The 57,671-nt window shown below is 42.1% G+C and carries 55 protein-coding genes and 3 pseudogenes (2 of these 58 cut by a window edge); 27 read left to right on the top strand and 31 right to left on the bottom strand.

What is annotated here, in order from left to right:
* Both acs and IQ274_RS04200 read left to right on the top strand, forming a co-directional pair.
* On the top strand, positions 1–1,305 hold the 3' portion of the coding sequence (gene acs / locus IQ274_RS04205) for an acetate--CoA ligase (RefSeq protein WP_163935296.1). Its footprint begins 669 nt before the window's first position; the window shows 1,305 of its 1,974 coding nt (coding positions 670–1,974); its start codon lies beyond the left edge, outside the window; the stop codon is at positions 1,303–1,305.
* A gap of 117 nt (positions 1,306–1,422) precedes the next feature.
* Positions 1,423–2,103, top strand: a complete 681-nt coding sequence (locus IQ274_RS04200) for a tetratricopeptide repeat protein (protein WP_163935308.1) — start codon at positions 1,423–1,425, stop codon at positions 2,101–2,103.
* Positions 2,104–2,194: 91 nt separating this feature from the next.
* Here IQ274_RS04200 and IQ274_RS04195 read toward each other — a convergent pair whose 3' ends face one another.
* On the bottom strand, positions 2,195–3,619 hold the full coding sequence (locus IQ274_RS04195) for a hypothetical protein (RefSeq protein ID WP_194141514.1): 1,425 nt from the start codon (positions 3,617–3,619) through the stop codon (positions 2,195–2,197).
* Positions 3,620–3,742: 123 nt separating this feature from the next.
* On the opposite strand from IQ274_RS04195, the gene IQ274_RS04190 reads away from it, so the two are divergent.
* Together IQ274_RS04190 and IQ274_RS04185 are read left to right on the top strand one after the other, a co-directional pair.
* Positions 3,743–4,501, top strand: a complete 759-nt coding sequence (locus tag IQ274_RS04190) for a Uma2 family endonuclease (protein ID WP_163935293.1) — start codon at positions 3,743–3,745, stop codon at positions 4,499–4,501.
* Between the two features lie 119 nt (positions 4,502–4,620).
* Positions 4,621–4,881, top strand: coding sequence for a MoaD/ThiS family protein (locus tag IQ274_RS04185; RefSeq protein WP_012412483.1), 261 nt, complete (start codon positions 4,621–4,623; stop codon positions 4,879–4,881).
* Positions 4,882–4,993: 112 nt separating this feature from the next.
* On the opposite strand, the gene IQ274_RS04180 is transcribed toward IQ274_RS04185, so the two are convergent.
* Positions 4,994–5,851: a 1-acyl-sn-glycerol-3-phosphate acyltransferase gene (locus IQ274_RS04180; protein ID WP_194141513.1), complete on the bottom strand. Its 858-nt coding sequence runs from the start codon at positions 5,849–5,851 to the stop codon at positions 4,994–4,996.
* Positions 5,852–6,208: 357 nt separating this feature from the next.
* Positions 6,209–6,907: a glutathione binding-like protein gene (locus IQ274_RS04175; protein WP_194141512.1), complete on the bottom strand. Its 699-nt coding sequence runs from the start codon at positions 6,905–6,907 to the stop codon at positions 6,209–6,211.
* A gap of 334 nt (positions 6,908–7,241) precedes the next feature.
* Here IQ274_RS04175 and IQ274_RS04170 point away from each other — a divergent pair, with 334 nt between their 5' ends.
* Positions 7,242–8,207, top strand: coding sequence for a class I SAM-dependent methyltransferase (locus IQ274_RS04170; RefSeq protein WP_194141511.1), 966 nt, complete (start codon positions 7,242–7,244; stop codon positions 8,205–8,207).
* 31 nt (positions 8,208–8,238) lie between these two features.
* Here IQ274_RS04170 and IQ274_RS04165 read toward each other — a convergent pair whose 3' ends face one another.
* From IQ274_RS04165 to trxA, 8 genes are all read right to left on the bottom strand, one after another.
* Entirely contained in the window at positions 8,239–8,760 is a 522-nt protein-coding gene (locus IQ274_RS04165) for a biotin/lipoyl-binding protein (protein ID WP_194141510.1), read from the bottom strand.
* A 744-nt stretch (positions 8,761–9,504) separates the two neighbouring features.
* Positions 9,505–10,272 (bottom strand): class I SAM-dependent methyltransferase, encoded by a 768-nt coding sequence (locus IQ274_RS04160; protein ID WP_163935278.1) that lies wholly within the window; start codon positions 10,270–10,272, stop codon positions 9,505–9,507.
* A 34-nt stretch (positions 10,273–10,306) separates the two neighbouring features.
* Positions 10,307–10,996, bottom strand: coding sequence for an SDR family NAD(P)-dependent oxidoreductase (locus IQ274_RS04155; protein ID WP_194141509.1), 690 nt, complete (start codon positions 10,994–10,996; stop codon positions 10,307–10,309).
* Positions 10,997–11,398: 402 nt separating this feature from the next.
* Positions 11,399–12,697 (bottom strand): MFS transporter, encoded by a 1,299-nt coding sequence (locus IQ274_RS04150; RefSeq protein ID WP_194141508.1) that lies wholly within the window; start codon positions 12,695–12,697, stop codon positions 11,399–11,401.
* 283 nt (positions 12,698–12,980) lie between these two features.
* On the bottom strand, positions 12,981–13,646 hold the full coding sequence (locus tag IQ274_RS04145) for a nitroreductase family protein (RefSeq protein ID WP_194141507.1): 666 nt from the start codon (positions 13,644–13,646) through the stop codon (positions 12,981–12,983).
* A 270-nt stretch (positions 13,647–13,916) separates the two neighbouring features.
* Positions 13,917–15,029, bottom strand: a complete 1,113-nt coding sequence (locus tag IQ274_RS04140) for an alkene reductase (RefSeq protein WP_163939293.1) — start codon at positions 15,027–15,029, stop codon at positions 13,917–13,919.
* A gap of 391 nt (positions 15,030–15,420) precedes the next feature.
* Positions 15,421–16,215, bottom strand: coding sequence for an SDR family NAD(P)-dependent oxidoreductase (locus tag IQ274_RS04135; protein WP_194141506.1), 795 nt, complete (start codon positions 16,213–16,215; stop codon positions 15,421–15,423).
* 163 nt (positions 16,216–16,378) lie between these two features.
* On the bottom strand, positions 16,379–16,702 hold the full coding sequence (gene trxA / locus IQ274_RS04130) for a thioredoxin (protein ID WP_012412473.1): 324 nt from the start codon (positions 16,700–16,702) through the stop codon (positions 16,379–16,381).
* Positions 16,703–16,782: 80 nt separating this feature from the next.
* On the opposite strand from trxA, the gene IQ274_RS04125 reads away from it, so the two are divergent.
* Entirely contained in the window at positions 16,783–17,133 is a 351-nt protein-coding gene (locus IQ274_RS04125; RefSeq protein ID WP_194141505.1) for an ArsR/SmtB family transcription factor, read from the top strand.
* Positions 17,134–17,220: 87 nt separating this feature from the next.
* On the opposite strand, the gene IQ274_RS04120 is transcribed toward IQ274_RS04125, so the two are convergent.
* Together IQ274_RS04120 and IQ274_RS04115 are read right to left on the bottom strand one after the other, a co-directional pair.
* Positions 17,221–17,457 (bottom strand): hypothetical protein, encoded by a 237-nt coding sequence (locus IQ274_RS04120; protein ID WP_194141504.1) that lies wholly within the window; start codon positions 17,455–17,457, stop codon positions 17,221–17,223.
* A 47-nt stretch (positions 17,458–17,504) separates the two neighbouring features.
* Positions 17,505–18,725 (bottom strand): glycosyltransferase, encoded by a 1,221-nt coding sequence (locus tag IQ274_RS04115; RefSeq protein ID WP_194141503.1) that lies wholly within the window; start codon positions 18,723–18,725, stop codon positions 17,505–17,507.
* 120 nt (positions 18,726–18,845) lie between these two features.
* Between IQ274_RS04115 and shc the strand changes: the two genes are divergently transcribed.
* On the top strand, positions 18,846–20,756 hold the full coding sequence (shc, locus tag IQ274_RS04110; RefSeq protein WP_194141502.1) for a squalene--hopene cyclase: 1,911 nt from the start codon (positions 18,846–18,848) through the stop codon (positions 20,754–20,756).
* Positions 20,757–20,854: 98 nt separating this feature from the next.
* Here the strand turns inward: shc and IQ274_RS04105 are convergent, their stop codons facing one another.
* The 5 genes from IQ274_RS04105 to IQ274_RS37220 form a co-directional block, all read right to left on the bottom strand.
* Positions 20,855–21,046 carry a hypothetical protein gene (locus IQ274_RS04105; RefSeq protein ID WP_228058023.1) on the bottom strand — a complete coding sequence of 64 codons (192 nt, stop codon included), beginning with the start codon at positions 21,044–21,046 and terminating at the stop codon, positions 20,855–20,857.
* Positions 21,047–21,312: 266 nt separating this feature from the next.
* Entirely contained in the window at positions 21,313–21,762 is a 450-nt protein-coding gene (locus tag IQ274_RS04100; RefSeq protein WP_194141501.1) for an orange carotenoid protein N-terminal domain-containing protein, read from the bottom strand.
* 909 nt (positions 21,763–22,671) lie between these two features.
* On the bottom strand, positions 22,672–23,163 hold the full coding sequence (locus tag IQ274_RS04095; RefSeq protein WP_163927512.1) for an orange carotenoid protein N-terminal domain-containing protein: 492 nt from the start codon (positions 23,161–23,163) through the stop codon (positions 22,672–22,674).
* Positions 23,164–23,679: 516 nt separating this feature from the next.
* Positions 23,680–24,078, bottom strand: coding sequence for a DUF6335 family protein (locus IQ274_RS04090; RefSeq protein ID WP_163927511.1), 399 nt, complete (start codon positions 24,076–24,078; stop codon positions 23,680–23,682).
* A 115-nt stretch (positions 24,079–24,193) separates the two neighbouring features.
* Entirely contained in the window at positions 24,194–24,316 is a 123-nt protein-coding gene (locus IQ274_RS37220) for a hypothetical protein (RefSeq protein WP_265578510.1), read from the bottom strand.
* A gap of 123 nt (positions 24,317–24,439) precedes the next feature.
* On the opposite strand from IQ274_RS37220, the gene IQ274_RS04085 reads away from it, so the two are divergent.
* From IQ274_RS04085 to IQ274_RS04055, 7 genes and pseudogenes are all read left to right on the top strand, one after another.
* Positions 24,440–24,841: a DUF2267 domain-containing protein gene (locus IQ274_RS04085; protein WP_163927510.1), complete on the top strand. Its 402-nt coding sequence runs from the start codon at positions 24,440–24,442 to the stop codon at positions 24,839–24,841.
* 105 nt (positions 24,842–24,946) lie between these two features.
* Positions 24,947–26,044 carry a DJ-1/PfpI/YhbO family deglycase/protease gene (locus IQ274_RS04080; RefSeq protein ID WP_163927509.1) on the top strand — a complete coding sequence of 366 codons (1,098 nt, stop codon included), beginning with the start codon at positions 24,947–24,949 and terminating at the stop codon, positions 26,042–26,044.
* A gap of 108 nt (positions 26,045–26,152) precedes the next feature.
* Complete coding sequence (locus IQ274_RS04075) at positions 26,153–26,851, top strand: SRPBCC family protein (RefSeq protein WP_194141500.1); 699 nt, start codon at positions 26,153–26,155, stop codon at positions 26,849–26,851.
* Between the two features lie 375 nt (positions 26,852–27,226).
* On the top strand, positions 27,227–27,619 hold the full coding sequence (locus IQ274_RS04070; protein WP_194141499.1) for a hypothetical protein: 393 nt from the start codon (positions 27,227–27,229) through the stop codon (positions 27,617–27,619).
* Positions 27,620–27,782: 163 nt separating this feature from the next.
* Positions 27,783–28,952, top strand: coding sequence for a zinc-dependent alcohol dehydrogenase (locus IQ274_RS04065; protein ID WP_163927507.1), 1,170 nt, complete (start codon positions 27,783–27,785; stop codon positions 28,950–28,952).
* Positions 28,953–28,959: 7 nt separating this feature from the next.
* The gene (locus IQ274_RS04060) at positions 28,960–29,301 is read left to right on the top strand and encodes a cupin domain-containing protein (protein WP_163927506.1); all 342 of its coding nucleotides are present in this window, start codon (positions 28,960–28,962) and stop codon (positions 29,299–29,301) included.
* Positions 29,302–29,617: 316 nt separating this feature from the next.
* Positions 29,618–29,821 (top strand): annotated as a pseudogene (locus IQ274_RS04055) (NADPH-quinone oxidoreductase); the annotation flags it as partial.
* Here the strand turns inward: IQ274_RS04055 and IQ274_RS04050 are convergent.
* Together IQ274_RS04050 and IQ274_RS04045 are read right to left on the bottom strand one after the other, a co-directional pair.
* A complete protein-coding gene (locus IQ274_RS04050) occupies positions 29,807–30,136 on the bottom strand; it encodes a DNA-directed RNA polymerase II (RefSeq protein ID WP_194141498.1) in 330 nt (109 codons plus the stop codon). The pseudogene IQ274_RS04055 and the gene IQ274_RS04050 overlap by 15 nt on opposite strands.
* Before the next feature lie 90 nt (positions 30,137–30,226).
* On the bottom strand, positions 30,227–31,462 hold the full coding sequence (locus tag IQ274_RS04045) for an aminotransferase class I/II-fold pyridoxal phosphate-dependent enzyme (RefSeq protein ID WP_194141497.1): 1,236 nt from the start codon (positions 31,460–31,462) through the stop codon (positions 30,227–30,229).
* A gap of 90 nt (positions 31,463–31,552) precedes the next feature.
* Here IQ274_RS04045 and IQ274_RS04040 point away from each other — a divergent pair, with 90 nt between their 5' ends.
* From IQ274_RS04040 to IQ274_RS04015, 6 genes are all read left to right on the top strand, one after another.
* Positions 31,553–32,374, top strand: coding sequence for an acyl-CoA desaturase (locus tag IQ274_RS04040; RefSeq protein WP_194141496.1), 822 nt, complete (start codon positions 31,553–31,555; stop codon positions 32,372–32,374).
* Positions 32,375–32,716: 342 nt separating this feature from the next.
* Entirely contained in the window at positions 32,717–33,769 is a 1,053-nt protein-coding gene (locus IQ274_RS04035) for a fatty acid desaturase (RefSeq protein WP_163927504.1), read from the top strand.
* A gap of 197 nt (positions 33,770–33,966) precedes the next feature.
* Positions 33,967–35,046, top strand: coding sequence for a fatty acid desaturase (locus tag IQ274_RS04030; RefSeq protein ID WP_194141495.1), 1,080 nt, complete (start codon positions 33,967–33,969; stop codon positions 35,044–35,046).
* Positions 35,047–35,625: 579 nt separating this feature from the next.
* Positions 35,626–36,321 (top strand): NYN domain-containing protein, encoded by a 696-nt coding sequence (locus IQ274_RS04025; RefSeq protein WP_163927502.1) that lies wholly within the window; start codon positions 35,626–35,628, stop codon positions 36,319–36,321.
* Between the two features lie 80 nt (positions 36,322–36,401).
* Positions 36,402–37,112, top strand: coding sequence for a response regulator (locus tag IQ274_RS04020; RefSeq protein WP_163927501.1), 711 nt, complete (start codon positions 36,402–36,404; stop codon positions 37,110–37,112).
* A gap of 5 nt (positions 37,113–37,117) precedes the next feature.
* Complete coding sequence (locus IQ274_RS04015) at positions 37,118–38,206, top strand: sensor histidine kinase (RefSeq protein WP_194141494.1); 1,089 nt, start codon at positions 37,118–37,120, stop codon at positions 38,204–38,206.
* A gap of 298 nt (positions 38,207–38,504) precedes the next feature.
* Here IQ274_RS04015 and IQ274_RS04010 read toward each other — a convergent pair.
* Together IQ274_RS04010 and IQ274_RS37215 are read right to left on the bottom strand one after the other, a co-directional pair.
* Positions 38,505–38,840: pseudogene (locus tag IQ274_RS04010) on the bottom strand (O-methyltransferase); the annotation flags it as partial.
* A 43-nt stretch (positions 38,841–38,883) separates the two neighbouring features.
* Positions 38,884–39,009 (bottom strand): hypothetical protein, encoded by a 126-nt coding sequence (locus IQ274_RS37215; protein WP_265578509.1) that lies wholly within the window; start codon positions 39,007–39,009, stop codon positions 38,884–38,886.
* A gap of 928 nt (positions 39,010–39,937) precedes the next feature.
* Between IQ274_RS37215 and IQ274_RS04000 the strand changes: the two genes are divergently transcribed.
* Positions 39,938–40,132 (top strand): hypothetical protein, encoded by a 195-nt coding sequence (locus IQ274_RS04000; RefSeq protein WP_114084331.1) that lies wholly within the window; start codon positions 39,938–39,940, stop codon positions 40,130–40,132.
* Between the two features lie 19 nt (positions 40,133–40,151).
* On the opposite strand, the gene IQ274_RS03995 is transcribed toward IQ274_RS04000, so the two are convergent.
* The 3 genes from IQ274_RS03995 to IQ274_RS03985 form a co-directional block, all read right to left on the bottom strand.
* Positions 40,152–40,850, bottom strand: a complete 699-nt coding sequence (locus IQ274_RS03995; RefSeq protein ID WP_163927498.1) for a LapA family protein — start codon at positions 40,848–40,850, stop codon at positions 40,152–40,154.
* Positions 40,851–41,023: 173 nt separating this feature from the next.
* Positions 41,024–41,644 (bottom strand): flavin prenyltransferase UbiX, encoded by a 621-nt coding sequence (locus IQ274_RS03990; protein ID WP_163927497.1) that lies wholly within the window; start codon positions 41,642–41,644, stop codon positions 41,024–41,026.
* Positions 41,645–41,661: 17 nt separating this feature from the next.
* Positions 41,662–44,016, bottom strand: a complete 2,355-nt coding sequence (locus IQ274_RS03985) for a ribonuclease R family protein (RefSeq protein WP_194141492.1) — start codon at positions 44,014–44,016, stop codon at positions 41,662–41,664.
* Positions 44,017–44,932: 916 nt separating this feature from the next.
* Here IQ274_RS03985 and IQ274_RS03980 point away from each other — a divergent pair.
* Positions 44,933–45,817, top strand: a complete 885-nt coding sequence (locus IQ274_RS03980) for a hypothetical protein (RefSeq protein WP_194141491.1) — start codon at positions 44,933–44,935, stop codon at positions 45,815–45,817.
* A 382-nt stretch (positions 45,818–46,199) separates the two neighbouring features.
* A pseudogene (locus tag IQ274_RS03975) lies at positions 46,200–46,418 on the top strand (hypothetical protein); the annotation flags it as partial.
* A gap of 120 nt (positions 46,419–46,538) precedes the next feature.
* On the opposite strand, the gene clpP reads toward IQ274_RS03975, so the two are convergent.
* On the bottom strand, positions 46,539–47,150 hold the full coding sequence (gene clpP, locus IQ274_RS03970) for an ATP-dependent Clp endopeptidase proteolytic subunit ClpP (RefSeq protein ID WP_114084336.1): 612 nt from the start codon (positions 47,148–47,150) through the stop codon (positions 46,539–46,541).
* Between the two features lie 696 nt (positions 47,151–47,846).
* Between clpP and IQ274_RS03965 the strand changes: the two genes are divergently transcribed.
* From IQ274_RS03965 to IQ274_RS03955, 3 genes are all read left to right on the top strand, one after another.
* Entirely contained in the window at positions 47,847–48,002 is a 156-nt protein-coding gene (locus IQ274_RS03965; RefSeq protein WP_167306178.1) for a hypothetical protein, read from the top strand.
* Between the two features lie 167 nt (positions 48,003–48,169).
* Positions 48,170–50,227: a thioredoxin domain-containing protein gene (locus IQ274_RS03960; protein ID WP_194141490.1), complete on the top strand. Its 2,058-nt coding sequence runs from the start codon at positions 48,170–48,172 to the stop codon at positions 50,225–50,227.
* Positions 50,228–50,315: 88 nt separating this feature from the next.
* Positions 50,316–50,945 (top strand): molybdenum cofactor guanylyltransferase, encoded by a 630-nt coding sequence (locus tag IQ274_RS03955; protein ID WP_194141489.1) that lies wholly within the window; start codon positions 50,316–50,318, stop codon positions 50,943–50,945.
* An 84-nt stretch (positions 50,946–51,029) separates the two neighbouring features.
* Here IQ274_RS03955 and IQ274_RS03950 read toward each other — a convergent pair whose 3' ends face one another.
* Positions 51,030–52,529: a family 10 glycosylhydrolase gene (locus IQ274_RS03950; RefSeq protein WP_194141488.1), complete on the bottom strand. Its 1,500-nt coding sequence runs from the start codon at positions 52,527–52,529 to the stop codon at positions 51,030–51,032.
* A 448-nt stretch (positions 52,530–52,977) separates the two neighbouring features.
* Between IQ274_RS03950 and IQ274_RS03945 the strand changes: the two genes are divergently transcribed.
* Positions 52,978–53,913, top strand: coding sequence for an ABC transporter substrate-binding protein (locus tag IQ274_RS03945; protein WP_194141487.1), 936 nt, complete (start codon positions 52,978–52,980; stop codon positions 53,911–53,913).
* A gap of 102 nt (positions 53,914–54,015) precedes the next feature.
* Here IQ274_RS03945 and IQ274_RS03940 read toward each other — a convergent pair whose 3' ends face one another.
* From IQ274_RS03940 to IQ274_RS03925, 4 genes are all read right to left on the bottom strand, one after another.
* The gene (locus IQ274_RS03940) at positions 54,016–54,984 is read right to left on the bottom strand and encodes an FTR1 family iron permease (protein WP_194141486.1); all 969 of its coding nucleotides are present in this window, start codon (positions 54,982–54,984) and stop codon (positions 54,016–54,018) included.
* 113 nt (positions 54,985–55,097) lie between these two features.
* On the bottom strand, positions 55,098–55,532 hold the full coding sequence (locus IQ274_RS03935) for a ferritin-like domain-containing protein (protein WP_012412436.1): 435 nt from the start codon (positions 55,530–55,532) through the stop codon (positions 55,098–55,100).
* 187 nt (positions 55,533–55,719) lie between these two features.
* Positions 55,720–56,757, bottom strand: a complete 1,038-nt coding sequence (locus IQ274_RS03930) for a helix-hairpin-helix domain-containing protein (RefSeq protein ID WP_194141485.1) — start codon at positions 56,755–56,757, stop codon at positions 55,720–55,722.
* A gap of 165 nt (positions 56,758–56,922) precedes the next feature.
* Positions 56,923–57,671, bottom strand: the 3' portion of a protein-coding gene (locus IQ274_RS03925; RefSeq protein WP_194141484.1) for a multicopper oxidase domain-containing protein. Its footprint extends 277 nt past the window's final position; 749 of the gene's 1,026 nt are visible here — the last part of the coding sequence; its start codon lies off the right edge, out of view — the gene reads right to left on this strand; its stop codon occupies positions 56,923–56,925.

Below are 57,671 nucleotides of genomic sequence, written 5' to 3'. Positions count from 1 at the left end.
GTCCTCGTTGTCAAGCGCACCGGACAAGAAACTTATATGCAGTTAGGCGGACGCGATCATTGGTGGCATGATTTACAAAAAGGAGTATCAGCCGATTGCCCCGCCGAACCAATGGATAGTGAAGATATGCTGTTTGTCCTTTACACTTCTGGTAGCACCGGCAAACCGAAGGGCGTAGTGCATACAACTGCTGGTTATAATCTGTATACCCACATCACCACCAAGTGGATATTCGATCTCCAAGATACTGATGTATATTGGTGTACCGCAGATGTAGGTTGGATTACGGGACACAGTTACATTGTCTACGGTCCCCTTTCCAACGGTGCAACGACGGTGATGTATGAAGGTGCGCCCCGTGCTTCTAATCCTGGCTGTTTTTGGGATGTAATTGAAAAATACGGCGTTAATATTTTTTATACCGCACCTACGGCAATTCGGGCATTTATTAAAATGGGTGAACAACATCCCAAGGCACGAAACTTGTCTTCGTTGCGTTTGTTAGGAACCGTCGGCGAACCGATTAACCCAGAAGCTTGGATGTGGTATCAGAAAATAATTGGTGGCGATCGCTGTCCAATTGTTGATACTTGGTGGCAAACGGAAACCGGCGGTATCATGATTACACCATTACCAGGGGCAATTCCCACCAAACCCGGTTCAGCAACTCTTCCCTTCCCTGGAATTATTGCAGATGTCGTAGATTTAGAAGGAAACACCGTACCCAATAACGAAGGCGGTTATCTGGCGGTGCGCCATCCGTGGCCAGGAATGATGCGGACAGTCTACGGCGATCCAGAACGCTTCCGCCGCACTTATTGGGAACATATTCCACCCCAAAATGGTAAATATACTTACTTTGCTGGTGATGGCGCTAGACAAGATGAAGATGGCTACTTCTGGGTCATGGGTCGTGTGGATGACGTACTGAATGTATCAGGACATCGCCTTGGTACAATGGAAGTAGAATCAGCCTTAGTTTCTCATCCAGCCGTTGCAGAAGCGGCGGTAGTGGGTAAGCCAGATGAACTCAAAGGTGAAGAAGTAGTTGCTTTTGTGACTTTAGAAGGTACTTATCAGGGAAGTGAGGAACTGAGTAAAGAACTCAAGCAGCACGTCGTCAAAGAAATTGGTGCGATCGCACGTCCAGGAGAAATTCGCTTTACCGACGCTTTGCCCAAAACGCGATCAGGTAAAATTATGCGGCGCTTATTGCGAAATCTAGCTGCTGGGCAAGAGGTATCTGGTGATACTTCAACATTAGAAGATAGAAGTGTGTTGGATAAATTGCGGGAAGGTACGTAAATCATTCAATTGACCTTGTAGGGATGCACAGATGTGCGTTCCTACTTGTGGTGTATTTCACCTAACGCACCCACATTTTATGATGGACATAAGAACATTATTGAGGCATTGAGGGCGATGAAGCTGAAGAGCAAACCTAAATCAGCATTTGTTCAACCTTTTAGCTGCATGATGCTGAGTATTCTAACTGTAATTAGTTTATCACCATTAGCGTTAGCGGTTTCTGGAAAAGTTTCTTTGCATCCGCCAGAACAGAATGCACAGAGACAACCACAAAAACTAGCTCAGTTTTCAGACACAGGGCCATCAGAGCGATCGCAGATGCTGCAACAAGCCAATGCTTTATTTAATCAGGGAGACTTAACAGGTGCAGAGGAAAATTTCCGCAAGTTAATTAAAAAATTCCCAGACGATGCTTTTGGACACTTTCAACTAGGAAATGTGCTTTTTCGGCAAAAGAAGCCAGAAGAAGCAATTAGCGCCTATCAAGAAGCCATTCGTCTCAAGTCAAAATACGCTTTAGCTTATAATGCGATCGGTATGGTTTACGCTAGCCAAAGTCGCTGGGAAGAAGCGATGACTGAATATAAAAAAGCTCTAGAAATCAATCCTAACTATGGCGAGGCCCTGACTAATTTTGCATTGGTATTGTGGCAAACAAATAAAAAAGACGAAGCACTATCTTCTTTAGAAAAAGCTTTAAATATTTTCAAACAACAGAATAGAGGTGAAAAAGTTAACCAAGTAGAACGAATATTGAAAGAGATCAAAACTGCTGACGATCCTAGTGTTTCCTGAAAATCAGCAGCTAGAGCAATGCTGTAAGATATTGTAACAGGTAGGGTGTGTTGCTAAAATTTAACATGCCCTACATTGTTACTTACTTATTTTAAAAAATAATTTTTCGCATAATATCAACTTTTTTCTTAAAATCTGATTGCTCTCTCAACCTATGTAATGGGCCTTTATATTTTTGAATTTCATCTATTAGTTCCTTAACTGCTGGAGCCGAAACTTTTAATTTCATCATATTTAAAAGTTCATGATACTTGTTTTGACATAAGTTATGCTGAAGTTTGCTAGCAACCATTGTGTTATTGAAAGACAGAATTACCATAACTGCTTGAGTTGTATCAAATCTTTCAATGAGAGACTTGTAGCTGGTTTCAGCATTGCGGGAAATTCCATTTCCATTAGTAAGAAAAACTTCTACTAGCCCCAAAACATACTTTTCACGTATTTGAAGAGGAACCTGTCCCCTGTCATTAATAAGCGTTTCTAATGCTTTTGCAAAAGGTGGCTCATTATTGAAGTTATCCCACCCGCGATGAGCATTAAGTAAGTTATCAACAGCAGTATCTATTTCTGCGGATAAAAGAGCTTCAGGAATATATGATTTGCCTGAAACTATTTCCAGAAATTCAAGGGCAAGCTTTGCTTCTAGTTGATCATTATTTGCAACAAACCTGCCATACTTAGTCCCAAATTGCTGACGTGCCTGTTCATCGACTCTATCCCATAGATAAGGTATTAGCCTATGAAGATTTTGTCTTGTCTGTGGTGTTGTATCTAAGCGTGTGTATATGCCAAATAATCCTGATGCTAAATTGTTAGTTTGTTCTTGGTTAAGCTCTATAAAAAATGCTGCTATTTGTCTAGCATTCGATTCAGAAATATTATTTTTTTTAATATTTTTGAGAAATTTCTGTATTTCTATTGTTCCATTAGACAAAGGTAAAGAAATAACTTCTATAATGCAGGTTTCCAACCAAGAAACTAGTTTCAAGCCTGTAATCTCGTTCTGATTTGGATGAGCGGCACTCACCCAATTACGCATATATCTGATTGTATCTAAATGCTTGTATCCAATCTCTGAAATTAATCCTATTTTTCTGCCACCCTCGATTAATTCACTATCATTTACTTTAACTAAATCATCTTCTGAATTCAGGCTTTTACGTTTTTCTGGGCTATTTACGGCATTATCATAAAAATATGAAATATCATATTGAGATACCCGCTTTCTTAACTCTAAAATTGTTTCGTCCCACAAGTAATTTAATGCTGCATCAAATAAACCTGATGCTACAGCAGCAATATATTTAGAGATGTATACAGAACGGGGCTTCTGCTCATCATTAATCTTTGATAGTACATCGGCGAGATTTTTAAAAACAATCACACGCTCATTTACTGAAACTAATACAGAGTCAGTTGGTAAACCTTGTTCTGTTAAAAAACCTAACACCCCTGCTTCAAAGTTATTTAACTGGGAACTATAGCTTTGCTGTGTAATGATGTCAGATGAGTCCATTTTTCTACCTGGATTACTTTTATCCAATGTATTATAATTGTAATACAATAGAAGTGCCAACTTTCAGTAGTATACAAAATCATAATTTACAATGAGAATCATAGAGACCTTCGGTTAAAGCCTATGACTTCCCTATCGGCATTAACTTTACCTGACCACACCCAGTTACCAGACTCAGATGGTACATTTGTGAAAAATCTTCAGGAGCATCCGCAAAGCATTTTAATTACAGATTCAATTAAACCTGTTTTAGAAAAACTTCATCCTGACGGTCAATATTGTATCGGACAAGATTCTGGTATTTACTGGCGATTGACAGATCCTCCTGAGAAAGGGGCTGAAGCACCAGACTGGTTTTATGTACCCAATGTACCGCCGACCCTTGACGGTAAAATGCGGCGTTCTTATGTGCTGTGGAAGGAGTATGTTGCACCCCTAATTGTGATTGAATTTGTCTCTGGAGATGGTTCAGAAGAACGAAATAACACACCGCCATCTCAAGGGGAAGGTGGAAATGTTGGTAAATTTTGGGTTTATGAACAGGCAATTCGAGTGCCTTATTATGGAATTTATGAAGTAGCAAAAGCTCAAGTTGAAGTTTACCACCTAATCGATAATACTTATGAACTAATGCAACCCAATGAACGAGGACATTACCCAATTGTTCCTATGGGGGTAGAGTTAGGAATCTGGCAAGGATTTTATCAGAATGCAGAGTTACCTTGGTTGCGCTGGTGGGATGCACAAGGAAATTTACTGCTAACGGGTGAGGAACGGGCTGAAGTTGAGCGACAAAAGCGGGAGAGAATTGTAGAGAAATTGCGTACTCTCTCTGCTGAACAACTCAACGCTTTAGGAATTGACCCAGAAATGTTGGATTAGGAAACATAATTATCTACCAATAATACAACTTTGCTAGTTATTAATGTATAATTAAGCCCAAGAGTTCAGGGTGCTTGTCAAGCATTAAATTACTTGCTGGTACTGCCAAAGCATATTGTATGTCTAAATCTGCAATCACCGTTACCGTCAAATTGTTCGCTGCTTATCAAGAAGCCTTTAAGGTTTCGGAACTGGTGCTGGAATTTCCTAATAGTATGCCAGTCAAAGCAGTATGCGATCGCCTCATAGCCGAACACCCTGAACTTTCCCAATGGCGAGACATCACCCGCTTCGGGATTAATTTAATATTTGTTGAACCAGATACCCTATTACAAGATGGGGATGAAGTCGTATTGATTCCACCAGTTAGCGGCGGCTAGGAAAATAGTTAGGAGTTAAGTATTACAGCAGATTGAAAGTAAGTGAGGTGCAAAATGCAGGACTCAAAATCATATATATAAAGTAAGTTTTTATCTCCTGCCCCCTGCCCCCTCACCTACTATTCGACTCAGCAGTTACCTTAACTAAATTATCTAACTCTTGCTGCATCTGACTCACAACTAATTCATAACATTCATTGACATAGTGGCGATCGCTAGCTGCTTCTCGACCGTAGCGTTCAAATACAATCGGCGGACAAACCCGTGTGTACATGGGCACAGGTAATGGAATGTTGGGCAATGGGCCAATTGCTAATCCCCAAGGTAATCCGAGATAGATTGGAAAAACTTCTGGATCAATTCCAAGCAGCCAAGGCATTCCCCATTCGTGGAGTTGCTGCACAACTTTGTAGAAGTCAGCCAGTACAATCAGCGTATCGTGAGCGCCCCAGGAAATCACAGGTACAATCGGCACATTTTCTCGCAATGCTAACTTGATAAATCCTTGTCGCCCTGCAAAGTAGATTTTGTTACGCAAATAATGCGGTCGAAACACATCTTCGGCTCCACCTGGATAAACCAGCACACTAGCCCCAGAGTGCAACGCAGTGTAGGCCATTTTCGGATGAGCTATGATTGCTCCAGCCTTGGCAGCTATTTGCGCTAGTGGTTGGCTAACCTGCCAAGCTTTGGGATGCATTAAACCATAAACGGGTTTCTCCGTACCAAATCGTTTGAACCAGTCATACATCACCATTCCCATATCGGGAGCCGCAAGTCCTCCATTATGCGAACCGACAAATAAGACTTTTTCTTGGGATGGAATATTTTCCCAGCCACTAGTTTGCACCTGAAAATAGTACTTATAGAAAAAGCCTAATAAAGGCATCAGAGATTCTATGAACTTTGGATCTCGCTCATCCAAAGACCAACCGGGTTTTTTCTTTAAGAGATGTTGCTTTATTGACATCGATACATTTTAACAAGATCGGAACTTCGGGAGACGCGGCAAGTCTTGAATTAAAACTAAATTAACCTGACTTTCAAGTGCTGTATTGCTTTTGCTTGACTAGCCAAACCCAGAACAGAGCGATCGCTATACCAAGCAGAATAAAACAATAGATGTAGCCGAAGTTATCCACAATCCTACCAAATACTGCTGCGCGATTCTCTGTCTAACAAAAAAGCTATAAACAGCGAAACGGCTGTACCTTGTGCTTCCGGTGCTAATCAGCCCACGCAATCCTGCTAATTGTTTTATCAAACAGAATTTAGAATAGGCTACACCCATTCTAAATTCTGGATTCTTCTTCAACGCCTAGAACGCTCAAGGTTGAATAGTCTTCGCCGACTGGTTAAATAACAAATCTCGTGACTTATCTGGGTCAAGTGGTTGAGTTTTCAATGCTTCTGCTTTCTCGTAGGCACGAATTGTTGCCGGACGAGCTTTAATTGTCTCAAACCAGCGCTTGAGGTAAGGAAAATCCTCTAGATTCTGACTTTGGCGTTCATGGGGCACAATCCAGGGATAAGCGGCAATATCGGCGATGGAATAAGCGCCAGCCACAAATTCTCTATCTGCTAGTTGCTTATTCAGCACTCCATATAAACGTCCCGTCTCATTCACATAGCGGTTAATGGCATATTCAATCTTTTCAGGAGCATAGGCGCTAAAGTGATGATTTTGTCCTGCCATTGGCCCTAGTCCGCCCATTTGCCAGAACAACCATTCTAAAACTTGAGTGCGTTGGCGTAAATCTTGCGGGATTAATTTCCCGGTTTTTTCTGCCAAATATAGCAAGATTGCCCCAGACTCAAATACCGAAATCGGCGCACCTCCATCTACTGGTTCATGGTCAACGATCGCAGGGATACGATTGTTAGGAGAAATCTTCAAAAATTCGGGCTTAAATTGATCTCCAGCTCCAATATTCACAGGATTTATGGTATATTGCAAGCCGACTTCTTCCAGGAAAATCGTAATTTTATGACCGTTTGGGGTTGTCCAATAATAAAGATCGATCATGGTTATTTGTCCTAAAATTGTGCGATTCTTTTTAAGTGAATGGTGCAGACATCTCTTTTTTTCTGATTTATCATAAAATCTGAAAAAAAGAGGACAAAAACGGTGAAAAGTAAAAGGGATTGGGGATTGAGTAAGAAGTGAAAAATTATGTTCGGGGCTTCAACCCTTCCCAAACTTTGGAATGTATTAACAGTCCCAGTCCCGATTATCAGAGCGGTGTTCCTCTCTACGAGACGCTTCGTATAGCAAGATCCCCCGCAGGGGTACGCTATCGGCGTGACCAGTTGAATTGTAACCCCACAACCTAGAATTTCAAATACTTAGAGAGTAACTTATGAGTGAAAAGACAGTCAAAGTGATTGAAGGAAACTTATTGCCAAAAGGAGATTATGTTTCGTCAGGATTTTCCACTATCCAGCCAGATTTATATTTTCCCAATATAATTTTAGGAAATAAATATGATTCTTTTTGGCTTTATTTACGGCGGGATATTACTCATAACTGGTATGTGGATAAACGACGGCAAAAGGTAGGATTTGTGAGCAGAGATGAAGCTCATATTTTATACAATACAGCCTTGAAATTTCGGGGGAAAAAAGCTTTAGAAATCGGTTGCTGGATGGGATGGTCAGCTTGTCACTTGGCTCTAGCAGGGGTGGAATTAGATGTAATTGATCCGATGCTATCCGAACAATTATTTAATGAAAGCGTTACAGAGTCACTAAAGTCGGCAGGCGTTAAGGAATCTGTGAATCTAATACCAGGATGCAGCCCTGAAAGAGTTGAAGAGATAGCAAATAAATTTCAACGTAAATGGTCATTGATATTTATAGATGGTAATCACGAAGCTCCGGCTCCGCTCAATGATGCAATTATTTGCGAACAATTTGCAGAAGCAGATGCTTTAATTTTATTTCATGATTTGGCTTCTCCTGATGTAGGACAAGGCTTGGATTACTTCAGAGACAAAGGATGGAACACAATGGTCTATCAAACTATGCAAATTATGGGAGTTGCATGGCGGGGAAATGTTGAGCCTGTAATACATCAGCCAGATCCTAATATTAACTGGCCCTTACCTCCACATTTACAAGGTTATTTTGTCAGTGGTTCAGTTAAAACTGCGACTGAAGATAAATTTGCAGAACTTCTCAGAGCAGTTCGACCATATACTTTATTGAGTGAAGCAAAGTTATTCTCGCTTTATAGTCAGGCAAAACAACTATATTGTTATCTTTTCTGGCTGCCAAAAATGTTACTACAAGCGATCGCTAGAATCAAACCTATCAAGGGCCACTAGCTTTGTATTATCAGCCACGACTAGCGACTAGCTATGTGTCGCTAGTCATGGCTTTTTCTGATGACTCCTCTACCTGAGCATTTTTCAATTCCGCTTCCAAACGAGCGATCGCCGCTTGTTGAGCTTGTAAATCTCCCTGTTTCGCCCCCGCTCGTACCTGCATTAATCGCGCTTGCGCCACTCTCACTTCTTCTAGCGCCATATTCACAGTTGCCAAACGACGAGTATAATTATCCAACACTGCAAGCACTTGCCCCGCCTTCACCCAATCTCCTTGCTGCACACGTAGCTGTTGAATGCGGGCTGATTCCGTTGAAGAAGGCGGAAACACTTGAATCACTTCTCCTTCAGGTTCCACACGCCCCAAAGCCGTCACCGTTTGCAGCACCACTGGAGTTACAACCACTGGCTGAGGTTTAACTGCTTCACTCGTCCCCATCATCCGATATGCGATCGCCTCACTAAGCGCGATTTCTCCATCAAATACTGTACTTAAAAATACGGTTAATATAGTATTTTTACTGTTGTCATTACGAGTAAATAAATGTGTCATAGTTCTTCCTGCTTGGAGTATAAAACTATTGTTAGATATAGGATATAAGTCAACTTCACTTTGATAAAGTAAGAAATCAAAGCATAAATTATCTGGTAAAGTTTTTATCCTTACAATATATACTGTTCCCTTTTTTACTGCCAATCGCTATATACTGACTTCTGCAAGAAACTGAGTCAGATCACAATACTGCTCGGTTAAGGAGATTTGTAGGTTGGGTTGAACGGAGTGAAACCCAACAAAGCCCTGAAAATGTTGGGTTTCGTTCCTCAACCCAACCTACACCAGAGTTATTTTTTAGGCTTAACCGAGCAGTATTGAGTCAGATTATGTCCGCTTGATTGCTTATTAAACGCGAAGAACCCCACCCCGATTTTGTCTAAAACCGGGGTGGGGTGATGTGGCTCGTTCGTAATGCTAAGTGAGTAGACTCAATATCAAGCCTTTATAAGGGTTTCACGCTAAGTTGACACCAATGGTTGGGGGTATCTCCTCTTAAAAAACAAGCTAAGGGACTTCCAAATAAAAAAATACCCAAAAATTTGACAAAAAAACTCTCCTTCTCATTCCTCTGTGTTCTCTGTGCCTCTGTGGTAGCCTGCGGCAAGCCGTTCGCATAGCGTCTCGTAGAGAAGCGTCTACGTTTATTTGGGTAATTTATTTCTTGGAAGTCCCTAACCGAATGGTTTTAAGATGCCATTGTGAAGCAATTGCTAATAAATCTATAACTATATATATACTTTTTTATATCGGTGATTTGGCGATCGCTGCCCAAACTCTATGATGAACTTCAAGAATTTGTGTAGGATATCTTGCTTCGAGTAATGTAGCCAATTCCTGGTCAAATACTTCTACTTTTTCTGGTGTCAAGCTAGCTCCCACACCGGCACTCGCCCGAATTCTTCCCCGCCAAGCTTCGTGTGTATAAGGTACAAATACATCGTAAGAAAATGTGCGGATATCTCGGAATCCAACTTCGCCAATGTCTTGTAACCACAAGGGATGCAAGCCATTACCGCCGGCCAGATTCCACGCGGGATTATGAGCCTGGATGAGTTGTTCTGTGGCTTCGACGACATTACCTTTTAAGGGTATCCAATCAAAATGAGCGATCGCAATTGAGCCATTTTTTCTCAATATCCGAGTAACTTCCTGGACAGCACGGGGACGATCAAACCAATGCCAACATTGTCCAGCAGTGATTACATCAGCACTTGCATCTGGTAACTCGGTATTCTCAGCAGTTGCGACTCGATAATCTACTTTAATTTGGGTTGATTCGCTTAACTGTCTCGCTTGTTCTAAAAGTGATGCTGATGGATCTATGCCAATTACATAAGCACCTCTATCAGCAAAACCCCGCGCTAGTGTTCCTGTTCCTGTACCAAGGTCAACAATATTCTGTCCTGGTAAACCTATACCGTATTCAGACAGTTTATTAAATAATGAACTGGGAAAGCCAGCACGGTGTCTTGCGTAATCAACAGCAGTTGCACCAAAATCAATTTTCATACCTGCAAAACCATTTTTGTAACAATTGTCTAGGCTAGAAGTTCTCTACCCAAGGACGTAGTTCTACTTCATAAGTCCAAGCACTGCGGGGCTGGCGTAGAATACTGAGATAAGTTTGAGCGATCGCATCTGGGTCAAGAGTACTATCAGGATTATCTACTGGATCTTGGCGAACTGCTGAACGAATTGCCCCATCAATCACGAAATGCGCCACATGGATATTCTTTGGTGCTAATTCTCTAGCAATACTTTGAGCTAAACCGCGTAGTGCAAATTTACCCATTGCAAAGGGAGCAGACTGAGCATAACCCTTAATACTCGCTGAGGCTCCAGTAAAAAATATAGCACCACCACCAAGCTGCAAAAACCTTTTGGTAGCAGCTTGAGCCACAAGAAAGCCACCATAAGCAGTTACATCTAAGGTTTTTGCCACCTCACCAGGGTCTAAATCAACAAGAGGCCCCCGCACCCGAAAACTGGGATTGTAAACAACAACATTCGGGGAACCAATTTTATTATCAATATCAATAAATAATTGTTCTACTTCATTTGGCTTTGAGACATCAGCAGCGAAACTAACTGCGTCAATTTCCCTAGTCAATTGAGTAAGTTTTTCAATTTGACGAGCCGCTAAAGCTACGGTGAATCCTTCTTTGGCAAATAAGCGGGCTAAAGATGCACTCAGTCCACTACCTGCGCCGACAATTAAAGCTGTTGTTGCCATATTTTAAACCTGTAGTGCTTATTCTGCCTAGCTTAGAGGATGTTTGAAAAGTTTTCTTCTCGGTAACAAAACATTCTAGATCCCCCTAAATCCCCCTTAAAAAGGGGGACTTTGATTCCGGTTCCCCCCTTTTAAGGGGAGCCAGCGCGGTTTTGGGGGTTTCCCCCATGAGCGACTGGCGTGGGCTAGGGGGGATCAGTTAGTGCCTAAAATCACAGTCAACCACTTTTCAAACAACCTCTAAGAACTTTTCTTAATACCATTCGATTAAAACATTCATAGATTAAGAATTGAGCGTGACTGAAGATAGTTGTGAATCGCCTTTAAGGACTTCCAGAAACTAAATTATTCAATTTTGGGAGCAAAGATGATCGTTAGATTCTTCCTCCCCTGTTTCCCCTGCTAGGCAAAGCGATGGGATACTTTTTTAGTTGGAAGTCCCTTAGTGGGAGTTTGACCAATTTGCAGTACACCAACTGCGGCAATCAGACAGAGAATACCTGATAAAATAAACGCTTGTAAATAGCTACCCGTCCAAGTTCTTAACACTCCCGCTCCGAATGCTGCTGTGGCTGCACCAAGCTGGTGTCCTGCGACAATCCAACCGAACATCACGCCGACATTTTCTTTACCAAAGGCATTGGCAACAAGACGGACTGTTGGTGGTACGGTAGCAATCCAATCAAGTCCATAGAAGACGGCGAAAATAGAAAGTCCATAGAAGGAAAAGTTGAAACTGAAGGGTAAGAAAATCAAAGATAAACCCCGCAGTCCGTAGTACCAGCATAATAAGTAGCGATTATTCCATCTGTCAGAGAGCCAACCGGACATAGTAGTTCCAAAAAAATCGAATAGCCCCATGATTGCCAAAAGACCCGCAGCTTTGACTTCCGGGATACCGTGGTCAATACAAGCAGGAATTAGATGAGTTCCAATTAACCCATTTGTGCTAGCACCACAGATAAAAAAGCTCCCAAATAACAGCCAGAAATCGCGTTTACGCATTCCCAGCCAGAGGGCGTTGAGGGTAGAGGCGATGGAATTTGCTCTAGGCTGCGATGTTTCTACAGTTTCGCTGTTGTCGCCAAAGGGTCGCAACCCGACATCTGCCGGACGATCGCGCATAAAGGCTGCGATCGCTGGAATAATTAAAAGTGCTGCACCAGTAAGAGCTAAAGCCGCAGTTCGCCAGCCAAAGCGATCGGCTATTGAGGCCAGCATTGGCAAAAACACCAGTTGTCCTGTGGCTGTACTGGCGGTTAGGATGCCGAGAACTAAGCCCCGCTTCTCAAAAAACCAGCGATTGACAACAATAGCGCCCAAAACTAGGGCAATAACTCCGCTACCAGAACCGACAACTACACCCCACAGCAAAACTAGCTGCCAAGATGTTGACATCACAGTGGTTAAACCGACACCGAGAGCAATGGTAGCAAGTGAGAATACCATCATCTTGCGAATGCCCATTCGCTCCATAACTGTGGCAGCAAAAGGGCCAATTAATCCGTAAAGTACTAAGTTAATGGAGATTGCTAAAGATATAGTTGCTCTACTCCAGCCGAACTCCTGTTCGAGAGGCACTATAAAAACTCCGGGAGCAGAACGAATTCCGGCTGCAACGAGCAAGGCTAGGAATGTTAAGCCAGCTACAATCCAGCCATAGTGGAACGAACGACGTGCTAGGAAGGAGGGTAGGGACATTAGTAGTGGGTGGGGAGTGGGGAGTGGGGAGCAGGGGGAGATGGGGGAGTAGGGGAGGTAGGGAGAGCAGGTTCAAAAACTCATTCACAAGTATAAAAAACTCGTCGGCGAGTATCAAAGACTCGTTCACGAGTATAAAAGGCTCGTCGGCGAGTATCAAAGACTCATTCACGAGTATAAAAGGCTCGTCGGCAAGTATCAAAGACTCATTCACGAGTATCAAAGACTCATTCTTAATTCCCAATTCCCAATTCCCAATTCCCCATTCCCAATTTAGGAAAAACTACCCTACATAAGGATTACCGATTCTATCCACAGAAACGTTAGAGGAGAATGGTAAACGACCTGGATTTAAGCGTGGTTCGGCTGCATAGCCAACAGGAACAACAACAGCGATCGCTAAATCTGGATTATCCTCAGCACCAATCACTTGTTTTACCTGATCCTCAACCCAACCGTTCATAAAACAAGTGGATAATCCCAAACTTTCTGCTGCTAACACCAAGTGAGTAGCGGCAATAATGGCATCTTTGATGGCATATTCGCGTCGCTTGTCGCCTAACCCAGCTTGAAATTGTGGGATGGCACTTTTAAAGTAGTTTACCGTGCCTTCATTCCATGCTCCAGTTTCAGTTGCCCGCTCAAAAATTGGGGTTAAGTCTCTTTCGCCTACGGTAGGATCGGCAGCAAAGACGAAGGTTACAGGTGCTTGGACGATTTGTTGTTGATTCCATGATGCTGCTGATAGTGCTGCCTTTTGCGCCTCGTCTTGCACAAGAATAATTTGCCAGTCTTGGATATTAAAGCTACTGGGCGCTGCCACGGTCAATTCTACCAGTTGCTTGAGCAGTTCTGGGGCAATGGGGTCTGCTTTAAAAGTTTTAATTGAACGACGTTGAGCGATCGCACTAGGTACATCTAAAGGTATGGTTTGGGTGATGGAACTCATGAGATTCTCCTGATAGTTGAGTTATGACCAAATAATTCGTAATTCCTAATTAGGATACAAATGAATCTATTTATTCATGAAACAAAAATAAAAATTATTCCTTATTTCAGAACAAACAAGTTTCATCTGGCACGCATCAGAAAAGACTTCTTGCAGAAGTGGGGGAAAAGGATGGAATTTTCCCTTACCCTTTACCCTTTAACCTTTCCCCGACATCTTTCTAAAGAATAATGATGTCATAATTACGAATTACAAATTACGAATTACGAATTACGCCTGAGCTACTGCCTCATTAGCAGCCGACCAAAATGGATAGTCTGTATATCCTTGTTCAGCGCCACCATAAAAGGTTGCTTGATTTGCTTCATTTAATGGTGCATTTAAAGCCAAGCGTCGGGGTAAATCTGGATTTGATATAAATAATGTGCCAAAGGCAACTAAATCTGCTGCTTTGTTTGCCAGCACTGCATTGCCTTTTTCACGGGTATAACCACCATTGACGATGAGTGTACCTGTAAAGCGATCGCGGATATGACTGGTGGGTACAATTATCCCGCCATGTCTGATATCTGCTTCTGTTGCCTCATAAATATGCAGATATGCCAAATTAAACTGGTTCAACGCTTGAGTTGCATAACCGAATGTCTCTAGCGGATTGGAGTCACCGATATCGTTAAAAGTCCCACTGGGAGAGAAACGTACCCCAACTCGGTTAGAATCCCACACACTAGTTACTGCCTCTGTCACCTCCAACAGGAATCGGGTGCGATTCTCAATGGAACCCCCATATTTATCTGTACGTTGATTGGTGCGATCGCGGAGAAATTGATCTATTAAATAACCATTAGCTGAGTGAATTTCTACCCCATCAAACCCAGCCGCTAGAGCATTTGCCGCTCCCTGACGGTACTGTTCTACTATCTGCGGTATTTCTGAAGTTTCTAAAGCACGGGGTGTAACATAAGGTTTTGGCCCCTCATAAGTTGATGCCTCACCTTTAGGAGCAATGGCAGAAGGTGCCACAGGTAAAGCTCCATTTGGTTGTAAGTCAGGATGGGAAATCCTGCCTACGTGCCATAGTTGCAGGAAAATTCTTCCTCCCTCCCGATGTACGGCATCAGTGACTAATTTCCATCCTTCTATCTGTTCTGACGAATGAATTCCTGGTGTAGCAGGATAGCCCTGTCCTTCAGGAGTTACCTGTGCTGCTTCAGAAATAATCAGTCCGGCGGAAGCACGTTGAGCGTAGTAAGTAGCATTCAGTTCGTATGGTACGTTTCCCTCACTGGCTCGGTTTCGGGTTAAGGGTGCCATTACAATCCGATTTGGGAGTTCCAAATTACCTAATTGGTAAGAAGAGAATAAATTTATATCACTAGTCATGTTATTTTGCTCCAATTCAAAATTCAAAGTTCAAAACCCCATAGCTGGGAGATAAGACAATACGGTTCGGATAAGGTTTTTCGCCGTCTTTACAATAATCAGTCCTTTGTAGAGACGGCGATTTATCGCGTCTCTTGCCTTAACCAAACGGTATTGGGAGATAAAGGGAATAAGGGCAGGGCTATGCTATTCTCATTTAGCCTACCTCCTGTCTTCCTCGATAAATTCTCAGTCTAATAGCGAAAGTCTCTAAAGACCACTAAGAAAAGGTTATTGTCCGTTTTAACGTACTCAAAAACTTTAGTTATGGGCGGTTTATTTCTAAAAAGAAATAGTCTTGAAAACAACAAAAAAATCTCCCCAATACCCAATTTTGCGTGCAGTTCATTCACTAAACAATCGATCGAATAACACCACCATCTACCCGCAAAGCTGCACCATTAGTTGCTGAAGCTATAGGGCTAGAAAGGTAAACTACGATCGCTGCTACTTCTTCATTAGTTGCAAAACGTTTGATTAGGGAACTTGGACGCACATTTTGAAAAAACTCAGTCTCAACTTCTGCTGGACTAATACCACGTTCCTGCGCCAGGTTGATAATAAACTCTTCAACTCCTTCTGAGCGGGTTGGTCCGGGGAGGACAGAGTTTACAGTAACTCCAGTCCCGACAGTCATTTCTGCTAGACCTCTTGCAATAGCAAGCTGTGCTGTCTTAGTTGTGCCATAGTGAATCATTTCTACTGGGATCTGAATCGCAGATTCGCTGGAGATAAAGATTATCCGCCCCCAGTTTTGCTCTAGCTGCTTTTGCAGATATTGCCGGCTCAAACGGACTCCACTGAGAACGTTAACCTGAAATATGTTTAACCAGTCTTCATCGGTAATATCAAAGAAGGTTTTTGGCTCATAAATACCCACATTATTAATGAGGATATCAACGTGAGGAACTTTTTGAAAGAGTTCCTCTACCCCTGATGCAGTACTTGTGTCAGCAACAACGCCAGAAACTTTCGCGTCTGGTGTACTTTGTTGAATTTTAGCGATCGCTTGGGTTACTCTTTCCTCAGATCGACCGTTGACAATCACTGATGCACCTTCTTGAGCTAGCGCAAGGGCTGTCGCCAAACCAATACCTGCGGTTGAACCACTAACTAGTGCAGATTTACCATGCAATTTCAAGTCCATTTTGCTCTTTCCCCATTAGTTGAACAGAATTCAGGAGTCAGAAGTCAAGAGTGGGGAGAGACGCGATTAATCGCGTCTGTACAAGAGTCAGGTGTATTCTGACTCCTGTCTCCCTTGATTAGAGAAGACTGCAAACTAAATGCGTCTCATAACAGTACCTAGATTAAAGATGCTGTGCTAAGGTCTTATTCAAGGTGGTTTTTGGAACTGCCCCTACGACAGTATCAACCTGCCGACCTCCCTTAAAAACCATCAGCGTCGGAATGCTGCGAATTCCATAATGGCTGGCGACAGTAGGATTCTGATCTGTGTTCAGCTTCACAAATTTCACCTGTCCTTCGTATTCCGCAGCAACTTCATCGACCACTGGGCCTACCATCCGGCAAGGGCCGCACCACGGGGCCCAAAAGTCTACTAAGACTGGAATCTCACTTTCCAAGACTTCTTGCTTGAATGTGGCTTCTGTGACATTTGTAATGGATGACATAAATTGCCTTCCTAGTTAATTCTATAATTCGATAATATCGAATAATAAAAATATATGCCACTTGATGAGATAATGCAACTATGAGATTTCTTTATCATCCAGATAGAAAAAATATTTCTTTACCGGGAGTGCTGTATGCATTGGGCGATCCAGTGCGGCTAGAGATTGTGCGACTACTAGCGACTGAGGGAGAACAATGCTGTGCCAAGTTTGATTTTGCGATCGCAAAGTCTACAATGTCCAATCATTTTAAGATTTTGCGGGAGTCTGGGATAGTCTTTACACGTAAAGAAGGGACACATCACATCAATATACTGCGGCGTGAAGATTTAGAGATGCTGTTTCCAGGGTTGCTGGATGCAGTATTGAAAGCGGCTCAACCATTGCCTGTTAGTCTTGCGAGTGATAAACAAACAGCTTCAAGGATTTAGGAATGGGGAATGGGGCGATCGCTATTTTGTCAGCATCTAAGGATTCAAGAACTGTGAGAATTTTATTATGGTGTTCAAATCTGGAGGTCATAAATAAACTTGCAACCAGGATTTATAGTGTTTGGCAAGTTCCTTAAGAAAATTAAGTTCTTCACCTTCAAGATTATTAAATAGGTTGTGATATTTCCAGCCACGCTCGTAGCGACTCAACATTTCTTCTGGAGTAAAGCCATAGACATCGGCTGTCTGCCAACAAATTGACTCCAGAAAAGGCAGCTTTTTAGGGACAATAACAGGATTATTTGTTGGTATTGCGGTTGTCATAATTCTTTTAATCAACCACTGTCGGCTTACTTCAATTTTATCCCCAATTATAAATTATCCGAACTAGGATAAACTCTTCCTTTCCAAGCGCCGCCACGCCCTTGCCAGTGACGTAGTGCTGAGTCTAAAGTCATCAGGGTATAGAGAAAAGCGATCGCAGGCAAGCTTAACGCGAACCACGGAGAACATTTATAAAAGCGGATTGTTGGGTAGTAAGCGAAAGTCATCAATAGCCATCCTAATAAACCCGTAAGTGCGATCGCCCAATTGCCCCAAACTGCACCTAGAATTACACACACAGGTGGAACTAGATAAATCAAAGGCATTCCCACCAAGGTCCCCAAGAGTAGTAATGGCGAATAATTAAGTTGAGTATAGGCAGTACGAGCAACCATATCCCAAATTGTCGCCAGCGAGTCATAAGGGCGCAAACTACGAGTCAAGCGACTCAATCCTAACCAGATACGCCCTTGACTAAGCATTGGGTTATTCTCCCTGTCCCCTTGTCCCCCACTCTTCTTAACAGCTTGAGCTAGGGCGCAATCGTCAATTAAAGCTTGGCGAATGACTTGAATACCCCCGATTCGCTCTAAAGCTTCACGGGCAATCAGAATAGAACCTCCAGCTGCGGCTGCCGTGGGATTGTTGGGATTATTCACCCACCGAAAAGGATAGAGTTTTTGGAAGAAAAAGACGAAAGCCGGAATCAAAAGTTTTTCCCAAAAGCTCTCACATCTAAGTCGCACCATTACCGAAACCAAGTCTAAATCTTCTTGAACAGCTTTTGCAACGAGTCGGCGAAGATTACTAGGATCGTGTTCGATATCTGCGTCGGTCAGTAAAAAATAGTCAGGTGCGAATTTACTAGCGCTCTTTATACCTTGCTCAACTGCCCAAAGTTTACCCGACCAACCAGCAGGCAGAGGTTCGCCTGAGATAATATGCAATTGCTGGGGTTTACCTACAGCGTGTGCAACCCCTTCGGCAAAATTTGCTGTCCGGTCTGTGCTGCGATCGTCTACCAAAAACACGTTGAAAGAACCAGGATAATCTTGGAGTAGGAGCGATCGCAAGCTAGTTGGGATGAACTCAGCTTCGTTACGCGCTGGAACCACAGCACAAACAACAGGTAACGATTGTAGAGACCTTGTATGCAACGTCTCTACCTCTAATTGCTGGTCTGTCCGCCAAAATTGCCCCCAAAAACACAGTAATCCTAACCAAATTGTCAATGATAACAGCGTCAATCCTAATACAATTACACCCATGACCTATTGCAAATTCTCAGTGACTCAGACACAATACTATGTCTACCAATAAAGAAAAAATTTTTTCATAGTATTACCGTATTTATAGCTAGTGTTGAGTGTGAGGTTAGATAGGATTTGATGCAAACACAAGACAGGGTAAAAGTCAATCAAATTGCAGAAGCGATCGCAGCCAGCCAAAAATATTTACTTTCGATTCAAAATCCAGCAGGCTACTGGTGGGCAGAGTTAGAATCTAATGTCACCATCACTGCTGAAACCGTCCTTTTGCATAAGATTTGGGGAACAGACGAAACCAGACCTTTACACAAAGTTGAAGCATATCTGCGTCAAGAGCAACGACAGCATGGCGGCTGGGAACTTTATTACGGTGATGGCGGAGAACTTAGCACTTCAGTTGAAGCTTACATGGCGCTGAGACTGCTAGGTGTCCCAGCAAAAGATCCGGCGATGATTCGGGCGAAAGCTTTTATTCTCAAACGGGGTGGTATCAGCAAAACTCGGATTTTTACCAAGTTGCACTTAGCCTTGATTGGCTGCTACAACTGGCGCGGTATTCCCTCGCTACCGCCTTGGATAATGTTATTGCCAAAAGCATTTCCAGTTAATATCTACGAAATGTCTAGCTGGGCACGTTCCAGTACAGTACCATTACTGGTTGTATGCGATCGCAAACCTGTTTTTATCACCAACCCAACTATCAACCTAGATGAGCTATACGCTGAAGGTGTTGATCGAGTCCGGTGGGAATTACCCCAAAGTGGTGATTGGACTGATTTATTCCTCACCCTCGACCAAGGATTCAAATGGGCAGAAAGCCTGAATTTAGTCCCCTTCCGCGAAGAAGGTATCAAAGCCGCCGAAAAATGGATTTTAGAACGGCAAGAAGCGACAGGCGACTGGGGTGGCATTATTCCGGCGATGTTGAATTCAATGCTAGCTTTGCGCTGTCTCAATTATGACCGCAGCGATCCGATTGTGGAAAGAGGTTTGCAAGCAATTGATAACTTTGCCATTGAAACAGAGAATAGTTACCGAGTTCAACCTTGTGTTTCACCTGTTTGGGATACAGCTTGGGCGATGCGTGCTTTGGTAGAATCTGGCTTTGCACCCGATCATCCAGTTGTGGTAAAGGCTGGGGAATGGTTGTTGCAAAAACAAATTTTAGATTATGGAGATTGGGCTGTAAAAAATCGCCAAGGAAAACCAGGCGCTTGGGCGTTTGAGTTTGACAATCGGTTTTATCCCGATGTAGACGACTCGGCGGTGGTGGTGATGGCTTTACATTTGGTGAAACTCCCTAATGAAAAAATCAAGCAGGCTGCGATCGCACGGGCGGTAAACTGGATTGCATCTATGCAATGTAAACCAGGCGGGTGGGCTGCCTTTGATTTGGATAACGATCAAGATTGGCTGAACTCCATCCCTTATGGCGACTTGAAAGCGATGATTGATCCAAACACCGCAGATGTTACGGCTAGAGTCGTAGAAATGCTTGGTGCTTGTGATTTGTCAATTGATAGTGATAATTTAGAGCGATCGCTAACTTATCTTTTACGCGAACAAGAAAGCGAAGGCTGTTGGTTTGGTCGTTGGGGTGTAAATTATATCTACGGCACTAGTGGCGTTTTGTCAGCCTTGGCGTTAATTGATCCTCAAAGGCATAAACTTAGTATAGAACGGGGAGCAGCTTGGTTATTGGGGTGTCAAAACCCAGATGGGGGTTGGGGTGAGACTTGTCGCAGCTATGATGACCCCAGTCTCAAAGGAAAAGGAAATAGTACTGCATCTCAAACCGCTTGGGCTTTAATTGGCCTCTTGGCAGCAGGTGAAGCAACTGGGAAATTTGCTCTTGAGGCTATTGAGCAAGGAATTGGCTATTTAGTTGCAACTCAAAAATCTGATGGTACTTGGTTTGAGGCGGACTTTACAGGGACTGGATTCCCTTGCCATTTTTATCTCAAATATCACTTGTATCAACAATACTTTCCTTTAATCGCGTTAGGTCGCTATCAAGCGGTTTTGCGATAGTGGAAGGACGTAGGGGAGGCGAGTAATACTCAAAGCCTCTCTCTGCTCCGGCTACGGTGTACACACAAGTTTTTTAAAGGTAAGCTTCATCCATGAGTTCAAACGATAGCGCTGAAATTAGCACACCTGCACCAAAAGCCATCACTGCGGCGTAGACGCGTCAGCGGCTTGTCGCTAGACATCGCTCGTTGAGGAATTTTGGCATAGTAACCCACTGCGGAACCTAACAGCAGCGCTGAACCGCCAACTAAACCCCAAAAACCCGCTTGTAAGCAGAGCGGAAACATCACATATCCTCACCCAGACATCCAAGAAAAAGACACCATAAGAATTAACTTACAGCTATTTTCAAGGCAATTCATGAATTGCACCTACCGCGTGTAGTTTTGCGTAAGTTCTAGTAAATAAACCACTCAGTAGGGGCACAGCATTGCTGTGCCCTTCCTTGCCTCAAATGTGCTTCAAATACATAAAACTGCTGTAAAAACAGAAGTTTTCCCAACTTTTAAACCTAAAGTGAGCCTATGCCCCACCTTTAATTCTTAACTCAAAACTGTTACAGTACTCGCTTGAAGAAAGTCACTAAATCTTCAATGTTCGGTGTGTGAAGTAAATCCACTACTTCGGTAGCTTTTTCAGAAGGTATATAGTCATTTGGTACACCGATGATTGAAGTTCCCAAGTTTTGGGCTAATTGATACCAAAAACCTAATTTATCATCAGCGTTCATTAAAGCGTACTCTTCAGTAGGAATTGCTGTTTCTCTTACTTCATCTTTGTTTAGCAACTGACGCAAAGCAAATAACTGTTCCGCCTGTGGCAGCTTTTGAATTTGTGCAACTAAATTTGCAGTGTTTTCATTTGGTACATTATTGAGACAGAGCGACGGAATTTCATCACAAATTTCAGTATAAAGTAAGGCTAAGACAGTCAAGCGATCGTCTGCATCCAAACGCTGAAATTTTGATACGCTTTGTTCTAAAAAGTTGACGTTTGTAGAAGTCATAAGCACCTCAAAGTAATTAACTACTTAATTAACTCAAAATTTTTAAGTGAAAATTATAATTTTGCTTGGAACCAGTTAGACTATGGCTTTACTAATTAACGTAACTAGGAAAGATTTTTTAATTTTAGTAAGTCTCTTCTGTCGCTAACAATTTTCGTCAGGCAAATAGCTACAAATTTACGTATCTTCGCTATTTTTGTTACTTAAAATTGTCGGAGTTTCGTTAGCAATATATCTCTTCTATTAGTCGGTGTTGTATCATAGGTTAAGTATTAAATAGCTTTGAAAATTGTTTAAAGATCGCCTCTATTTTAACCTTTAAAAGCTGAAACATATAGCTTTCATCAATTAATATCTTTATCAGCTATAACAGCTAATGGTAAATTAGTTACATTTTTATGTTTATCATATATGTAATTTGGTATAAGATATAAAAAACTCATTAAATCTCCAGTGTAAAAAATTGAATTGTCTATCTTAATATCTGTATTAATCTTAAGCTTGTAATTTGAGATAAAAAACTATAAAAAGATAGAGCTTAATATAAAAAAAGCATATTTAAACCAACCAAAAGACAGATTAATTCAAATATAATTACTTTTAATATATTGAGTACAAAACAAAGGGCGTTAGGACTGTAGGGTGCAACTGACCTCATGAAATAAATGCTCACAGGGTAAGATTTTTATTTTTACTCTGTGTTTATTTCTCAAAAAAAAATGAAACCACCAGTCATCAAAATTTAAATTTATATTAAGCGACTGGCGGATATAAAAAACTTTAAGAAGAGAGGTATAGATAGATGCTTATACAGGACTTTGCAAGTAAATAAACTTGCTATAACAACCATCTTATCCTCATTTAGAGGCTAAATAGATAACCTCAAGCAGCCTAAAAAGTTAAAAAGTGCTAAATTTCAGCACCTGCTTTTGCTTCAGCACCCATTGGCGACACATAATCACGGAAAAGAGTGATCTGTTGCTCAAAGCCTAATCCTTGAATTCTACCAAACAACGCTTTAGATTCTGAGGGTAGTTGATAATCAGACGGTACAGGAATGATAGTACCATTGTCGATACCTTGAGATAATCGATACCAAAATAGTAGCTTGGTAGTATCACCCAAAGAACCATATTCACGAGAAATTTGGGTATCTACTTTATTAATCAAGTCACGCTGAACTTGTAATTGTTGTTCGTGAGATAATTCCTTAACTTGATTAAACAAACCTTCCGCGATTTCTGGAGAAACAGTACTGGCCCCAGGAGCAGCTGGTGTAATTGAGCCACCCATTTCTTTGTAAATGAACCAAAACAAAGCCAGTTGTTGATCCACATCCAACTTTTGCCAAGCTTGAACATGTTCCCGAATAGTTGGATCGCTAGTTTGTGTGTATGTCATTATGAACTCCAATTGCAATTTATTCAGTGCTGTTAGTAAAGGTATCAAATATACATTTAACGTTTTACCCTACTGAAGACATAGGTATTAAAATCAGAAAGAAGAATAATTATAAACAAAACATAAATCGGGGAAAGTATAGTCTCACTTTAGAAAGAAGAATTAAACTTAGATGTAAATGCAATATAAAACTCATATTTGATCTCTGAAAACATTCAATCCAACTCAAATAAACTTCTTGCCCATTGCCTCATAAGCAAATAATTATGTCTACGCCACGTTGCGCGAACAGAAATCAAAGCGGATTGCTATATCAAAAGCTAAAATAATGCTGAGGAAAGGCAAAGTAAAAACTTGGCAATTTCAATGCTGCCAAATTGAGAGACTTTCAGGAAATATTTCGATAGATAGATGATTAGTTTTGTTGTGACAGTGCTTTTCTAAGCACTGTCCAATTTAACCACATCAAATTTGTGAATTCACAGTAGGAACACGGCTTCTGATTTTTTATGAAGCTTATTCTCCCCGCTCTTGATAATCTTCAGAAGACTTTGGATCTAACTCCCAGCGATCGCCATCACGATCCTCTAAAATATCATTGGTATGCAGAAACTCAGAATCAGCCATTTCTAGCCCTACTGCCGCTTCTAGCTCCTCAGTTACATTTTTATCAGGAGTTGCAGTGCTACCACCAACAGCTTCATCCCCAACTGCATCTGCATCTTGCCAATAAGCATCAACATCCCCACCAGTGAGTTCAGGACTAGTTTCTGTATACTCACGTCTTTCTTCTCTAATTGAGCGCCCACCAATATTGTATCCTGGCAACTCTTTCACACCAGTACCATAGGATTCGGTAATTTCCTGTGGCAAATCATTGGTTTGAATTTCGTCATTATGATTTTTTTCTGCCATGATACTAGCCTTTTTTCTGCATTCTCACAATAACGTTTTCCTGTCACGAAGTTATCTTACTAGAGATGTATAGCTTTAGAAATAAAAGAATCTATCCCCTTAGTACGAAGCTAAACTAGCGATCGCACCATACCATTGGAATTATGAAATCATGGTCAAGCAACTTGTAGTTGAAGTTTTTAGCTATGAGTGAAAATTTGTCAAACCGAAATAATTCAGTAGCCCATTTTTCACTCATAACTATTTTTTTATTAATAGGAAGAATAAGAAGTTGTTCCATTTTAATTTTAGACTAATGCTTTTAACTACCTGAATGCTAAATAAGAAAACATTCAAGAATTTTGGGAAGCGGAGGTAGACAGTGGAATACAACGAATTCATTACACATGTACAAAGCCTTGCCCAATCAGATTCTCGTGAAGAAGCAGAACGTGCTACCCGTGCCACACTAGAAACTCTCAAAGAACGGATAGCAGGTGATGACGCGGAAGAAATAGCTAAAAATTTGCCTCCACAACTAGGCAATTATTTGCGAGGCAGAGAAGGAGATAGTGTTCAATCCTTTAACTTGCAGGAATTTATCGCTCGTGCAAGCCAAAAAGAAAACATCGAACCAACAACTGCTGCAATTCATGTTCGGGCTGTATTTGCTGTATTGCAAAATGCTATTAGCCCAGAAAAATTTGCTGCACTTCACGCCTATTTCTCTCACGATTATGAAGAACTATTTGCTATTTCATCAACAGGTGAAGTAACTGCATAATAGGCAATCAAAAAAAATCAAGTTCACAATTCAGGATTTTCAACTTTCCTAATTGATCAATATTGTAGCTAGTTAAATACTAGAAAGAAACAGGTAATAATATCTATGACTGACCATAACAATCATTCCGGGAAGAAAAAAGTTGCTATCCTTATTGAACAGGCAGTAGAGGATGCAGAATTTACAGTTCCTTATAACGGACTAAAACAAGCTGGAATAGAGGTAGTAGTCCTTGGTTCCAGAATGAATGAAAAATATAAGGGTAAACGCGGCAAACTTAGTATCCAAGCTGATGGTACTACAACAGAAGCGATCGCAGCCCAATTCGATGCGGTGATAATTCCTGGTGGGATGGCTCCCGACAGAATGCGGCGCAACATCAACACAGTACGCTTTGTCCAAGAAGCTATACAACAAGGAAAACTAGTCGCTGCGGTTTGCCACGGGCCACAAGTTTTAATTGAAAGCGACTTGCTCAAAGGTAAACAAGCCACTGGTTTTATTGCTATTGCCAAGGACATGATTAACGCTGGCGCAAATTATCTAGATGAGCCGGTGGTAGTTGACGGGAATTTGATTACATCTCGTGAACCTGGAGACCTGCCGATTTTTACCACAGCTATTTTGAGCCGTTTGGGTTATGGTGGCAAAGATGCTGCACTACCAAATGAGAAAGACACAAGTGCTGAATGGTGGAAGCTAGCTGATGCTTGGGGTGGCTCAACTAAAGGTGATATCACCAGAGGTTTAAATAATGCCCTTGCTGGTGAGCGTTATTCGCTAGAAGCATTTGAGAAATATTTGGAAAAAGAATCAGATAGGGAAGTCAACTCAGTCTTTGAAGAAATAATTGCAAATAAACAGCGCCATATTCAAAAGCTAGAAACTTATATTCATCATCTGGGCGAAAAACCCTCTTTGGGAGCAAATATTGCTAATCAGTATGCCAAGGTAAAAACTGCCTTTACAGGAAGTGATGACATATATCAGTTACGTTCTGCTTTAGGTGATGTCCAAACTGGTATCGGCGATATTGGCAATTTGTCTGCAATGTTCACTGACCCAGTAGCAACTGCTATTTTCAAAGAAATTTATCACGATTTATTGAAATACGAACAGCGATTAGTAGACCTGTATCGGGCGCGGATAGGTAATCAGATTCAGGCTCCTAAGCCGACTACAGGCGCGGCAGTGTCAATGTAAGTTTTTTGAACTTAGACGGCTATCGCAGAGGCGCAAATAACACAGAGATAGGAACAAGAGGATATTTGCGCCTCTATAGATAATTACTGTGATGGAGATATAAAACAAGTGACTTCAACATCAGGTGATAAATTAAGTACCAGCCAGACTGAAGCTAGTGAAGTAGAGCGTTGGGCATCTCTTATCGGTGGTGGTGCTATGGTGCTGATGGGTTTAAGGCAAGGTTCATTGCGGGGAGCGCTGACGGCTTTAGCCGGTGGTGGTTTGATTTATCAAGGTGCAACCAAGCAAAGCACAATTCAGCAAGCACAAGAAGCAATTGGTATCAACCAACCCATCAAAGTTGAAAAGACGGTAACAATTAACAAATCGGCAGAAGAATTGTATAGCTTTTGGCACAACTTTGAGAATCTGCCCACATTTATGAAGCATCTCAAATCTGTCAATGTGTACAACGAAAAACGTTCTCACTGGATTGCCAATGCACCTTTGGGGAAGAGCGTGGAATGGGATGCAGATATTCTCGAAGATCGGGAAAATGAATTTATTTCTTGGGCTTCTGTAGAAGGTGCAGACGTTGATAATTCTGGTTTTGTTCGCTTCAAAAAAGCACCAGGCGATCGCGGCACGGAAGTTAAGGTTGTTTTGGAATATAATCCACCCGGTGGAGCATTGGGAGCTACCGTAGCTAAACTTTTTGGTGAAGAACCAGAACAACAAATTGGTGATGAATTGCGCCGCTTCAAGATGCTAATGGAAACAGGCGAAATCGCCACCACCGAAGGTCAACCTTCTGGACACAAGTAGTTCAGTTAGTTGTCATTTGTCATTTGCCTAAGCGAATCACTAATGATTAATGACTATGAAAAGTCTGCTGGAACGGTAGTAATGATGTAGGGGTAAAGACATGATTAGTGCCTACATAATGGGAGCCGAAAAAGCAATCGCTTTCCCTAACGCCTGAAAATAATGGCGAAAAAGTTTGCCAACCAAAAAGTTAATACTGGCAAAGCGTTGAAAGAGATGACTGGTGGTCGTGATCTTAGAATAAACATCCTACGTCCATCATATTTTTCAACAAAGAAAAGGATAACTACATGAAAGTTGTTCTTAAAGCTGAATGCTGAATAGTTATTCAGTCTTTTGAATTATCCACCTAACATAATGCAATTGAGGTTTTTTATGAGTCGAGTAATTTCAGCGCTACGAAATATTCGTATTTCCCAAATTTTTGTAGTTTTTCTGGTAGGATTTATGTTTTTATTGGGTCAGGCTTTTAGCTACGTTAATGTAGCACAAGCTGATACTGTTAAAACTCCAGAGGGTATTTATTACAAAGGAACACCCGATCAAGGTGAAATTAGAAATGATACCCAATCAAGAAACGATACCCAAATAAGAAACGCTCAAAATCCATTAAAAAGCGCTGCTGATAATATCCGGGAAAAGTTAAATTTGGATGAGGAAACTCCAAGAGCCACAAAAGAGTTTTTTGATCCTGCAAAAAACCAAGCCGGAGATAAAGAAGGTTATTACCAAAATCCTGCTAGCAAACAACTAAGAGATAGAAGCTAGATTGGTAACAAATTTTGAGTCTAATTGTTTGACTCATATATTGCCGCATAAGCTTTGATCTGTTACCGAGACGCGATCATGATCGCGTCTCCCAATCGGTTAATCTGACGTGTTTTATCTTGATATTAACGTGACAGAAATTATCACTAAGGACTAAATAATTATGAAGGCAGTTTGCTGGCATGGAGTAAACGATGTGCGGGTGGAAACAGTTCCCGACCCCAAAATTCTTAACCCACGCGATGCCATTATTAAAATTACATCTACGGCAATTTGTGGTTCTGATTTGCATCTTTACAACGGCTACATCCCCACAATGGAAAAGGGCGATATCCTTGGTCATGAATTCATGGGGGAAGTTGTAGAACTTGGAAGTGCAGTTAAAAATGTGAACATAGGCGATCGCGTGGTTGTTCCTTTCACTATCTCCTGCGGTAACTGCTTTTTTTGCAATCGGGATTTATCGTCACTATGCGACAACTCTAACCCCAACGCTTGGATGGTAGAAAAGCAAATGGGGCATTCACCATCAGGTCTATTTGGCTACTCTCATTTATTCGGCGGTTATGCAGGTGGTCAAGCAGAGTATGCACGAGTGCCATTTGCAGACGTGGGTTTGTTTAAAATTCCTGATGGTTTGACGGATGAGCAAGTGCTATTTTTAACAGATATATTCCCCACTGGGTATATGGCTGCTGAAAACTGCAACATTCAACCCGGTGATATTGTCGCTATTTGGGGTTGTGGCCCAGTCGGACAATTTGCTATTCAAAGCGCATATCTTCTTGGTGCAGAACGTGTGATTGCCATTGACCGCGTTCCCGAACGTCTACAAATGGCTAAAGAATATGGTAAAGCTGAAATCCTTAACTACGAAGAAGTGGATGTTGGCGAAGCACTCAATGAAATGACTGGGGGTCGTGGCCCTGATGCTTGCATTGATGCAGTGGGAATGGAAGCACACGGTACAGATTTCATGGCGTTATACGACCAAGTAAAGCAAGCAGTACGTCTAGAAACAGACCGTCCAACGGCATTACGGCAAGTAATTGTGTCTTGTCGTAAGGGTGGTCATGTATCAATTCCAGGGGTTTATGGTGGCTTTGTAGATAAAGTGCCGTTGGGTGCTGCCATGAATAAAGGTCTAACTTTAAAAATGGGACAAACCCATGTCCATAAGTATTTACGACCCTTGCTAGAACACGTTCAAAATGGTGAAATCGATCCAACCTTTGTCATCACCCACCGATTACCTCTAGAACAAGCGCCCCACGGCTACGAAATTTTTAAAGACAAGAAAGATAACTGCATCAAAGTTGTACTCAAACCCTAAGGTGATTATGAGCGACACCAGCGTTAAAAAAATAGATTCTACCCATTCCCCTAAAGGTAAACTCGGTCAGAAGTATCTTGCTTCTGGTAAATCTCTTTCGATGCGTCTTTGGGAAGACGAACAACCAAGCGAAGACAAAGAACCAAGTTCGCGCGACTATGAAACAGTTGGTTATGTAATTAATGGTCGGGCCGAATTACACATTGAAGGGCAAATGATTTTGCTAGAGCCTGGGAGTTCTTGGGTTGTGCCCAAAGGAGCCAGGCACACATACAAAATCTTGGAACCATTCACGGCTGTTGAAGCAACGAGTCCACCGGCTCAAGTCCACGGACGAGATGAAAATTAAATTGGTTCGATTCGAGCGCACCTCTTTGATTGAGCGTACAAAAACTATCGCTGGCTAATCATTAGCATAGAGTTGCATTCACATCTGAATAAGACTTGATTCCCCCAATTCTCCTTGCAAGGAGAATTGGGGGGATTTTTGATGAACATACATCAGCTAGGTAGTACTCATTTGGTAGTTTGATAGATTAGGAACGTGAAAGTAGTAAGAGCGATGCTAGAAACGAAATCCTTATCTGTTGACTTCTCCAAAGAAAAGGAAGATGGGTATAAACGAATTTTTTGCAGTTGCCACTTCTTACCAGTTTGAGTGCAAATACGCTCGTGTAGAAAGTGGTAAAGGTGAATTGGGAATTTATCTAATTGGCGATGATCATGTCTTCCCCTGGCGATGGAAAATTCGTTCCGCCGATTTCAATAACTTGCAAGTATTACCCGAAATCTTACGTGGCGTGAAGGTTGCCGATCTTGTTGTAGTATTGGGTAGTATCGATATCATTATGGGATCAGTAGATCGGTAGTATAGCAAATGCGTAGGCGTAGCCAGCCGTAGGTATCGCCGAATTAACAAATGCGATCGCCGAATTAACAAATGCGATCGCCGAATTAACAAATGCGATCGCCGAATTAACAAATGCGATCGCCAAATCAACAAATGCGATCGCCAAATCAACAAATGCGTTCGCCAAATCAACAAATGCGATCGCCAAATCAACAAATGCGTTCGCCAAATCAACAAATGCGTTCGCCAAATCAACAAATGCGTTCGCCAAAGTAACAAATGCGTTCGCCAAATCAACAAATGCGATCGCCAAATCAACAAATGCGTTCGCCAAAGTAACAAATGCGTTCGCCAAAGTAACAAATGCGATCGCCTTTGACTAATTTCTCAATAAACCTGATGCCTTGCGGAATATATGCTGTAATCAATCACCAGCATTTCCTATTGCATTAATCGCAGCCTCTAGTGCGATCGCTACATGAGTCCAATGAGTTCCCCCCTGGCAATAAACCACATAAGGTTCACGCAAAGGCCCATCAGCTGATAATTCCAAAGTACTCCCTTCAATAAATGTTCCCCCAGCCATCACTACCTTGCTTTCATACCCCGGCATTTCATCTGGAATAGGATCTAAGTAAGAACCGATGGGAGAATGCTGTTGTATAGCTTTACAGAAAGCAATTAGCTTTTCGGCAGAACCAAGTTTAATCGCCTGAATCACATCACCCCGAGGAGCGAGGGGTGCAGGATTCACCGGATAACCGAGTTTATCAAATACATAACCAGTCAGATAAGTCCCTTTCATCGCCTCTCCGACCATTTGCGGCGCTAGAAATAAGCCTTGGAATAACAAACGATTTTGGTCAAAAGTAGCACCGCCATAACTACCAATACCAGGAGCAGTGAGGCGACAGGCAGATGCTTCCACTAAGTCGGCGCGACCAGCGACATAACCGCCAGCGCTGACAATGGTGCCACCAGGATTTTTAATCAGTGACCCCGCCATTAAATCAGCACCTACGGCTGTAGGTTCCTTTGTTTCAATAAATTCGCCGTAGCAGTTATCCACAAAGCAAACAGTGTTCGGATTCTGTTGTTTGACTAAGTGGACAATTTTTTCAATATCAGCAATTGATAAACTAGGTCGCCAAGAATAGCCACATGAGCGCTGAATTAACACTAAACGAGTGTTTTCAGCCACATTAGTACTTAAAGCTTGCCAATCTATAGTTCCTTCGGTGGTTAGCTCCAATTGGCGGTAATTTATGCCAAACTCGATAAGGGAGCCTTGACCTTTACCTCGTAAACCAATGACTTCTTCAAGCGTATCGTAGGGAGAACCGACCACTGCTAACATCTCATCTCCAGGACGGAGAACACCAAACAAAGCACAGGCGATCGCATGAGTTCCCGAAACGAACTGCACCCGCACGGCCGCAGCTTCAGCACCCATAACTTCGGCAAAAACTTTATCTAAAGTTTCTCGTCCTAAATCATCGTGACCATAGCCACTTACACCAGCAAAATGGTGTGCGCCCACACGGTGATTACGAAAAGCATCCAGCACTCGTTTTAGATTATGCTTGACCTGAGTGTCAATTCCAGAAAAAATTTCTAATAGTGCCTGTTCTGCTTGCCGCAGCTGTTCTAAGCTGTTCATCAGTTCCTCGTTCAAAAAAAATTAAATTATAGATATGCGGATTTTAAGATCGCACATACTAGGCGGGAAAATTCAAATTCAGGTTATCGCATGACAATTGCTACCTCAACCAAACCTAAAATTAACTGGGTTAATACCCTGTTTTTCATTGGACTGCACATCGGCGCTTTATTTGCTTTTGTTCCTGGTAACTTTAGCTGGACAGCAGTTGGTGTGGGTTTCTTGCTGTACTGGGTGACTGGCGGTTTAGGCGTTACTCTAGGATTTCACCGCCTTGTAACCCACCGCAGTTTTCAAACTCCCAAGTGGCTAGAGTATCTCCTGGTTTTTTTCGGGACACTCTCCTGTCAAGGAGGCCCAATTGAGTGGATCGGGACACATCGAATTCATCATTTAAACTCTGATACTGACACCGATCCCCATGATTCTAATAAAGGCTTCTGGTGGAGCCACATGGGTTGGCTGACTCATTATTGTCCAGCTCACGCTGATGTTCCTCGCTTCACCAAAGATATTGCAGAAGACCCAGTTTATCAGTTTTTAGAAAAATATTTCATTTTGATCCAGGTTGCTCTAGGTGTATTACTTTTGCTCCTAGGTGGCTGGCCTTTCGTTATCTGGGGAATTTTTGTTCGCATTGTCTGGGTTTATCACTGCACTTGGTTGGTGAACAGCGCTACTCATAAGTTTGGCTATCAGAGCTATGATTCTGGTGATCAATCAACTAATTGCTGGTGGGTAGCCGTACTAGTTTTCGGTGAAGGCTGGCATAATAACCATCATGCCTTTCAATACTCAGCTCGTCATGGGCTGGAATGGTGGGAAATCGATTTAACCTGGATGACTGTTCAATTGCTACAGGCGGTTGGTCTGGCTACTAATGTAAAGTTGGCCCCAGCAAAAAGTAGTTAGGAGTAGAGACGCGATTAATCGCGTCTCTACAGGAGTTAGGAATTACGTTCAATGTGAATCAGGCTTGAGAATTTTTATTTTGCCGTCGATTTATCAAACCCCGATTTTGGGTAGACACAGAAATCCTTATGCCACAAGAAGCATTTCTAATTCACATCCGGCGTGAGTTGAGAATCTAAACTCCTAACTCATCACTCCTAACTACTAACTTTTGAAAAGTCTATTTACGGGTGCGCTTGTGTCTGTTAGGTTGCTATAATCCGAAGCGCTAATGTGAAGAATTTTTGCGGCAAGTTACTTTTTTGTGACTTGGTGTAGGAGTTTGTTGTTTTTCAGGTGTTCATGACTACATCAATAATTAACAGCCAAAAATTAAGTGACGAGCCTGGTAATTCCGACTTCCGGCTCAAAGATATTATCAAAACCCTGCCACGCGAATGTTTTCAGCAGAACCGTCGCAAAGCTTGGACACAAGTCATACTAAGTGTCTTAGCAGTTGCCTTGGGTTATTACAGCCTGATTATCACTCCTTGGTTTCTTTTGCCCCTAGCCTGGATTTTTACGGGCACTGCTTTAACAGGTTTTTTTGTAATTGGCCATGACTGTGGTCACAGGTCTTTTGCCAAACGTCGTTGGGTAAATGATTTGGTGGGGCATTTCTTCATGATGCCGTTAATTTACCCTTTTCACAGTTGGCGCATTAAGCATAATTATCACCATGCCCATACCAACAAGCTGGATGAGGACAACGCTTGGCATCCAATCAGACCAGAAGTGTTTGAAAATTGGGATACAACTAAGCAGTCTGCTTTTAAGCTGTTTATGCGTAAACGCCTCTGGTGGGTAGGTTCCATTGGGCATTGGGCTGTTGTGCATTTTGATTGGCGGAACTTCAAAACTAAAGACCAATCCAGCATCAAGCTTTCTGTGGCTGTAGTAGTTGTGTTTGCTGCGATCGCTTTCCCGCTTTTGGTCGCCACAACTGGTATCTGGGGATTTGTCAAGTTTTGGCTAGTACCCTGGATGGTTTACCATTTTTGGATGAGTACTTTTACTATTGTTCACCATACTGCCGCAGATGTTCCTTTTGCGACACCAAACAAGTGGAATGAGGCTCTAGCACAGTTATCTGGCACTATTCATTGCGATTATCCGCGTTGGGTAGAAATTCTGTGCCACGATATCAATGTTCATGTACCTCATCATATTTCCACTGCTATCCCTTCTTATAATTTGCGGCTAGCTTACAGCAGCATCAAAGAAAATTGGGGGCCTTATCTCCATGATGAGTGTCAGTTTTCTTGGCCTTTAATGAAGCAGATTACAGACGAGTGTCAACTGTACACAACTGACGTTGGTTATAAGACTTTCAACGAATATTATACAGAGCAATAAATAGCCCTGTGATTACACTCACGCTCTTGAACCAACGAGAGCGTTTATCATGCTGTGTTTTAATAAAATCTGGCAATTGTTTACTGAATAAAATTTTAGATAAATTGCCAGAAATTATCCCTCCTGTGTGTTTGCGATCGCTAGTATCGTGGGCATTCTAATCAAAGTTCTAATTTATATCCAATCAAAAGAATCCAGTGCCATCAAACATCATCACGTTCAACAATCCTCTTGGCTCTGAAAAGTCTGAGGATACGACTAAATTACCTTTCACACTTGGGGATTTAAAAGCTGCAATTCCTTCTGAATGCTTTCAGCCCAATGTGAAAAAATCACTTTTTTACTTCTTTCGTGACATCCTGATTATCGGTCTGCTTTATGCAGTTGCTTCTTACCTGGATTCTTGGCTTTTCTTTCCGATTTTCTGGCTAATGCAAGGAACAATGTTTTGGGCTTTGTTTGTAGTCGGCCATGACTGCGGACACCAATCTTTTTCTAAGCATAAATGGCTCAATGATTTGATTGGACATCTTTCTCACACACCAATACTTGTTCCTTATCATGGTTGGCGGATTAGCCACAGAACCCATCACAAAAATACTGGTAATATCGATAACGATGAAAGCTGGTATCCAGTAAGCGAATCACAATATAAGGAGATGCCTTTAGCACAAAAAATAGGCAGATATTATGTTTTTCTATTGGCCTATCCTGTGTATTTGTTTAAGCGCTCTCCTAATAAAGAAGGCTCCCACTTTTTGCCCGGTAGTTCGCTTTTCAAACCATCGGAAAAATGGGATGTTATTACTAGCACTGTCCTTTTGATTGGGATGATAGGGTTTCTGGGTTTCCTCACCTACCAATGGGGTTGGATGTGGTTGCTGAAATATTACGCTGTCCCCTACCTTGTGTTTATAGTTTGGCTAGATTTAGTGACATTTTTGCACCACACTGAGCCAGAGCTTCCTTGGTATCGTGGAGAAGATTGGACTTTCCTGAAAGGTGCAATTTCTAGTATTGATCGTGATTATGGTTTGGTTAATCATATTCATCACGATATCGGTACTCATGTTGCTCATCATATATTCCTCAACATCCCTCACTACAATTTGTTGAAGGCAACTGAGGCAATCAAACCAGTGATGGGTGAGTATTTCCACAAATCGGAAGAACCAATTTGGAAGTCATTATGGAATTCATGTATCAGCTGTCATTTTGTACCTGATACTGGTAGTCAGGTTTACTACACATCTAATAATAAGTTGGCTAAGGACTAAAACTCAAATTCCCGACTTCTTTAAAGAAGTCGGGAATCTTGTATTGCCATCAGCCTTTTCTGACTATTTAAGCTTGAACATCCCCTCATTTAGATAAAAATTGTCTTTTAAAGATTATCCAAATACCTTAAAAACCTACCTTTTGAGGTGCGTTGGCGTAGCCCGCCGCAGGCATCGCATATTACATTATTAGTCTGCCAGTATTTGAGCGTCCTGAGATTGCGATAACTTTCAACTTCTTGCTGTAAGGTTATTAAAACTCAGAGTTAAAATAAAAATAGATAGATGATGTTTGCGGATTTTTGCCCTAACCTGGTAGTAAGATTTATTTTCTCCAAACTCTTGCTGTCTTGGTGGGTAAAGACTAACATATCTGTGGACAGAAGCAATATATTATCAAACTAACCCTAACAACACTGAAAAACCTTTGGATGTCTACTTTGAATCTGCTTCAGCACCATTTAACTTTATCTGCATGTAGTGATTTAAGACCATTACCTGCTAGGGTTATAAATTAGCACAGACTATACTATAGACAATTTACACAAAAATTTTCCATCTTTAAAATCAGAGGTATCAATGATTATAACTAATTTTAGCAAACAAAGAAATGAATTTAAGGAACCTAAAGTACTCAAAACTAAACCACATTGGCAAGGGCAAAATTTGAGCGATACTACGGTCAAAAGTAAAGAGCCTAAAATACAAGATACTACATCTGATAGTTCAATTGTCAATACCTTAAATCGTGGTCGAGTTGCTATTTTTATTGATGGCTTAAACCTATTTCATACAGCTTTACAACTCGGCATCGAAATTGATTACGTTAAATTGCTTTGTCATTTAACCAATGGTTCAAGACTGTTGCGGGCTTTCTTTTATACTGGGGTTGATAACAGCAATGAAAAGCAACAAGGTTTTTTATTGTGGATGCGTCGTAATGGCTATCGTGTAGTAGCTAAAGATATTATGCAACCAGCAGAGAATTTCAAAAAATCAAATTTGAACGTAGAAATTGCTGTAGATATGATAACTTTAGCTCCTTATTATGATACTGCTGTCTTAGTCAGTGGCGATGGGGACTTAGCTTATGCGGTGAACGCTGTCAGCAGAATGGGGGTTCGGGTGGAAGTGGTGAGTCTACAAAATACTACTAGTGAAAGCTTGATTGATGTTGCTGACTGCTTCATTGACCTAGATAGTATTAAAGCACACATTCAAAAAGATTCTAATCTTGGCTATAGTTATCGCACACCTTCAAATTCAAACCTTTAATCCACTCTGGCGGAAGTTTATCTATTTTGTAACAAGGGGATTTTACCCCTTGTTTGCTCTAAGTCTTGTGATTAATTGAAATGGATATTTTAATAGTTGAAGATGAGCCAGAAATTGCTCATTTAATCCAATTATCTTTAGAAAAAGAAGGATTTTTTTGTCGCATTAGTCGCGATGGGATAAATGCTTTACGAATGTTTCAGGAACAACCACCTGATTTAATCATTCTAGATTTAATGATTCCTGGTTTGGATGGGTTGGAAGTTTGCGCCAGAATTCGCCAGAAACCGGGTACAAAAGATCCTTACATTTTGATGCTCACAGCTAAGGTTGAGGAAATCGATCGCGTGATTGGTCTATCTACTGGCGCTGATGATTACATGGTTAAACCCTTTAGCCCTAGAGAGTTGGTAGCTAGGGTGCGGGCATTATTGCGGCGTAGCCTCCGCCAAGGGGGACAACATCAAGTCAATCGTACCCAACACTTTATCGTCGATGTAGACCAGCGCACTGCCAGCCGTCAGATGAATTCTCAGCAACCGGAAATTTTGGACTTAACTACCCTAGAATTTAATTTGCTAACCACTTTTGTTAGCAATCCTGGTCGAGTTTGGAATCGCACTCAACTAATTGATAAACTTTGGGGAGATAACTTTTTCGGCGATGAACGAGTGGTTGACACTCATGTAGCTAGGTTGCGAAAAAAGATTGAGCCTGATTCGGCAAGTCCTACTTTTATTAAAACTGTTGTGGGAGTGGGCTATAAATTTGAAGATCCTCCGGTAGCGTAAATGTTATGAAGATGGGGCTGAGAACGCGCCTATTTTTCTCCCACTTAGTAGTAATGATTGTGGGGGTAGCTAGTCTGGTGAGCATCAGCAAAATTTCTTCCCCCCGCTTGTTTATCTTGCATTTGGAAGGCTTAGAAAATCAGGGGTTTGACTTAATCGATATCCGTACTGAATTGGTTACAGGGTTTGAACTTGCTTGGCGGCGAAGCACTATTTGGTCAGTTTTAGTCGGCACTACGGCAGCTGGAGGATTGAGTTACTGGGTGTCCAGACGAATTATGCAGCGCTTGACGGAGATGGAACAAATCACCCAGAAATTTGCTGCTGGTCAGATGGATGCACGGCTACCTATGTCTGATATTCCAGAACTGAATGGATTGGGTGCAAGTTTCAATCGGATGGCAGCCAGTTTAGAAGGGGTGGAAGCGCGGCGGCGAGAGGTAATTGGAGATATGACTCATGAATTACGGACACCGTTAACGGTTGTGCGTGGTTACTTAGAAGAACTGGCTGATGGCGAAATTGAAGCGTCTCCTGAAATTTATCGGCGTTTAGCTAAAGAAACTAGGCGCTTAGAGCGGCTGGTGAACGATTTGCAAGAACTGTCTAAGGCAGAAGCTGGTTATTTGCCAATTAATATACAACGGGTAAATCTGCGTCCGTTGTTAGAGTCATTAGTGGAGAAATTCACCGATCAATTGTTGGAAGATGGGCCAGTTTTGCTCTTACAATGTCCATCTGTGCTACCTCTTGTATTGGCAGATATTGACCGCACAGAACAGGTTTTGGTTAATCTGCTTGGTAATGCGGTGCGTTACACTAGCGAAGGTTCAATTACCATTCGTGTTGGGGCTGAAGCATCTCAACTTTGGATTGCGGTTGTAGATACAGGTATTGGTATCGCTCCAGAAAATTTGCCTAATGTGTTTGAGCGTTTCTGGCGAGCCGACCAATCGCGCGATCGCCATTCGGGAGGTACTGGTATTGGTTTAACTATTTCCCGTCGTTTGATTGAACTACAAGGCGGTCAGATTCAGGTAGAAAGCGAGTTGGGAGTTGGCAGTACGTTTCGGTTTTTTCTGCCTTTGGCTTAAGTTGAGCCAAAACCCTTGACATACAAGGCATCGACACAGGTTAGTCACGGCTGTGTCATACCCAATTGCTAATTTGAAAGTATCTAACCAAAATCTTGTTTTTTGATGGGTGTCGAGATTTTGGAATTGTGTGGAATATAACGTTAATTTGGCATTTGGGTAGAATTCTATATGTCTACTTTTTTTTTGGCTGCTTTTTTGGTTAGTCTATTAAGTGTTTCGGGTTACGCTGCGATCGCCTACCTGTTCCCTCAAAATCGTTCCCAAGACTGACCAAATAACAATATTTTGCTATTTTTCAGTTTACTATTGCGATCGCAAAGCCGTCGTATCCTTTGCTGCCCACGGTCTGGATTGCCGTAGCGCTGACGCGTGGCTCAGAGGCAAGCAATTCGTTGAAGCTACGCACACCCTGAACGCTAGGATCGCTGCTGGTAGCATCAATTACTGCTCCGTTACGCACGACATTATCGGCAACGATCAGGCTACCGGGACGGGAAAGCTTGAGTGCCCATTTGAAGTAATCGGGATTGTTTGGCTTGTCGGCATCAATAAAGATCAGGTCAAATGGACTGTTACTCTCCGCAGCAATCTGGGGGAGCGTAGAGAGTGCTTGTCCAAGGCGTAGGTCAAGTCGCTTCTCTACGAGACGCTGCGCAAACGCTCCAAATTAAAAATTAAAAATTATTAATTAAAAATTGCAAGACGCGACGCTCCTGGGTCGCTAACGCTTCGCTATCGTGGACTCGCTTGCCGCCGGCGCTATCAGTGGGAGCTTGTACCCCAAATAAACTACAGTCCATTGCTCTTGAATCATAGATTCTCACTTTTTACCTCATCTATAAAATCCTGCGCGATCTTCTCCCAAAGAGAGAGGCTTTGCCAACGCGGAGCGTCTTTCCCATGAGCAACTGCCAAAGGACACAAATAAAGAAATTTTGGCGCAGTCTCACAAAAAAATAGTATCAATATCCGACTCGAGCAGCCCCTAATCAGCCATTCATTAGCAGAGTATAGGAAAGAGAGGCTCCCTAATAGTGATTCTAATCAATTGCAATCCTTTCTATACCGCTTCCTGAAAGCAGTAGGGTTTTGCTTTAATCCCTAATATAGATTTTGATCAATTGCAATTAGTAACACTTCTTACTTTAACTTTAATGATTTGAAAACCCGTTTTAATCCCTAAAGAGATTCTACTATGTTCGTTTTTAATCCTTAATTCTTTAAATGTTCTTTTATAACCACTTCTCTTTACTCTAAAGTCTACTTATTAATGTATTGAAAGTAACTTCGCAATAGATTAACAATTTTTCAGTAAATTTACCATCAAGAATCAACGATAAATTTCTCAAAAATGTAGTAATTTTCCTGATGTAACCTGGTAATTGCCGTATATAGATCGCTTTCCTTAATGAAAAAATTAACATAGCTTGTTTGAAACTTTATCCAAACAATTTCTGTCTATCTAAATAATCCGAATTTTCACTCTGGTGCATAATTTTAAGTATACAGAATACTGTGTTTCTAATATCACGGTATGGTTAGTCTAAAAATCTAGTTATAACAAGTCCTACTCAATTAAATGTTTCCGAAAAAGGTGTAAATAATGACTAGTATTCTGCGATCGCCCAAAAAAGCTTTGTAAAGAAAGAAGTTTCGACACAAAAACTACTGCATATTTCACCCCAATAAGCCTGAATGAATAAATATAGGATGAATGAGGCGTCAACTATGAATCGAATTCGTGACGTTGTACAAAAAGCTTTAGCAACTGGCTATTTGACAGTGGAAGCTGAAAATCAACTACGACAACTGTTGACTACTCCGTATGACTTGGAAGATTTAAATGCTTTCATGGCTTTGCAGGAAGCTGCCATGACTGGTAAGGTCAAGCAGGAGTCTAGAGAGAGGTGTGGCATCAAGTAGAGACTTAACCTACTATGTCTCACCGACGGGAGCGTTTATCATCATCCTCAAAATCCTCATCATCATCAAAAAATTCCCAATCATCGTCATCCGCTTGATTAGTAGTGGGTGGCTGATAAGGGGGGATGATTACTCGGTAATCGGCATCATAAACGGATTCAGTTTTTCCCACAGCCGTATTTTTTGGCTCACGGTAGCTGTAGGAGTAAACTGAACCAGACTGAGAACTGCTTTTGGCTTCTGATTGACGTTCGTAGATTTTCGAGTCTCTAGCAGGTTGAGCTTGAGGATTAGGGGTAGGCGCTTCCTCGGACTTTTCATCAAAGTTCCAATCATCATCTCTACTGCCATTTGTCTCCCAATCATCAAATTCATCACTAGTAGGCTCTTCTTTTTTACTAGCTGGTGGTGGAGGAGTGGCACGAGATGTAGATTCTTCTCTTTGGGTTGCCTTTGCACGAGGCGAAGTTGTGCTTCGGCGGTCAGGAGTTTGGCGTTGTCCTGCCCCAAAATAATTGGATAAGTTAAATAAGGTAGCAATCAATATAGATGTGAAAGCACCTGCGGTAGTACTGAACAAAATCCATATCGCTAGTGGTAATGGTTGAGTTCGCACGCCCAAAAATACTAGCGATAGGACAGGCGACCAATTTTGAACTAACAACAGCGTTAGTCCTCCCAGTACCGCCACCAATAGAATTAAGCGAATTACAGCCATAGCAATTTTGTCAATAGTCAATTGTCAGTGGTTAGTTGTCAGTGGTCAGTGGTCAGTTATCAGTCTGATTACTCTTCACTAATTACTGTTCACTGACTACTGACACTATCAGCCATCTCTATCATTACCCTTTTAGGACTATTGTGAAATTTCCGATGAGTCCACTAGGGGCGTTAGCGACGACCTTCCCACCTTTGAATTGGGATGCAGTCAATATCTAGTTGATCTAAAGCACGGGCAACTACAAAATCAACTAAATCCTCGATGGTTTGGGGATTATGGTACCAGGCGGGAATAGCGGGGACAATTCTAACTCCAACTTCAGCTAAAGAGGTTAAGTTACGCAGGTGGATGAGGCTAAAAGGCGTTTCACGAGGGACAATGACCAGTTTTCGCCCTTCTTTGAGTTGGACATCTGCTGCCCGTTCTAGTAAATCAGAACTCAAGCCAACCGCTAGCTTTGCTACTGTACTCATGCTGCATGGAATAATTATCATCCCCAAAGTGGCAAAGGAACCACTCGCAATCCCGGCTCCAACATCACCCCAAGGATGGCAACGGAGTTTACCCGAAAGGGCAACTCCAGCTTGCTCTCGCCAAAATTGTTCTTGTTGAATTGGTTCTGGTGGCATCCGAATTTCCTGTTCTGACTGCCAAACCATGTAAGTAGATTTAGAAGCAACCAATTCAATACTATAGTCCGCTTCTAGCAAAAATTTGATGGCGCGAACAGCGTAAATCAGACCAGATGCGCCCGATACGCCTAAAATTAGAGGTTTAGTATTATTTGACACGTGAAGTTTGGTGGATTTTACTCGTCTTCAGAGTAAGGATCTAGGTCATCGGGCTCTATATCATTTGGTAAATACAGGTCTGAAAGCTCCTCATTGGAACCATTACCAGTTATCCCTTTAGCTAGGCCATCGCTGCCAACAGTTACCAAATCAATTTGTTGACGGTAGTAATCGACACTCTTAACTTGGACGGCGACGCGATCGCCTAATCGATAAGAAGCGCGATTTTTGCGCCCAAATAGTGCCTGTTGTCTGGCGCGATATTCATACCAATCATCTTTGAGAGAACTGACGTGTACCAATCCCTCTACCCGCAAAGGCACACCAGGATTACTGCTAGATTCTACCTCGGCTGCTGGTACTTCAATTTCCACAAAGAAACCGTAGGATTGAACGCCGGTAATCACGCCTTGAAATACCTGGCCGATGCGTTGCTTCATCAGTTGGGCTTTTTGCAGTCCGGCTAAATCAGCTTCAGCTTCTTGGACTTCTTTTTCTCGGTCGTTGATTTGGACAATTACCCTAGTTAAATCGCTTTGGAGTTCTTGTTGCAATTCTGGGGGTAAAACGTTCCAGTTAATTTCCTCGTGGCTAGAGGAGTGGCGCAGGTTAACGCGTTCTCTGACACGGGTATTGCGGCGATCGCGTCCGTTTTCGAGTAGCGCGTAATACACTCTCTGCATCAGCAAATCTGGGTAACGCCGCAAGGGAGCGCTAAAGTGGACATATTGCGGTAGTGCCAGACCAAAGTGAGATCCTTTGGTGGTGCTGTATGCTGACGGCTTAAGGGTATCTTGCAATAAGTAAGTAAGAACTTGCTCAGAGGGAGATTCGGCAAAAGCTGTGGTTAAATGTTGATAATCTAGGGGTTGGATATCTACTTCTGGATCTAGTGTGAGGTCAACGCCTAAATTGACTGCCAATTTCAGCATTTCCTGAACATCTTCGACATCGGGCGTGCCTTGGACTCGCCAGATAGCGGGAACACCAAGAGCATTTAAGTGAGTTGCGATCAGTTGATTAACTAACAGTACCAACTCTGTGAGTAGCGATCGCACTGGTAAATCATTCACTACCACTGCGCCGAGAATCCCCTCATCATAATAGGCGTTTTGGCTGGGCGGCAGATTCAACTGGAGGCTACCACGATTCAACCGTACCTGCTTCACGCCTGTTTGCAAGGCTTGGAGGTCTTGCAGTATTTGGACGACCTGTGGAGATTGATCGTGAGCTTCACCTGTGAGAATTGCTTGGGCAAGTTCAGTACTTAGAGCAGTTTCGACGTTAATTACACTAGGTTGAATTTCCCACTCCAACACTTCTCCAGATTGGGGATCAATGGTAATTAAAAAAGAGATCGTTAAGCGATCGCTCCCAGGTACTAAAGAACAGCGTTCTGCCACAACTGCGGGCAAAATTGGCAGTACTAATTCTCCCAGATACACTGATTTCCCGCGTTTGAGTGCTTCTCTATCTAAGGCTTCATCAGGTTGGACATAGTGAGAAACATCAGTGATATGAACGCCCAAAAGCCAATTTCCGGCTAAGTTTTTTTCTAAACTAAAAGCGTTTTCTATAACTTTGGTGTCACCATTTACCCCTTCAATGGTGAGAGTAAACAAATTACGCAAATCCAACCGATTTTTTAGGTCTGCTTTGAGTAGCTTTTTGGGTAACTTGGCGGCTGCTTCGAGGACATGATCGGGAAAAGTCCGGGAAAGGTCGTGTTTGCAAGTAACTAAATCTATATCAGCAGCAGCTTCGGCATCGCTACCGAGGATTTGCACCACTCGACCAAGGGGAGGATATTGTGCCAACGGGTAACGCAATACTTCCACATGAACAAGGTGGTCGATCGCTTCTTCCAACTTTACCTCGTTAGGTTGGATCTTGAGTTCAAACAGCAATCGATCATCTAAAGGCACAGCCCTAAAACCAGTTTCCACCTGCTTAATTCGTGCCAATAACGTGTGGTTGGAACGTTCTAGAATCAGCTTCACTTCTCCTTCAGGAGAGCGACGGCGGCTGCCTTCTTTGAGAACTCTAACCAAAACGCGATCGCCATTCCAAGCATTACTCAAATGACTTTCGCGGATGTAAATATCCTCGGCTCCTTCCACATCTTGAATAGCAAAGCAAAAGCCTTTACTAGAACAACGGAGTTTTGCCTCGATTATTCCCTCTTCTGAAACACGACGGTATTTGCCCCGTTCTTTGACCAAAATACCGATTTTTTCGAGAACATCTAAGGCAATGTGAAGTTTTTGTAAACTTTTTTCATCTTCACAGCCAAGTTTCTTTTCTAAAACCTTCCGAGCTACCAATTTATCATCGGTGAAATTGGCAAGGAGTGTAGCGATTGAAAATTCCATGCAGTGAACCGACCTTTGGTCAAAACATCATTTTTTGTTTAATCTGGTTCATTCCTGTATACCCTCAAGGCTTACAGAAACAAGCTGGAAACGAATTGCCCAGAGGCAAGGCTTCCTAAGTTCTAAGGAAAGGAAACCCAACCCAGCAAGAGTGGGAAACTACTCCGGCAGTTTCGAGCAAAGGAAGCCTACCCACGGACAACTCTGGGCATCTACGAACTTCTCACTGCACGATGCTCTCAGAATTCACCTGCGTTCAAGTCACTTCACCTAACCAAACTTAAGATTGCACGCCTGATTTTACAATTTAGCCCCGCTAGTGAATTACGCGACGGGTTTTTGAGAAGTTGGGTTTAGAGAATCCATACTGCTCAAAAGCGCTATGCAGGGGAGCCACTGCGGTGAGGCAGCCCCCGTCTTAGCGCAGCCTTAGCGAGGTAAGAGCGTCTGGGGGACTGCCGAACCCCAAGTGGAGCAAGTGGCGTGGAAACTACAGGTGTTTGATTGTCTAGAGTGAAGGTAATTTTACGCCATTAGAATCTGATTTTTAACTAGGAGGAACTGCCGGTGAACCCAATTTTCCCACATGTAGAATCGGTAACAATTAGGTGAGCAGCTTAATAAGCAGTGAGGGCGAACCTTATCTCCATTATTGTAGATTTAGAGCGCACTTCCAGAAAATAGTTCTAGATATCTAGTTGGGTAATCAGTATAGCATTGCAGGCAAGACTACCCAGATAAGTTAGCACTAGCCAAAAATTTCGTCAAAAAACAGCTACTGCTACAATTGGGACACTAGACAAAGCATTAAAAGGGACTGGGGATTGGGTATTAGGGATGAGGATTAAAATAATTCTTTCCCCTGTCCCAGTCTCCAATCCCAAGTCCCCAAAAGATTTAGATTGGTAGTAGTATTATGTTGGCTCAATTCCAGAGCTTGTATCCCAAGGGCAGTCTGATTTCTGAATTAGTGCAAATTTTTCAAGGAAAATATATTGTCCGGGCAAGCGTGCAAGTTGAAGGCGTAACCCGTGCGACGGGTATGGCAGCAGCAGAAACAGTAGAAGCAGCAGAAGACCAGGCCAGAACTAGGGCATTGATAGTTTTGGGTATTACAAATGCGCCACCAGAATCAGTGGAATTTAGCTCAAATTCAATTTCTTCAGCGCAGCTAAATCCCTCCTTGAATACCAAAGGTGGATTGGGTGAATCTACTTATTCTTCTACGAAAGCTGGGGATTTTGTCGGTAGTCAATGGCCAGAGGTTAGCGACAAAGAAATATCTATACCGCCTTCCAAAGTCCGCAACATCAAACCAGAAGTAGTAACAACCAGTAACGAACAGTACGAATACAGTAGTGCTGCCCCTTTACCAAGCGATAACTATAGCCAAGATTTAAGTCAAAACTTTCCTGTGACTACCAACCGGGAGCTAGAATTTGATCCTCCAGTTGAAAACTTGGAAATAACGTTTAGTAACGAGCCAGAAAATCAAACCTTTCCAGCAATTTCTGCTAATAATGTCACACCATTTACACCTCGGAGTTACAGCCCTCAAGAGGATGTCCCTACCCCGTCAGTGACAGGAAAGAGAAAGAAGAAAGCTGAACCCGTGGATTTATCGGATGTAATTGCAAAAACAGATGTCGAACTTCAGCGTTTAAACTGGACACCAGAACAGGGACGGGAGCATCTGATTAAAACCTACGGTAAACGAGGGCGTACTTTGCTAACTGAAGAAGAATTACACGGATTCCTTAAATACCTTCAATCGCAGCCTGACCCAATAGCGGGATTTTAATTTGTCATTTGTCATTTGTCCTTAACAATCACAAATGACAAATGATGCTGGCTGTTAAAACAGTGACGAAGCTATGGAACCTGTAAATTTTGCTAAAGTAATTGCTCAAACAGATATTGAGATACAGCGATTAGGCTGGACAATAGACCAGGGACGAGAGCATCTCAAAAAAAGTTACGGTAAGCGATCGCGTACTTTACTTACAGAAGTAGAATTACTAGAATTCCTTCAATATCTTGAATCACAACTGTTAAATGAAGTTGTGACTGCCAAAATTGATGTTGACACCGAACAGTTATGTTGGACACAACAGCAAGGGGAAATTAATGCTGAAATCGAACGATCATGTTGGATGAAAGAGGATGTAGTCCCTCGGTCAGTCACAGTAAGGAGAAAGAAGAAAGCTGAACCCGTGGATTTATCTGATGTAATTGCAAAAACAGATGTCGAACTTCAGCGTTTAAACTGGACACCAGAACAGGGACGGGAGCATCTGATTAAAACCTACGGTAAACGGGGACGTACTTTGCTAACTGAAGAAGAATTACACGGATTTCTCAAATACCTGCAATCTCAGCCAGACCCAAGCGCAGGATTTTGATTTGCAACTTCTAAATCAAGTTTTTAACTCAAATAACCCCTCTTCATAACTGAAGAGGGGTTATTTTTGAGGTTTAAGGGGATTAAAAGTGGTAAATCACCATTTAATTAATCGTGACTATTAATTCACAGCAGCAACAGCTGGACGGCTACCAGCAGCGTGGCGGTCAATCACTTGGTCAATCAAACCGTATTCCCTAGCTTCCTCTGGTGACATGAAGAAGTCACGTTCAGTATCTTCAGCAATGCGCTCAATTGGTTGACCTGTATGTTCAGCTAAATAGTCATTTAGCCGCTTCTTGTGGTACAAAATCTCCCGCGCCTGAATTTCAATATCAGTCGCCTGTCCTTGAGCGCCACCAAGAGGTTGATGAATCATAATCCGAGAATGGGGTAAACTCATCCGCTTACCCTTAGCACCCGCGCTGAGAAGGAAAGCGCCCATACTCGCCGCCAATCCGGTACAAATTGTACAGACATCAGGGCGAATATGTTTCATAGTGTCAAAAATGCCCATACCAGCCGTCACCGAACCACCGGGAGAATTGATGTACATATAAATGTCCTTCTCCGGGTCTTCAGCATCCAAATACAGCAGTTGGGCAACAATCAAGTTAGCAATGTTGTTGTCAACTTGTTGTCCCAAAAAGATGATGCGCTCACGTAACAGCCGTGAGTAGATGTCAAAGGCGCGTTCACCTCGACCCGATTGTTCAATAACGATAGGAATCATGGAAGCGTGTTTGTGGCTACTTTAAATACATTTTATCGGTGACAGCACGAAACTGGGGTTTATCTCTACTGTTCTCAAACAGATAACTTAAATTTTGATTGAGGAAGGCAGGAGGCAGGAGGAAAACTGCCCGACGCTCGCAGACTCGCTTGCCGCCGGCGCTATCTGTTTCCTGCCGCGACCAACTAGGGAAAGGTTTTAGGACAAGAACACTGTTGTGTCAGCTTCCCGCAGGGTACGAAACTTCAGTGGTTTCAATTCATCCGGGGTCGAATCCTATAAATGAATTGCTTCTGTTGCCTACTTCAACATTTTCCCTTGCTCCCTGCCCCCTGCTCCCTGCTCCCTGCTTTCTTACCTCTTTTTCAACCTTTAAGGGCACTTTTTAGCCGCAAAAGCTGTCTAAGAGAATATCCCATGCAGGGAAGAACAAATCAAAAAACTCTAAATTATCGCCAATTTCATGATCTCGACCTTTGTTAGATAACTTTGGCGATGTAGTCATTAAACCGATAACCGAAATCAAACTTGCTTAAGGACTTGTGTTAAATTTCTGTAACATTTTAAACATTTTTTTAGGATTTCCCTCGGCAATTATCAAGTTATTTTTGTTAGATTCGGTAAATCGATAGTACGAGGTGTATTCAGAATAACCAGTCCTAATTGAAATGCTATCCCCTCAGAGAGAGACGTGCCATGCTGGAAAAACTTATACAAGCCGCCATCATCACCTTCTTGCTCCACCTGATAGCAGGACTTAGCCCAAATGCTTTAATTCAGTCAAAGACAGCATCACCTGTGCCAGAAACACCACCAAATATTGTCAGCTTGCTATTGCGATCTTTTCAGTAAAAATAGTTCACAAATTACACAGGTGTCGGCGATATCAATGATGTGTACTACTCCTAACCGAGGGGTAAGTCGCTTGTAGGATTATCTTGCATATACATAGCTGTCTAGGTTAACACTCTTGGGAACAAGGTAGACTGAGCAAAGAAGGCAACTATTTGCATTTGATCATGACTAATCGCCTTGCTCAAGCTAAGAGCCTCTATCTCCGCAAACACGCCGAAAACCCCATTGATTGGTGGCCTTGGTGTGACGAAGCGCTTGCAACTGCAAGGGCGCAAAATAAACCGATTTTTCTTTCCATTGGCTACTCTAGTTGCCATTGGTGTACTGTCATGGAAGGCGAAGCTTTTTCTGATAGTGCGATCGCTGACTACATGAATGCTAATTATCTTCCCATCAAAGTAGACAGGGAAGAAAGACCTGACCTCGATAGCATCTATATGCAAGCTTTGCAGATGATGAGCGGTCAGGGGGGTTGGCCTTTGAATATCTTTCTTTCCCCAGAAGATTTAGTGCCGTTTTACGCTGGGACTTATTTCTCTGTAGACCCGCGCTATGGTCGTCCTGGATTTTTGCAGGTGTTGCAAGCCCTTCGCCGTTATTACGACACCGAAAAAGCAGAATTACAACAACGTAAAGCCTTAATTATCGAGTCCCTGCTCACGTCTGCGGTGTTGCAAGACGGTACAACAACTGAGCTTGAAGACCGCGAATTACTCCGCCAAGGTTGGGAAACCAGCACAGGTGTAATTACTCCTGGTCAATCTGGTAATAGCTTTCCGATGATTCCCTATACAGAATTAGCACTGCGGGGAACTCGATTTAATTTTGAATCTCGTTATGATGGCAAGCAAGTTTGTACCCAGCGAGGACTAGACTTAGCGCTGGGAGGCATTTATGACCATGTAGGTGGTGGTTTTCATCGCTATACTGTTGACCCGACTTGGACAGTACCGCATTTTGAAAAGATGCTCTACGACAATGGACAGATTGTGGAGTATCTAGTAAATTTATGGAGTGCAGGAGTACAGGAACCAGCGTTTGAGAGAGCAGTTGCTGGTACTGTACAATGGCTAAAGCGAGAAATGACCGCACCGGAAGGTTACTTCTATGCTTCTCAAGATGCCGATAGCTTCACCCAAGCCACAGCAGTAGAACCAGAAGAAGGAGCCTTTTATGTTTGGAGTTACAGCGAAGTCCAAGAACTATTAACGCCTGAAGAATTAACGGAATTACAACAACAATTTACTGTTACCCCTAACGGCAACTTTGAAGGACGTAATGTTTTACAAAGAAGGAATTTAGGCAAACTGAGTGCAACGCTAGAAACCTCACTGAATAAGCTGTTTATTGTTCGCTATGGCGTTAGTTCTGAGTCGCTAGAAACTTTTCCCCCGGCTCGTAACAACGAGGAAGCAAAAACCACTAATTGGCCAGGTCGCATTCCCTCGGTGACAGATACGAAAATGATTGTCGCCTGGAATAGCTTAATAATTTCTGGGCTAGCTAAGGCTGCTGGCGTTTTCCAACAACCATCATATTTGGAATTAGCAGCACGAGCGGCGAATTTTATCTTGGAAAATCAGTTTGTTGATGGGCGTTTTCAGCGACTCAACTATCAAGGCGAACCGACTGTGTTAGCGCAGTCTGAAGATTACGCCTTTTTTATTAAAGCTCTGCTAGATTTACAAGCTTCCAACCCTGAGAATCAGCAATGGTTAGAAAATGCGATCGCTATCCAAGATGAATTTAACGAATTTCTCTGGAGTGTGGAATTAGGCGGTTACCATAACACATCAAGTAATTCTAGTCAAGATTTAATTGTCAGAGAACGCAGTTACGTGGATAATGCTACACCATCAGCTAATGGAATTGCGATCGCTAATCTTGTCCGTCTCGCTTTACTCACCGATAATCTAGATTATTTGGATTTAGCGGAACTTGGTTTGAAAGCTTTTAAGAGTGTAATGCATCGCGCTCCCCAAGCTTGTCCCAGCTTGTTTACAGCTTTGGATTGGTATCGTAATTCTACCTTGATTCGTAGCACTACTGAGCAAATAAACTCGCTGATCCCCAAGTTTCTACCAACAGCTGTATTTGCCGTAACATCTGATTTACCAGAGGGAAGCGTTGGGTTAGTTTGCCAAGGTTTGAAGTGTCTTGCACCAGCAGAAAATGTAGAGCATTTATTGCAGCAAGTAGAGAAAAGTCAGAATAGGGGATGATGGGCATGGGGCATGGGGTTATTCTCTTTGTTTGTTTGGTGCCTACTCTCCAGTTCTTAGTACCCAGACCCCGATTCGATGTATAAATATGACGACCAGAAGCGAATTAACAGCAATTGTATTAGCAGGTGGTAAAAGTTCTCGCATGGGTCAAGATAAAGCCTTAATTCCCATTGAAGGGATGCCGTTGTTACAGCGAGTTTGTAGCATTGCTCAAAGCTGTAGCGATACTGTTTATATAATCACTCCCTGGCCAGAACGCTATCAAGATTTGCTTTTGCCTGGTTGCCAATTTATTCGAGAAGTACCTTTATCTGGAGAATCCCTCGCTCATGGGCCTTTAGTTGGTTTTGCTCAAGGACTAGCCGAAGTGCAGACAGAATGGGTATTACTCCTGGCTTGCGATTTACCAAGGTTGCGAGTTGAGGTGTTGCAAGAATGGGTAACTAGACTTGATAACGTGGGGGATGATGCGATCGCAGCTTTAGCTCATCATCCTAAAGGTTGGGAACCTCTGTGTGGTTTCTATCGCCGTCGCTGTTTGCCACAACTCTTAGAGTTTATCAACCAAGGGGGGCGATCGTTTCAACAATTGCTTCGGCAATATCCTGTGGAAGTTTTGCCTTTAGCAAAACCCGAAATGCTGTTTAACTGTAATACACCAGAAGATTTGGCTTTAAGTTTAGTTGAAGAAGCTTCAGAATTCAGAATCAATTAGTGGGAATAAAAGAAATGAGGGAAATTTTCCTTCTGAATTCTGTTAGCGGTAGCGGGGCATTTAGCCCGTCCTGAATTATATTATTTAACGAATGCGACAAAATTTGCGATCGTTATCATTCTCAGGATATTGCCAAGAATAGGCAAAATGGCTAACTCCCTTCAGTTGGGGCGCAAATTGTCGGAGTGCCTGCATTTGCACTTCAAGGGATGGACGATTACTGACCGATTCTCCCCATTTGCCTGCTAAAGCTGGAATCACTTTTGTACCTGGTTTTGTCATACTCAAAACCCGTTTCACTTGCGCCACAATACAACTGACATTACCGCAATTCCCATAAGACATGGGATGCCACTCTAATGTAGTAGGGAAGCGATCCCAAGGTTGTAAGCGAGAATCATACCCTTGTCCTACAGTTTGGTTGCCATCAGGGAAAAACACTACTCCCGTAGAAACACCTTGCTGCTTTGCTGGGTAACTGGCTATATTGACAAAATCTAGAATTCCTTGCATAGCGTGAGCAACTGCTAGCTGCCACAATTCCCATTGCAAAAGTGGTTGTCTGTCGGTTGCAGACAGAATTGATTTTTGCGCTGCTGGGGGAATGCGTCCTTGCCAAAGCGGTTCCCCTTCCTGGGGATAAAGTTTATCAATTTCCGCGATATCTCCGGCGGTGACATATCCCTTGCTCAAATAGCGTCGAATTAAGTCCAGTCCTTTGTAATTCAGTGCCCGTTTAAATAAAGCTTCTTGAATTGCAGGACTAAATAGCCATAAATCTGAAACTTTGGTGGCGATGGAATCACTTCCTGCTTGTCGGGGATAGCGCACATAGTCTAATAGCAAGCCATCTGGACGACGGCGCAAAACTTCTTTTACTAATTGGTAGTAGTCGCTTTTTGCTTGCGAGTTGTAGGGGTCGATAAATACTTGAGAGCCGTTATCTACGACATATAGGCTTGTTTGACCTTTGCCATTTCGGGCGATCGCACTTTCTCTATCTCGTCGCTGGGCGTAAGTATAGCCGAAATTGTTAGTAAACATCCAGGCGTAGACTTTCAAACCACGTTGCCGACCTTTTTGAATTGCTGTGGCGAGTATATCGATGTTTTCTGTCCCTGGAGTGCGAATTACAGAAGGCCAAGCCGTCGGGTTAGCTTTTGCTGGCAATAATGCCTGCCCGTCATAAAATACTTCCACATACACTTGGTTATAGCCACGGTTGACAATCCGATCCATAATCTGGTCAACTATTCCTGGCTGAATATCACAGGGATACAAGCGTAACCAGACAGCTTGGATTTGTGGCCAAGTGCGAGTGCGGCACTGCTGTAATTCCTGTGCCTGTTTTTTGATTAAGTTTTGGTAGCGGGTTTGGGCATCTTGATTGCCTTTAAGAGCTGATAAACGTAAGTTTTCTTTTTCTTTCGCCGCCGACGATGATAACTGGCAATATTGGGTTACTTGCGCCCTTGCTGGTTCGGCTCCAAAATTGGGCAGCAACGAACTACTAGTGAAAACAACAGCGAATATACGCCGCCAAAATAATGTTGATCTTGCAAAGCTTAAAGGATGGTTAGACATATCTTCCAGTAGATGGACACAATAATCATCGACCCCAATTCAGATAATTGTAGGTAACGTGTATCGAATTATATAAGTAAACATTAAGGGTTTAAAACCTATTTTTTCAAGACTGCCTAAGCCCTATTTGTGTTGCCGCATTTTTTTATAAAGACATAAACGTATATAAGGAAGTATAAAACATCTGAATACAAAGCAAGTTTAGTCTACTATTGGGTAGATTGCGCCTCTACCTTAGTTAGTGAAAATCTGCCAAAGCTAGTAGTTTTTTTGAAACAAGAATAGGTTGACTTTTAGCTCTTGTCATTAGCGACATCTTTTCAATCTCTGGCTTCGTTGATCCAGTTTGGTACTTTATAGCTATATTGCTAAAAGCTACATTTACGATTTTTGAATGTGTTGCTAAGTATGCTTCTTATGCAATTCTTACCCAAGAAGGAATTTTAATATGCATCGTCGTTGGCTATTATCTGCTTTAGCACTTTTTATGAGTATAGTTTTAGCTGCTTGCACGACTCCAACCACTCAGCAGTCACAAATAAAAGTCACAAACCCTACTGAGACAATCAACGCAAATTCTCAACAACTACCAACAGGATCGATAAAAAGAGTTGTTGCTCTTTCTTCTCTTTCTGCGGATATCATCTCTCGACTTAATTCAACCAAAATTGTCGGAATCATTGGTAGTAAATTATTTAAAAATGACTCAAGATTCAAAGATATTCCCCGTGTTAGTGAAGGACAAAACCCACCAAACTTAGAAAAAGTTGTGGCACTAAAGCCAGATTTAGTTATTGGTGCAGAAGGTTTTTCTAACATCCCAATTCAAAAACTTCAGCAGCTAGGAATTAACACCTTTCTCACTAAGGTGAATAACTGGGAATCTCTAGAAGAACTTACTAAAACCCTTGCTAAAAAAATTGATGCCGATCCTCTGCCTTTGTTAAATCGTTATAAAACTTTCTTGCCAAAAAAGCCAACTCAGGGTTTTTCTACTCTAGCACTGGTTAGTCGTCAACCAATCTTAGCGCCGAATAAAAATAGTTGGGCTGGGGATTTGTTGGCAAAATTTCAGGCAAAAAATATAGCAGCAGATTTACAAGGAAAGAGTCCAATTGGTGGTTATGTGACGCTTTCTGCTGAGAAAGTTTTAGAAGCAAATCCAGAGGTGATAATTTTGGTTAATCCCCCACAAGGGAATTCAGAAGCAGCACTTTTAGATTCGCTGAAGAAGGAAGCTTTTTGGCAGCAACTACAAGCAACTAAAAATAACCGAGTTTATGTGTTTGATTATTTTGGTTTGGTGAATCCGGGTAGTATAGATGCAATTGAAAAGACTTGTCAGCAGCTTAAGCAAGTGTTGTTTGCACCACAGGGCACTTAGTTGAATTAAATATAATTAGTAATCTTAATTTAATTTATGAAAATTGTAAGACCTCAGAACCCCGACTTATTTAATAAATCGGGGTTATCGTTGCTTGTGCTTTTAATCTTTTGCAGAACTAATCGGTTTTTGACCAAAGGGGATATTTTTTTTACCTTCAGGAGAAGCACCTCCAAGGCTGCGGAAATACAATCCTCCAATGGTAAGTAAAAAGGTCACATATCCCACTGCTTGTACAAGATAGAGATTGTCTCTGTAACCAAATAAAGATTTGAGAATAATCCCAGGAAATTGTTCGTCAGGCAAGATTGTGGAAGTATTTGCAACCATTGGCCCCAAAATACAGGAGTGGACTTTTGTAAAACGTTCGTAATAGAAACAAAAGCTTTCTGTGGAACGACTGCTAAGGGCAAGGTTAGCCACAGCTTCGTCAAAGTGTTTCAAGCTTGAAACTACCAACCCAGCCACAATCAACACTAAGAAAACGCCCATTACCTGGAAAAACTGGCGGATGTTAATTTTGACACCCCATTTAAATAGCAGCACTCCAATGGCTGTTGCTGCTACCAAACCAGCAATAGCACCCAATGCTGGCATTAATCCCTGTTGAAAATTAGCAGCAACGAACAGAACAGTTTCAAAGCCTTCACGGACAACGGCAATTAAAATTAAAGTAAAAACACCCCAGCCAGCATTTGAGTTTTGTGTCAGCGCTTCTGTTACTGCTCCCTCAACCGTAGCTTTCATGAATCTGGCTTGTTTAGTCATCCAGATTAGCATCCAACTGAGCATTGCGATCGCTAATACGCTAAATACACCTTCCAAGGCTGGCTCAACTACCGAGGTGTATTGAGGATTCGCGGCTCCCAGTATTTGAATTACCCAACTGAATAGCACACCTATAAAAGCACTGACAACAATGCCAACGCCGATACCAGCATATACCCAAGAGTTGAGTCGGGATTGTTTAGCTTTTTTTAGCAACGCTAGCACAATACCAACAACAAGGGCCGCTTCTACTCCTTCTCGGAGTGTGATTATAAAAGTAGGTAGAGCAGTACTAAAATTCATTTTTTGTCCTTTGTCTTTTGTCTTTTGTCATTAGTCAGTTGTCCTTTGTCATTTGAATTTGTTTTTAACTAATGACCAATGACCAATGACTAATGACTAATGACTAATGACTATTAGCTAAAATCGCGTAGCATCTTTTTCAGTTCGAGATTATGCATCTCTTCTTGTCCAATCATGCCGCGAGCGAATTCTTCCAGATAAATACTAGCATTGGTGACAGTTTCGAGCAGATTTTTATACAGATCCAATGCCTTTTTTTCGTGAGATAAGCTTTCTTCCAAGATATCCTTGACTTTATGCTGGTAAGTTTCTTCCATTGGGGCAATTTTCAGGGAGGGATGCCCATCTAAACCGGTGAGAATTTCTCCTACTTGTTCAGCATGAAGTAAAGACTCGCTTGCCTGTGCTTTGAAAAAAGCCACAATTGGAATACGGTTAGGGCCAGTCACCATCAAAGAATAATGTGTATAACGCACTACTCCTGCTAGTTCAAATTCCATGATGGCGTTCAGCAAGTCGATAGTCTTTTTATAGTCAAGTTCTTGCATCAGTTCTTAGTTCAAGTAACGAATGGAGTGTAATTAGGTAGAAGTTAGGAGTTAGGAGTGAGGAGTTGGAAGTCAAGAGTTAGCAAATCGGGATTCTTAACTCAGGACTCTTAATTCATAACCCCTAACTCTTAACGATTTCATCATTTTAAACTCCTTCGCATCAGCTTTCCATTAAAACAAAGTGTTATCGCTGTGCTTGGGTATTGGATTTGTCAACTACTTTTTGAGAGTTTTCCTCAATGGTTTTTACCAGCTTGGTGACATCATTAGGTGTTTTGACTGCTTTTGCTGGTGGGATGGCGGCGGGCCAAACTTTTATTAGTTCAGCAAAACTAGAATCGATCGCTTTGTGCGCTTCGGGATCTGCTTGAGCTACTTGACTAGAAATTCCTTTGTATAAATCATTGGCGTAAACGACAAAACCACGGGAGTCTTGATACTCAATTGGCGCGGTTATTTTACCATTTGCGATCGCAGCGCCATATTCGGAGTTAGCTGAATCTAGCAGTTCGTTAATTACCTGTAGCACAAATCCTGGTTTTGAGCGTTGAGCTTCTGGCAAAGCTGCGATCGCTCCGTCAACTGCTTGCACTGAAGAAGTAAAATTAGTTTTAACTTTGCTATCCTTCGGACTAGATTTTACTAAATCTTGCAAACTCACTAATGTTGTCTTAAATTCTTTGACTTTGCGCTCATTTAATTGGTCTTCTACATCAACATAAATTTCCTCAACTGGATGTCCAATATGAGGTTCTGCTTGTTTTGGCTGATTCTGATCTAGCAGCTCTTGTGCTACCAAAAGATGCCCTTTCATTAAGCCCAATTTACTCATGTAGTCAACATCTTTCGCCTCACCTGTGAGTGCCACTTCTTGAACACCAACCTGGTCTTTAATTTGGTCAAATTGTTCTTGAGTAATTACTTTTTTAGTAACTAAATCTTCTGGGCTGCCATAAGGACGACCTGCCTGGATTTTGTTAGATAAAGCTGGAACACCTAGTTTGGCTTCAAACTTATCTAATTCTGACAAAATAGCAGTGTTAATGTTAATTTTTTCTTTGCTACCATGACCGCTATGACTGTTATTACTGACTGCCTCTGTAGCTGGGGTACTAACAACTGGTGCTGATGGATTTTCTGCGGTTGGTGTACTGCTACAGGAACTCAAGGTAATTATTGCCGCAGTTGCAACAGTTAAGCAGATATAACGAACTTTTATCATTTTTGCTCCTCACACAAATAAAAAGGTATTAATTGAAACATTTCAAACTATTAGTAGAAGCTAGTTTGTTTGACACGTTGTAGTAGACTTTACTTTGACATATAATGACAGTTGTTATCAACTAGTTGAACTAAAATTTTAAGAAATTAATAACAAATTATTTATTTAAGAATTTTTAACAGTATTTTGAGAGTTGCTCTCAGTAAGTACTTCAAATTGACCCATGCAACCGTTTTCTGCGATCGCATCCTGATGGGGATGGAACATATACTTACCTGGGTAGCGAAAAGCAAATTCCAAGATGTGCCTTTCTGCTACACCCATCGTAATCACATCAGTTTTCTCGCTAGGAGTCATACTCATGCCATAGCGATAGACATCAAAGAAATTGGCGTGGAGATGAAACGTCACTGCCGGATCGTATTCAATAATGTTGAGAACATACAGCCTAATCAACTGATCCTTGTAAATAGGAATGGGATTATGCATGTAATAGTGGGGCAAACCATTGAAAGCATAATAATCGTTATGACTGTCATCATTTACGTCATACCCACCCATCACTAGTACAATCTCATCAGCCGGGGGACGGGGAGTAGGTGGATCGATGATAAACATCCCGTACAGTCCTTTGGCAATGTGACGGGTGACGGGTTCAATATGGCAGTGGTATAAGTGAACGCCATAAGGTTCAGCATCAAATTCATAAATTGTGGCGCTACCATTGCTGATTGGGCGAACACCATCCATTTCCGCCGGATGAACCCCATGAAAATGCAAAGAGTGAGAATGTCCTGCATTATTGAGAAATAGTATCCGAATGCGATCGCCCTGTTTCGCCCGTAACGTTGGGCCTGGTATGCGACCATTTAAGTCCCAGATGTTGTAAGAGACAGCACTATTGAGCTTTATGA

Origin of the sequence: Nostoc sp. LEGE 12447, assembly GCF_015206985.1 — a bacterium.
Lineage (GTDB): Bacteria > Cyanobacteriota > Cyanobacteriia > Cyanobacteriales > Nostocaceae > Nostoc.
Note: the sequence above shows the minus strand (reverse complement) of the source record. Positions and strands in the feature narration are given on the sequence as shown.

Coding starts and splice junctions, on each gene's coding strand:
- IQ274_RS04165 (WP_194141510.1), bottom strand. CDS start 8,760: ATGACACATTTATTTACTCGTAATGACAACAGTAAAAATACTATATTA.
- IQ274_RS04175 (WP_194141512.1), bottom strand. CDS start 6,907: ATGATCGATCTTTATTATTGGACAACCCCAAACGGTCATAAAATTACG.
- IQ274_RS04045 (WP_194141497.1), bottom strand. CDS start 31,462: ATGAACAGCTTAGAACAGCTGCGGCAAGCAGAACAGGCACTATTAGAA.
- IQ274_RS04180 (WP_194141513.1), bottom strand. CDS start 5,851: ATGTCAATAAAGCAACATCTCTTAAAGAAAAAACCCGGTTGGTCTTTG.
- IQ274_RS04065 (WP_163927507.1), top strand. CDS start 27,783: ATGAAGGCAGTTTGCTGGCATGGAGTAAACGATGTGCGGGTGGAAACA.
- IQ274_RS04145 (WP_194141507.1), bottom strand. CDS start 13,646: ATGAGTTCCATCACCCAAACCATACCTTTAGATGTACCTAGTGCGATC.
- IQ274_RS04195 (WP_194141514.1), bottom strand. CDS start 3,619: ATGGACTCATCTGACATCATTACACAGCAAAGCTATAGTTCCCAGTTA.
- IQ274_RS04190 (WP_163935293.1), top strand. CDS start 3,743: ATGACTTCCCTATCGGCATTAACTTTACCTGACCACACCCAGTTACCA.
- IQ274_RS04160 (WP_163935278.1), bottom strand. CDS start 10,272: ATGAAAATTGATTTTGGTGCAACTGCTGTTGATTACGCAAGACACCGT.
- IQ274_RS03945 (WP_194141487.1), top strand. CDS start 52,978: ATGCATCGTCGTTGGCTATTATCTGCTTTAGCACTTTTTATGAGTATA.
- trxA (WP_012412473.1), bottom strand. CDS start 16,702: ATGTCATCCATTACAAATGTCACAGAAGCCACATTCAAGCAAGAAGTC.
- IQ274_RS03985 (WP_194141492.1), bottom strand. CDS start 44,016: ATGGAATTTTCAATCGCTACACTCCTTGCCAATTTCACCGATGATAAA.
- IQ274_RS03980 (WP_194141491.1), top strand. CDS start 44,933: ATGTTGGCTCAATTCCAGAGCTTGTATCCCAAGGGCAGTCTGATTTCT.
- IQ274_RS04140 (WP_163939293.1), bottom strand. CDS start 15,029: ATGACTAGTGATATAAATTTATTCTCTTCTTACCAATTAGGTAATTTG.
- IQ274_RS04090 (WP_163927511.1), bottom strand. CDS start 24,078: ATGGCAGAAAAAAATCATAATGACGAAATTCAAACCAATGATTTGCCA.
- IQ274_RS03940 (WP_194141486.1), bottom strand. CDS start 54,984: ATGAATTTTAGTACTGCTCTACCTACTTTTATAATCACACTCCGAGAA.
- IQ274_RS04100 (WP_194141501.1), bottom strand. CDS start 21,762: ATGACTTCTACAAACGTCAACTTTTTAGAACAAAGCGTATCAAAATTT.
- IQ274_RS04125 (WP_194141505.1), top strand. CDS start 16,783: ATGAGATTTCTTTATCATCCAGATAGAAAAAATATTTCTTTACCGGGA.
- IQ274_RS03935 (WP_012412436.1), bottom strand. CDS start 55,532: ATGCAAGAACTTGACTATAAAAAGACTATCGACTTGCTGAACGCCATC.
- IQ274_RS04015 (WP_194141494.1), top strand. CDS start 37,118: ATGAAGATGGGGCTGAGAACGCGCCTATTTTTCTCCCACTTAGTAGTA.
- IQ274_RS04000 (WP_114084331.1), top strand. CDS start 39,938: ATGAATCGAATTCGTGACGTTGTACAAAAAGCTTTAGCAACTGGCTAT.
- clpP (WP_114084336.1), bottom strand. CDS start 47,150: ATGATTCCTATCGTTATTGAACAATCGGGTCGAGGTGAACGCGCCTTT.
- IQ274_RS04115 (WP_194141503.1), bottom strand. CDS start 18,725: ATGGGTGTAATTGTATTAGGATTGACGCTGTTATCATTGACAATTTGG.
- IQ274_RS04095 (WP_163927512.1), bottom strand. CDS start 23,163: ATGACATACACACAAACTAGCGATCCAACTATTCGGGAACATGTTCAA.
- IQ274_RS03950 (WP_194141488.1), bottom strand. CDS start 52,529: ATGTCTAACCATCCTTTAAGCTTTGCAAGATCAACATTATTTTGGCGG.
- shc (WP_194141502.1), top strand. CDS start 18,846: ATGCAAACACAAGACAGGGTAAAAGTCAATCAAATTGCAGAAGCGATC.
- IQ274_RS03995 (WP_163927498.1), bottom strand. CDS start 40,850: ATGGCTGTAATTCGCTTAATTCTATTGGTGGCGGTACTGGGAGGACTA.
- IQ274_RS03965 (WP_167306178.1), top strand. CDS start 47,847: ATGCTGGAAAAACTTATACAAGCCGCCATCATCACCTTCTTGCTCCAC.
- IQ274_RS04060 (WP_163927506.1), top strand. CDS start 28,960: ATGAGCGACACCAGCGTTAAAAAAATAGATTCTACCCATTCCCCTAAA.
- IQ274_RS37215 (WP_265578509.1), bottom strand. CDS start 39,009: ATGGACTGTAGTTTATTTGGGGTACAAGCTCCCACTGATAGCGCCGGC.
- IQ274_RS04185 (WP_012412483.1), top strand. CDS start 4,621: ATGTCTAAATCTGCAATCACCGTTACCGTCAAATTGTTCGCTGCTTAT.
- IQ274_RS03960 (WP_194141490.1), top strand. CDS start 48,170: ATGACTAATCGCCTTGCTCAAGCTAAGAGCCTCTATCTCCGCAAACAC.
- IQ274_RS04020 (WP_163927501.1), top strand. CDS start 36,402: ATGGATATTTTAATAGTTGAAGATGAGCCAGAAATTGCTCATTTAATC.
- IQ274_RS04135 (WP_194141506.1), bottom strand. CDS start 16,215: ATGGACTTGAAATTGCATGGTAAATCTGCACTAGTTAGTGGTTCAACC.
- IQ274_RS04080 (WP_163927509.1), top strand. CDS start 24,947: ATGACTGACCATAACAATCATTCCGGGAAGAAAAAAGTTGCTATCCTT.
- IQ274_RS04150 (WP_194141508.1), bottom strand. CDS start 12,697: ATGTCCCTACCCTCCTTCCTAGCACGTCGTTCGTTCCACTATGGCTGG.
- IQ274_RS03930 (WP_194141485.1), bottom strand. CDS start 56,757: ATGATAAAAGTTCGTTATATCTGCTTAACTGTTGCAACTGCGGCAATA.
- IQ274_RS37220 (WP_265578510.1), bottom strand. CDS start 24,316: ATGAGTGAAAAATGGGCTACTGAATTATTTCGGTTTGACAAATTTTCA.
- IQ274_RS04170 (WP_194141511.1), top strand. CDS start 7,242: ATGAGTGAAAAGACAGTCAAAGTGATTGAAGGAAACTTATTGCCAAAA.
- IQ274_RS04155 (WP_194141509.1), bottom strand. CDS start 10,996: ATGGCAACAACAGCTTTAATTGTCGGCGCAGGTAGTGGACTGAGTGCA.
- IQ274_RS04120 (WP_194141504.1), bottom strand. CDS start 17,457: ATGACAACCGCAATACCAACAAATAATCCTGTTATTGTCCCTAAAAAG.
- IQ274_RS04070 (WP_194141499.1), top strand. CDS start 27,227: ATGAGTCGAGTAATTTCAGCGCTACGAAATATTCGTATTTCCCAAATT.
- IQ274_RS04035 (WP_163927504.1), top strand. CDS start 32,717: ATGACTACATCAATAATTAACAGCCAAAAATTAAGTGACGAGCCTGGT.
- IQ274_RS03955 (WP_194141489.1), top strand. CDS start 50,316: ATGACGACCAGAAGCGAATTAACAGCAATTGTATTAGCAGGTGGTAAA.
- IQ274_RS04040 (WP_194141496.1), top strand. CDS start 31,553: ATGACAATTGCTACCTCAACCAAACCTAAAATTAACTGGGTTAATACC.
- IQ274_RS04200 (WP_163935308.1), top strand. CDS start 1,423: ATGAAGCTGAAGAGCAAACCTAAATCAGCATTTGTTCAACCTTTTAGC.
- IQ274_RS04025 (WP_163927502.1), top strand. CDS start 35,626: ATGATTATAACTAATTTTAGCAAACAAAGAAATGAATTTAAGGAACCT.